Here is a 52,089-nt window from a genome sequence, read left to right as displayed (position 1 = left end):
GAGCGCGGCAGTGAGACTGCGGGGGATAAGCTTCGTAGTCGAGAGGGAAACAGCCCAGATCACCAGCTAAGGCCCCTAAGCGTGTGCTAAGTGGAAAAGGATGTGGGGTCGCATAGACAACCAGGAGGTTGGCTTAGAAGCAGCCACCCTTTAAAGAGTGCGTAATAGCTCACTGGTCAAGTGGTTCCGCGCCGACAATGTAGCGGGGCTCAAGCACACCGCCGAAGCTGTGGCATTCACATTTTAACCTCGCTTGGACTTGATTCCTTGTGCAGGTGTGTGGATGGGTAGGGGAGCGTCGTGCCGCGAGTGAAGCAGCGGGGTGACCCAGTTGTGGACGCGGCACGAGTGAGAATGCAGGCATGAGTAGCGAAAGAAGGGTGAGAAACCCTTCCGCCGGATGACCAAGGGTTCCAGGGCCAGGCTAATCCGCCCTGGGTGAGTCGGGACCTAAGGCGAGGCCGAGAGGCGTAGTCGATGGACAACGGGTTGATATTCCCGTACCCGCGAAAGAGCGTCCCTGATGAACCTCGTTGTGCTAACCACCCGAGCTGCCTGATGTCTTCGGACGGATGGTGGGGAGCGTGGGAACCTGGCGGGTAGTAGTCAAGCGATGGGGTGACGCAGGAAGGTAGCTGAGCCCGGCCGGTGGTTGTGCCGGGGTAAGCGTGTAGGCCGTGTCGTAGGCAAATCCGCGACACTTTAAGGCTGAGACGTGATGCCGAGCCGATTCAGGTGAAGTCAGTGATCCTATGCTGCCGAGAAAAGCCTCTAGCGAGTTCTTAGCGGCCCGTACCCCAAACCGACACAGGTGGTCAGGTAGAGAATACCGAGGCGATCGGGCGAACTGTGGTTAAGGAACTCGGCAAATTGCCCCCGTAACTTAGGGAGAAGGGGGGCCGGAGACGTGAAGCCCCGCGCGGGTGGAGCGTTGTATGGCCGCAGAGAGCAGGGGGAAGCGACTGTTTACTAAAAACACAGGTCCATGCGAAGAAGTAATTCGATGTATATGGACTGACGCCTGCCCGGTGCTGGAACGTTAAGGGGACCTGTTAGCTCTTCGGGGCGAAGCGGAGAACTTAAGCGCCAGTAAACGGCGGTGGTAACTATAACCATCCTAAGGTAGCGAAATTCCTTGTCGGGTAAGTTCCGACCTGCACGAATGGCGTAACGACTTCCCCACTGTCTCAACCACAGGCCCGGCGAAATTGCAGTACGAGTAAAGATGCTCGTTACGCGCGGCAGGACGGAAAGACCCCGGGACCTTTACTATAGCTTGACATTGGTACTCGAATTAGCTTGTGTAGGATAGGTGGGAGCCGGTGAAGTCCATACGCCAGTATGGGTGGAGGCAATCTTGAAATACCACTCTGGTTGATTTGGGTATCTAACTTCGGACCGTTATCCGGTTCAGGGACAGTGTCTGGTGGGTAGTTTAACTGGGGCGGTTGCCTCCTAAAAGGTAACGGAGGCGCCCAAAGGTTCCCTCAGCCTGGTTGGCAATCAGGTGTTGAGTGCAAGTACACAAGGGAGCTTGACTGTGAGACTGACAGGTCGAGCAGGGACGAAAGTCGGGACTAGTGATCCGGCACTTGCGAGTGGAAGCGGTGTCGCTCAACGGATAAAAGGTACCCCGGGGATAACAGGCTGATCTTCCCCAAGAGTCCATATCGACGGGATGGTTTGGCACCTCGATGTCGGCTCGTCGCATCCTGGGGCTGTAGCAGGTCCCAAGGGTTGGGCTGTTCGCCCATTAAAGCGGTACGCGAGCTGGGTTTAGAACGTCGTGAGACAGTTCGGTCCCTATCCGCCGTGCGCGTAGGATACTTGAGAAGGGCTGTCCCTAGTACGAGAGGACCGGGACGGACGAACCTCTGGTGTGCCAGTTGTCCCGCCAGGGGCACGGCTGGTTAGCTACGTTCGGAAGGGATAACCGCTGAAAGCATCTAAGCGGGAAGCCTGCTTCAAGATGAGGTATCCCACCCACCTTTGGTGGGGTAAGGCCCCCAGCTAGACGACTGGGTTGATAGGCCGGAAATGTAAGCCCGGTAACGGGTTCAGTTGACCGGTACTAATAGGCCGAGGACTTGACTACTAAGCTGCTACGCGTCCACTGTGCAACTCTAGACAAACGAACAAGCCCCGGTTGTGTGGTGTTGTTTGATATGTCTATAGAGTTACGGCGGTCATGGCGGAGGGGAAACGCCCGGTTACATTCCGAACCCGGAAGCTAAGCCCTCCAGCGCCGATGGTACTGCACTCGTGAGGGTGTGGGAGAGTAGGACACCGCCGGACAATCTTCCAGTCGAGGGCCGCCCCAATCCGGGTCGGCCCTCGACTGCGTGGCGCCATTGGTGGCGCAATCAGGAAGGATGTACCTGTGAGTTCAGGACCGCAGGGCGGAGACCGTCCCCGTCGTAACGAAGACGGCTCCGGCGAACGCGACCGCGGTGCGCGGCGCGACGACCGGCCCCCGTACCGGGGAGACCGAGACAGCGCAGGCGGCACCCGAGGCGGATACGCCGGCAGTCGCGACGGCGGTTCCCGTGGTGGTGACCGGGACGGCTCGCGATCCGGAGCCCCGCGTGAGGGTGGCTTCCGTGGTGGTGACCGCGAGGGTGGTTTCCGTGGCGGCGATCGTGACGGTTCGCGCTCGGGTGCGCCTCGTGAGGGTGGCTTCCGTGGTGGTGACCGTCGTGAGGGTGGCTACCAGGGTGGCGGGGACCGTGGTCGTTCCGGCCCGCCGCGCGAGGGTGGCTTCCGTGGTGGCGACCGTGACGGTGGTTTCCGCGGCGGTGACCGCCGTGAAGGTGGTTTCCGTGGCGGCGATCGTGACGGTTCGCGCTCGGGTGCGCCTCGTGAGGGTGGCTTCCGTGGTGGTGACCGTCGTGAGGGTGGCTACCAGGGTGGCGGGGACCGTGGTCGTTCCGGCCCGCCGCGCGAGGGTGGCTTCCGTGGTGGCGACCGTGACGGTGGTTTCCGCGGCGGTGACCGTCGCGAAGGTGGTTTCCGCGGCGGTGACCGCGAGGGCGGTTCCCGTGGAGGCGACCGCGACGGTGGTTTCCGCGGTGGTGATCGTCGCGAGGGCGGTTTCCGTGGCGGTGACCGTGATGGTTCGCGTTCGGGTGCTCCCCGTGAGGGTGGTTACCAGGGTGGCGGCGACCGTGGTCGTTCCGGCCCGCCCCGTGAGGGCGGTTTCCGTGGTGGCGACCGCGAGGGCGGTTTCCGCGGCGGTGACCGTGACAGTGGTTTCCGTGGCGGCGACCGTCGCGAAGGCGGCTTCCGTGGTGGCGACCGTGATGGGTCGCGTTCGGGTGCGCCGCGTGAGGGTGGTTTCCGTGGTGGCGACCGCGACGGTGGCTTCCGCGGCGGTGACCGTCGTGAAGGCGGCTACCAGGGTGGCGATCGCCGTGAGGGCGGCTACCAGGGTGGCTCCCGATCTGGTGCGCCGCGTGAGGGCGGCTACCAGGGTGGCTCCCGATCTGGTGCGCCGCGTGAGGGCGGCTACCAAGGTGGCTCCCGGCCTGGTGCGCCGCGTGAGGGTGGTTTCCGTGGTGGCGACCGCGACGGCGGCTTCCGCGGCGGAGACCGTCGCGAGGGTGGTTTCCGTGGTGGCGACCGTGATGGGTCGCGTTCGGGTGCGCCGCGCGAGGGTGGTTTCCGTGGTGGCGACCGCGACGGTGGCTTCCGTGGTGGCGACCGTCGCGAGGGTGGCTACCAGGGTGGCGGCGATCGTGGTCGTTCCGGTCCGCCCCGTGAGGGTGGCTTCCGGAGTGGCGACCGCGACGGCTCCCGTGCGCCGCGTGAGGGCGGCTTCCGTGGTGGTGACCGCGAGGGTGGCTTCCGTGGCGGTGACCGTCGCGAGGGTGGCTACCAGGGTGGCGGCGACCGTGGTCGCTCCGGTCCGCCCCGTGAGGGTGGCTTCCGGAGTGGCGACCGCGACGGTGGCTTCCGTGGCGGCGACCGTGATGGATCGCGCTCGGGTGCTCCCCGCGAGGGTGGCTTCCGTGGCGGTGACCGTCGCGAGGGTGGCTACCAGGGTGGCGGCGACCGTGGTCGCTCCGGTCCGCCGCGTGAGGGCGGCTTCCGAGGTGGTGACCGCGAGGGTGGTAACCGTGGCGGTGACCGTCGTGAAGGCGGCTACCGCGGTGGGGACCGCGACGGCGGCTTCCGCGCTGATGAGCGGCCGCGTCGTGAGGGCGACTTCCGGCGGGACGACCGTGGCACGGGCTCCGAGTCGGCCGAGGGCGGGCGCAGTTCGGCCCCGGCGTTGCCGGACGACATCGTCGCCACGGACCTCGACAAGGACGTCCGTGCTGAGCTGCTCTCGCTGAACAAGCCGGTCGCCGAGACGGTGGCCCGACACCTGGTCGCCACTGGACAGTTGATCGACGAGGATCCGGCCGAGGCGTTGGCGCACGCGCTGGCCGCCCGACGGCTCGCGTCCCGCATCTCCGCCGTCCGCGAGGCGGTCGGCCTGGCCGCGTACCACGCGGGGGAGTGGCAGACGGCAATCGCCGAGCTGCGTACGTACCACCGGATGAGTGGATTGCAGAGCCACGTGGCTGTGCTCGCGGACTGTGAGCGCGCTCTGGGCCGCCCGGAGCGGGCTATTGACCTGTTCCGTGGCGCCGACCAGGAGAAGCTCGACCAGGCCGTCGCGATCGAGCTGCTGATCGTCGCCGCGGGCGCCCGGGGTGACCTCGGGCAGAAGGACGCCGCGGTCGCGATGCTCCAGGTCCCGGACCTCACCAGTGAGGCGACGGTGCCGTGGACGGCGCGGCTGCGCTACGCGTACGCCGACGCGCTGCTCGCGGTGGGCCGGCGCGAGGAGGCCCGCGAGTGGTTCTCCCGGGCCGCCGACGTGGACACCGAGGGCGAGACCGATGCCGCGGAGCGGCTGTTGGAACTCGACGGCGTGGTCATCGAGGGCGACGACGAGGACGAGGCGGTCGAGGAGATCGCCGCCGGTCCGGGCGCCCCGGGCGCCGTGCCGGCCCAGCCCGACACCGAGCTGGCCGACGCCGATGACGACGACGACGCCGATGACGACGACGACGACGACGATGACGACGACGACGACGACGACGACGACGACGACGACGACGACGACGACGATGACGATGCCGACGACGATGACGATGACGATGACGATGACGATGACGATGACGACGACGATGACGACGACGATGACGACGACGACGGCCGTTCGGACGAGCGGGGCCAGGCTGAGCCTGCTGCCGTCGATCGGACTCCGGCAGCCAGCGACGCCGACGCGGTGAACGACGCGACCGTCCCGGCCCGGGGCGACGAGTCGGAGTCGACGCAGCGGTGAGTACGGACGCCGGGGAGCGGCTGGTCGACGGGTACACCCTTGTCGTCTTCGACCTGGACGGGGTGATCTACCTGATCGACCGGCCGATCCCCGGCGCGGTCGACGCGGTGGCCCGCCTGCACGCCGAGGGGCGATCGGTGGCGTACGCCACCAACAACGCCTCCCGCCGCTCCAGTGACGTCGCCGACCTGCTGACCGGGATGGGTGTGCCGGCTCTGCCGGAGGAGGTGCTCACCTCCGCCGCGGCCGCCGCCGAGCTGTTGCGTGACCGGCTGCCCGCCGGTGCGCCGGTGCTGGTGGTCGGCGCGGAGGCGCTGCGTGCCGAGCTGCGCGCGGTCGGCCTGACCCCGGTCACCCTCGCCGACGAGAAGCCCGCGGCGGTGGTGCAGGGCTATGGCCCGCAGGTCGGCTGGACCGAGCTGGCCGAGGCGTCGGTAGCGGTGCGGCAGGGCGCCATCTGGGTCGCCACGAACACCGACCGGACGCTGCCCAGCGCGCGGGGACCGCTGCCGGGCAACGGTTCCCTGGTGGCAGTGCTGCGGACCGCGTTGGAGCGGGACCCCGACCTGGTGGTCGGCAAGCCGGAGTCGGCGCTGTTCGAGACCGCCGCCCGGCGCAGTGACGGCGGGCGGACCCTGGTCGTGGGGGACCGGTTGGACACCGACATCGAGGGCGCCCGTCGGGCAGGGCTGGACAGCCTGCTCGTACTCACGGGTGTCAGCGGCGTACCCGAGTTGCTCGCCGCTGAGCCGCGGCGGCGTCCGACGTATGTCGCGAGGGACCTGGCGGGGCTCTTCGACCCGGCTGCCGCAGTGCGGGTCCCGGGCGCGGCGGACGCCGGCGGCTGGTCCGTGACGGACCGCGACGGGACGTTGGAGCTGGCCGGTTCGGGCCGGTCGTTGGACGCGCTGGCCGCCCTCTGCGCTGCGGCGTGGTCGGCGCCGGCGCTGCCGGAGATCCGCCCGGTGGGGCCGGACGCGGCCAACGTGCTGGAGAGTTTCGGGTTGCCCACCGGCGGCTGACGAGGACGCCCGTCAGAGCAGCTTGCGCAGCTTCATGAGATCGAACGGGTTGGCCTTGATCGACACCCGGCGGGAGGTCACCGCCTTGGTGACGTCCAGGTCGCCGCGGACCAGGGCGAGCAGGTCGTCGCTGGACGTGCTCAGCGCGATCTTGGCTTTGGGGTCGTCGCCGTCGGCCAGCTCGACAAGCCGGCCGCCGCTGATGCGCCCGTGGAACGCCGTGTCCAGGTCGGTGATGCGGCAGGCCAGCGTCCGCTCCAGGTCGACCTTGTCGCGCACCGTCTCGGCGTTGCGATCGAGGCGCGCGGCCAGGTCCTGCAATGCCTGCCGGCACTCGTCAACGCTGGCCACATCTCCCCCTCGTCGATCGCCATGCCGTCCTCGGCACCGTACCGCACGGGAGCGTCCGGGGCGCCCGGTAGCGTGACACCTGCACACCCCGCCCGATGGAAGGACTCAGGCATGCAGGACGCGTGGCGCGCCTACCTTGAACTGGCCATGGGCCTGGCGGAGGCGCCCCGGAAGAAAGCCCAGGACGCGGTGCGCCGCCTCGTCGGCTCCGGCGGCGCGACCGCCGCCCAACTGCAGGCACTCGGCGAGGAACTTGTCACCACCGGCGCGGCCAACCGGGAGGCGCTGACCAAGCTGGTCCGCTTCGAGGTCGACAGGGCCCTCGGCGCTGTCGGTCTGGCCACCGCCGACGAGGTTGCCGAGCTGACCCGCCGGGTGCGTGACCTGGAACGGCAACTGCGCGAGGCGCGAGCCACCGAGCAGACCACGACGCCCGCCGCGGGACCGGCCACCGAGTCGCCTGCGGGACCGGCCACCGAGTCGCCCGCCCGCCTCACGCCGCAGCCCGACCCGACACGCGTCGCGTCGCCCGACGAGGGTCTGGTGCCGTCGGATGGCCCAGCCGGCGCGCCGGTCTCCGCGCCGGTGGCCAAGAAGGCGGTCGCGAAGAAAGCCGTGGCGAAGAAGGCGGTCGCCAAGAAGGCCGTCATGAAGAAGCCACCGGCGACCATCAGCACCACCGACGACACTCCGACTCCGGCGGTCATGCCCGCCAAGAAGGCGACAGCCCGCAAGCGGCGCCCGGAGGCTGACTCGTGAGTGACGGCGCGCGCCCCGGCCCGCCGTCCGGCATCCGCCCGGGGCAGCCCGCCGCCCGGCCCGGCCCGTCCCCGGCGGCGTGGCCCGGCCCGCCCGCCGCCGCGCGGCCGGGACCGCCGTCCGTGGCCCGCCTCGGGCCGCCGGTGAACAACCGTCCCGCCCCGCCGCCGGACATGGGTGAGGTCGAGGGCGACGCGGCGCGGCACCCGGCGGTCGACGCCGCCGTGCGTGCCATGGCCAACGCGGCGACGCTCGCCCCGGCCGACCAGATCGCGCAGTACGAGGCGGCCTACGAGACGCTCCGGGAAACCCTCGCCACCATCGACCAGACCTGAGCGGACCACCAAGCCCCACGGACCGGAGAACCACCAATGGCACGTCGCAACCGGCTGGACGCCGAACTCGTCCGCCGCGGTCTGGCCCGCTCACGCGAGCAGGCCGCCGCGTTGGTAGAGGCCGGCCGTGTCCAGCTGCGCGGGGTGCGGGCGCGCAAGGCCGCCGCGATGGTCGACCCCGCCGATCCGCTGCTGGTCACCGGAGCGGACCCGGCCGAGGAGTACGTCTCCCGGGGCGGCCACAAGCTCGCCGGCGCGTTGGCGGCGTTCGGCCCCGGTGGGCTGCGCGTCGCCGGCCGGCGCTGCCTGGACGCCGGCGCGTCGACAGGTGGGTTCACCGACGTGCTGCTGCGCGCTGACGCCGCCGAGGTGGTGGCGGTGGACGTCGGCTACGGGCAGCTCGCCTGGTCGCTGCGGACCGACGAGCGGGTCCGGGTGTTCGAACGCACAAATGTTCGTACCCTCGAACCGGCCGCGATCGGCGGGCCCGTCGATCTCACGGTGGCCGACCTGTCGTTCATCTCGCTGCGGTTGGTCTTGCCGGCGTTGGCCGGCTGCACCCGCGACGACGGCGACCTGGCGTTGATGGTGAAGCCGCAGTTCGAGGTCGGCAAGGACCGGGTCGGCGCCGGCGGTGTGGTCCGCGACCCGGCGTTGCGCGCCGAGGCGGTGCTCGACGTGGCCGCGGCGGCGGCGCGGCTCGGTCTCGGCCTGGCGGACGTGGCGGCCAGCCCGCTGCCCGGGCCGAGCGGCAATGTGGAGTTCTTCGTATGGTTGCGCCGAGGCGCGCCATCGGCCGACCCGCAGCGGGTGCGGGCCGTGGTGGCGGCCGGGCCGGATGGCCCGGCGGCCGGCGACGAGCCGGGCTTGGCGGCGGAGGAGGTCCCAGGGTGAACGAGTGGAGCGAGCGTCCCGCCACGGTGCGCGGGACGCGGCGCCGTGGCGGGACGACGTTGGCGGCAGGCAGCCCGGTCGTGGACAGGTGGTCGGGCCGATGAGCCGGACCGCGCTGCTGGTGACCCACACCGGCCGTCGCCGCAGCACCGAGCACGCCCGGTCGGTGGCGGCTGACCTGATCGCCGCCGGTTTCGAGGTACGGGTGGTCGCCGAGGAAGCCGACGACCTCGATCTGCCCGGTGTCCTTCCGGTCGTCGGGCCGGAGGCCGCCGAGGGTGCCGAGATCGTCTTCGCGCTCGGCGGGGACGGCACCTTCCTGCGCGCCGCAGAACTGGCCCGTCCGGCGAAGGTGCCGCTGCTGGGCATCAACCTCGGCAAGGTCGGCTTCCTGGCCGAGGCGGAGATCAACGACCTGGACACCGCGGTCCGGGACGTCGTCGAGCGCAACTACACGGTGAACGAGCGGCTCACCCTTGACGTGACAGCAGAGTTCGACGGTGGCCCGACAATCGAGTCCTGGGCGCTCAACGAGATAAGTGTCGAAAAGGGCGAGCGCGCGCAGATGCTCGAACTGCTCGTCGACGTGGACGGGCGGCCGCTGTCGCGCTACGGCTGCGACGGTGTGGTCTGCGCGACCCCTACCGGCTCCACGGCGTACGCGTTCTCCGGCGGCGGGCCGGTGGTCTGGCCGGAGGTGGAGGCGCTGCTGCTGGTGCCGATCAGCGCGCACGCGTTGTTCAGCCGCCCGCTTGTCACCGCACCCACGTCCACCTTCGTGATCACCGTCGACCCGTTCACCACTCTCGCCGTGCTCTGCTGCGACGGCAGGCGGGTCTACGACCTGCCGCCCGGCGCGCGGGTGACGGTGCGGCGGGGCGCCCTGCCGGTGCGCATCGTGCGGTTGCAGCCGCGACCGTTCACCGACCGGCTGGTCGCCAAGTTCGGGCTGCCCGTGCACGGGTGGCGTGGCAGCCGCCAGTGACCGTGGGGCACACCCTCGGTGTACGGCGGGTGTCCACCTGGCGCCATGTCGCCGCTGCGGCGGTCTAAGGCTAGTGACCTGGTCCTGCGGCGCGCCGCAGACTCCGATCGGTCCTCATCTACGGATGGCGGGCCTACCGGAGTGAAGGAGCGCATCGTATGCACTGGTCCCCTCGCTGGCTCACCGTCGGCGTGGTCGGCGCGCTGGTGGTCGGCCTCGCCGCACCGGCTTCCGCCGAGCCGCCCGCCCCGCCCACCGGCCCGAGCCTGGGCGCGACCGGCCCGGGCGCCGAGCCCGTCCTCATCACCCTCATCACCGGTGACCAGGTGGAGCTGGCGCCCGCGGCCCCGGGTCGGGTCGCCGCCACCGTCCGCCCCGGCCCCGGGCGCGACCGGATCACCTTCCAGACCCTGGAGGTCGACGGCGGGCTGCGGGTCCTGCCCAGCGACGTCCTGCCCTACGTCTCCAGCGGGGTCCTCGACGCGAACCTCTTCGACGTGCAGGAGTTGGCCGCCGACGGGTACGGCGACGCCGCGCAGCGCTCCCTGCCGCTGATCGTGCGCTATCAGGAGCCGGCCGCCGGCCGGGTCCGGCCGCTCGCCGGTGCCACCGACGCCCGACCGTTGGAGAGCATCAACGGCGCGGCGCTGCGGGTGGGCAAGGGTGACCTCGGCGGCCTGTGGACCTCCCTCGTCGGCACCCCGGCGGCCCGGACCACTACCGCCGCCGTACCGCGACTGGGCGGTGGTGTCGCCCGCGTCTGGCTGGACGGGCGGGTCCGTCCCGCGCTGGAGCACAGCGTGCCGCAGATCGGCGCACCGGTGGCCTGGGCGGCCGGTCGGGACGGCGCCGGCGTGAAGGTCGCGGTGCTCGACACCGGCGTCGACAACACCCACCCCGACCTGGCCGATCGGATCGTCGAGGCGCGGGACTTCTCCGGCAGCGGCAGCGCCCGCGACGGCCACGGTCACGGCACCCACGTGGCGGCCACCATCGCCGGCAGCGGAGCGGCGTCCGACGGGCTGCGCAAGGGCGTGGCGCCCGGCGCGCGACTGCTTGTCGGCAAGGTGCTCGACGACGGCGGCTCCGGCAGTTCCTCGGCCATCATCGAGGGCATGGAGTGGGCAGCCCGCTCCGGCGCGAAGGTCGTCAGCATGAGCCTCGGCGGCGACCCCACCGACGGCACCGACCCGATGAGCCTCGCGGTCGACGACCTGACCGCCGAGACGGGTGCGCTCTTCGTGGTCGCCGCCGGCAACGCGGGCGAGGCGCGTACCGTCGGCTCGCCCGGCGCGGCCACCGCGGCGCTCACCGTCGGCGCGGTCGACCGCAACGACAACCTGGCGACGTTCTCCAGCCGTGGCCCACGCCTCGGCGACAACGGCCTCAAGCCCGAGATCACCGCGCCGGGCGTCGGCATCGTCGCCGCGCGGGCCGCCGGCACCACGATGGGTACGCCGGTGGGCGACGCGTACACGACAGCGTCCGGCACATCGATGGCCACGCCGCACGTGTCCGGCGCGGCGGCGATCCTCGCCCAGGAACACCCCGACTGGCCCGCCGCGAAGCTCAAGGACGCGCTGGTCAGCACCACGAAGGCAAACCCGGCGCTCACCGTCTTCGAGCAGGGCGGCGGTCGCGTCGACGTGCCCCGGGCGCTCCAGCAGCAGGTGTACGCCTCGGCCACGGCCGACTTCGGCCGGGTCAGCACCGGCGGTGCGGCGGTCGAGCGGACCGTGACGTACACGAACGGCACGAAGGCCGCGCAGACCCTGCGGCTAGCGTTGGACCTGCGCAACGTCGACACCGGCGTGGCCGAGACCGACGGTGTCTCAGTCGCCGGTGAGGTGACGGTGCCGGCGGGTGCCAGTGTGGCGGTGCCGCTGCGCGCCGACCCGGCGAAGCTGGCCCGTGGGCCGCACGGTGGCTGGCTGGTGGCGACCGGCGCGAACGGTGTCGCCGTGCGTACCCCGGTCGGGCTCACCGTCAGCGGCCCGTTGCACGAGGTCACAGTGAAGGTGCTGGACCGGGACGGTCAGTTGACGCTGTCGCCGGGGTTGACGCTCTTCGGTGAGCAGCCTGAGTCGGACTACTGGGGTTGGTGGCCGGGCGAGGGCACCCTGCGGGTCGAGGAGGGCACGTACCTGCTGACCGCGATGGTCGAGCACGGCGCCCCACTGGACGAGCAGCTGACGGAGGTCATCGAGCCGGAGTTGACAGTCGACCGGGACCTGACGGTGGTGCTCGACGCGCGCAAGGGCACGCCGGTACGCATCGAGACGCCGAAGCCCAGCGAGCAGCGGGCGACGCTCAGCTACTACGTGCACCGGGTGCTGGGCAACGGCCGGCAGATCGACCACGGTGTGATGGCTTTCAGCGCGGTGCAGCAGGTGAACGTCAACCCGACCCGGCGGGTACGTCAGGGCGAGTTCGAGTTCGCCTCGCGCTGGCAGCTCGTCGCGCCCATGGTGGACGCGAAGATCAGCGGGGTGTCCGGTCCGTTGGACATCAACCTCATGGGCGCCTCGCCGGCGCCGACGGGACGGCGCAAGCTGCCGCTGGTCTGGGCCGGCACCGGCAGCCCGGCTGAGCTGACCCGGGTGCGGGGAGCCGCCGCGCTGCTGACGAGCGACCCGGACCGCTCCGAGGAGGAGCAGGTCGCCGCTGCCGCGGGGGCCGGCGCCGCAGCGGTGCTGATCGTCCGGCCTGCGGACTTCAGCGCGTGGACGGTGTGGCGACCCGGCGGGGACCGCCTCGCGATCCCGTCGATGGTGGTGGCGTACGACGACGGGCAGCGGCTGATCGCGGCGGCCCGCAAGGGCCGGACGACGCTGGACCTGACGTTGACAGTGGACAGCCCCTACCTCTACGACGTGTGGCAGGTGTCAAAGGACCGGGTGCCGGAGCGGATCCTGCACACGGTGACGGCGAAGAACACCGCCGAGGTGACAGCGAGCTACGGCGACATGGGCGCGGGCTGGGCCACCGAGCAGCGGTTCGGCTGGCGTCCCTGGCAGGAGTACTCGTGGAACGACGACCAGCGCCTGGTCCGCAACGGCACCACCCGCCAGGAGTTCGTCAGCGCGGGGGACACCTGGTGGCAGCACCGGGTGCTGCACAAGTCGATGTTCATGCAGTGGGGGCAGCTGACCGGCGGTCTGACCCAGGAGCCCCGGCGGTACGCCGCCGACGACCGGAAGGTCGAGACCTGGCATACGCCGGTGGTCCGCCCGGCCGTACCGGCCAGCGGGGTGCAGGTGCCCACCCGCACCGGCGACAACCTCGACCTGCGGGTGCCCGAGTTCGTCGACGCCGGCGGCCACTTCGGCGTGGGCGGCGACAGCGAGGAGTCGGACACGGTCCAGGTCCGGGTCAGCCGGAACGGGCGGCAGATCGCCGACCTCTCCGACGGCTGGGCGTCGGTGCCCACCACCGCCGGGTCGGCCCGCTACCGCCTGGAGATGACCACCCAGCGGTCCTCGGCCGCGTGGCGTTACGCGACCCGGACCGAGACGGCCTGGCAGTTCAGCTCCGCCCGGCCGGCCGGTGACGCGGCCAAGCCGCTGTCGCTGTTGCAGGTGGACTACGGGGTGCCGGCCGACCTGCTCGGCACGGTACGCGGCAACAAGCCGCACCAACTGGGGCTGACGCTGCGCCAGCCGGCCGGTGTTGCCGCGCCGAGCGGCACCAGCGTGACGGTGCAGGTGTCCTTCGACGGTGGCACCAGTTGGCGCACCGTACCGACCAAGGGGTCGGGCACCCGGTACACGGCAACGGTGCCGGCCGGGCGCGGAACGGTGTCGCTGCGGGTGCACGCCGCCGACCGGGCCGGGAACACCGTCGACCAGACGGTGCTCCAGGCGTACGGGCTGCGCTGATCCGGGACGGGGCGGGGCGGCCAGGTGCCGTCCCGCCCCCGTGCGTGTTCAGAGCCAGCCGCGCCGGGCGACCTGGAACGCCAACCCGGGTCGCGTGTCCACGCCCGCGACGGCCATCAGGTCGGCGATCCTGCGCTGCACCGTCCGCCGGCTCACCCCGAGCTGGGAGGCGATGGACTTGTCCGGTACGCCGGCCACGAACAGCGACAGCAGCCGTGCCTCGTCGGCGTCCGGCTGGTAGCTGTCCGCGTGCCGGTCGTCGGCGTGCCTGTTGTCGGTGTGCCTGGTGTCGGCGTCGGCCCGCCGGCCGTCGGCGGCCGCAACGCCGAGCGGGTCTTCCAGCCGCAGCCGGGTGGCCACCCGCCAGTGGCTCTCGAAGAGGGCGAGCAACGCGTCGAGCAGTTGACTGCGGCCGATCACCGCGGCGCTCGGCTCGCCGCCGTCACGGTCGGGCACCAGCGGGCAGATCGCGGTACGGCCGTCCACGATGGCCAGCCGGACCGGCAGACGGTCCAGGACCCGGGCCTGCTCGCCAGCGGCGACCCCCTTTGCCAGGTCGGCAAGCGCACCCGGCTCCAACAGCAGATCCCGCTCGTAGATGGCCCGGTAGCCGACCCCACGGGCCAGCGCGTCGAACTCCTCGACGTTCTCCGGGCCGGCCATCGCCAGAGGGTTCGCCCGGCAGAACCAGAGCACCTCGGTACGCGCCGAGTTCTGCAGATCACGCAGCCGGTCCCGCAGCACACGGGTGCCGCTGATCACCTCGACCAGGTGGTCGACGTGGTGGCGGCGCAGCCCCGCGCGGTACTCCTCGGCCAGTTGGGTGACCCGCAGCCGGGCGGCCTCCAGGTCCTCCTGCCGGCGCAGCAGCGTCGCGCCGAGGGCGACGTCCGGGGCGGTGGGGCGCAACGGGGCGTCCGGATCGCTGTCGGTGGGCTGCACGAGACCCTTGGCCCGCAGCGCCTCGACCTGCTCGATCACTTCCGCCCGGGGCCGTCGCAGCCGACCGGCCAGCTCGTCGACGCGGGCCGTGGTGAGCTGGAGCAGGCAGCGGTACAGCTCCTCCTCGGCCGAGGTCAGGCCAATCACGTCCAACACGGGGCAAGACTGTACGTCGCCTGCGTACGGGCCGTGCCACGGCCCGTCGGCGGGGTTGCGGCTGGCTCGGCGGCTGGTCACTGTCGGCCCACGCGTCTACTGTCGGGTGCTGTGCTGGAAGAGCTGCGGATCACCGGACTCGGCGTCATCGAGGACACCACGCTGCCGTTGACCGGCGGGATGAACGTCATCACCGGCGAGACCGGTGCGGGCAAGACCATGGTGGTGACCGGCCTCGGCCTGCTCTTCGGCGGCCGGGCCGACGCCGGGCGGGTCCGTGCCCAGCCGGGTCGGGCCGTGGTGGAGGGGCGGCTGCGCCTGCGGGGCCGGGCCGCCGACGCCGTGCACGCGCGGATCACCGACGCCGGTGGCGAGCCCGACGAGGACGGGTCGCTGCTGTTGAGCCGCACGGTGACGGTGGAGGGCCGCTCGCGCGCCCACGTCGGTGGCCGGAGCATGCCGGTGTCGATGCTGGGCGAGGTCGGCGAGCAGGCGGTGGCCGTGCACGGCCAGTCCGACCAGCTGCGGCTGCTGCGCCCGGCCGAGCAGCGGGCCGCACTGGACCGGTTCGCCGGCCCGGCGCACGAGAAGCTGCTCGACGCGCTGCGCGAGGCGTACACCGGGTGGCGGCGTGTGGTCGACGACCTTGCCGACCGGCGGCGCAACGCCCGCGAGCGCAACCAGGAGGCCGACCTGTTGCGGCTCGGCCTCGACGAGATCACCAGGGTCGATCCGCAGCCCGGTGAGGACGACGAGCTGAAGACCGAGGCGCAGCGGCTGGAGCACGCCGAGGGCCTGCGGACGGCCGCGCAGGTGGCCCAGATGTGCGTGGCCGGTGGCGTGGACGCGGCCGACGAGACACCGGACGCGGCGGCGCTGCTGGGCACCGCCCGGCGCACCCTTGAGGCGCAGGCCGGCACCGATCCGGCGCTCGGTGAGCTGGCGGCCCGGCTGGAGGAGGCGGCCACGCTCGTCACCGACGTCTCGGCGGAGCTGTCGACGTACCTGGCGACGCTCGACGCGGACCCGGCCCGGTTGCAGCACCTCTACGAGCGGCGGGCCGCGTTGCGGGCGTTGACCCGCAAGTACGCCGACGACGTCGACGGGGTGATCGCCTGGGCCGAGCGGGCGCGTACCCGGCTGTCCGATCTGGACACGTCCGACGACCTGCTCGACGAGTTGGACGCGGAGGGGCAGCGGTTGGCCGTCGAGGTCGCCGACCTGGCGTCGCGGGTGTCGGTGTCCCGGCAGGAGGCGGCGGTCCGCTTCGCCGATCAGGTCACCGTCGAGCTGGCGGGGCTTGCCATGCCGCATGCCCGGATCGAGGTGGCGGTGCTGCCCCGGCCGGCGGGCCGCGCCGAGCCGACGCTCACCGTCAACGGTGTCGAGGTGGGTGTCGCCCCGGACGGCGGCGACGAGGTGGAGCTGCGGTTGCTGGCCCACCCGGGCGCGCCGTCGTTGCCGTTGCAGCGGGGCGCGTCGGGCGGTGAGCTGTCCCGGGTGATGCTCGCCATCGAGGTGGTGTTCGCCGGTTCGGGTGGCCCGCCCACGTTGGTCTTCGACGAGGTCGACGCCGGGGTGGGTGGTCAGGCCGCGGTGGAGATCGGCCGCAGGCTGGCCCGGCTGGCCCGCACCCACCAGGTGCTTGTCGTCACCCACCTGCCGCAGGTGGCGGCATTCGCCGATCGGCATCTGGTGGTGGCGAAGGACACCGGCGGCGCGGTGACGACAAGCGGCGTCCGGGTCGTGGAGGACACCGAACGCGCCCGGGAGCTGGCCCGGATGCTCGCCGGTTTGCCCGACTCGGATCTGGGTATCGCCCACGCGGAAGAGCTTCTCGCAGTGGCGGCGAAGGAAAGGCGGTTGTGACGCCGCGTATTGTGAGCGCAAGCACACCGGCTTGCGCCGGTGTGTGCTTCCCTGGGTAGGCGGCCCTGCTCAGGCATGTCGCGACAGAAAAGCCTGCCTCACATGCCAGGATGGTCACGATGCGTCTACCCACGTTGCGCCGGAACCGAAACACGGAGCCGGGCCGAGTCCTCGGCACCGCGCGCCTCGACCGCCGGACAAAGCGCCTGGTCGGCCGGCTGCGTCCGGGTGACATCGCGATCATCGACCACGTCGACCTGGACCGGGTCGCGGCCGATTCGTTGGTAGCTGTCGGTGTCGGCGCGGTGCTCAACGCCAAGCCGTCGGTCTCCGGCCGCTATCCCAACCTCGGGCCGGAGGTGTTGGTCGCCGCCGGCATCCCACTCCTGGACGACCTGGGGGAGGGCGTCTTCGAGCAGATCCGCGAGGGCGACCAGGTCCGCATCGAGGGCAACACGGTGTACGCCGGTGACGAGCCGGTCGCGCACGGCACCCTGCAGGACGCCGAGTCGGTCGCCAAGGCGATGTCCGACGCCCGGGAGGGCCTGTCGGTGCAGTTGGAGGCGTTCGCCGCCAACACGATGGACTACCTGCGCCAGGAACGCGACCTGCTGCTCGACGGCGTGGGCGTACCGGACATCGAGACCCAGATGCAGGGTCGGCACTGCCTGATCGTGGTGCGCGGCTACGACTACAAGGCCGACCTGGACGTGCTGCGCCCGTACATCAGGGAGTTCAAGCCGGTGTTGATCGGCGTGGACGGCGGGGCCGACGCGCTCGTCGAGGCCGGGTACACGCCCGACATGATCATCGGGGACATGGATTCGGTCACCGACGACGTGCTGCGCTGCGGCGCCGAGGTGATCGTGCACGCCTACCCGGACGGGCGGGCGCCCGGCCTGCCCCGGGTCAACGGCCTCGGTGTGCCGGCGATCACCTTCCCGGCCGCGGCGACCAGCGAGGACCTGGCCATGCTGCTGGCCGACGAGAAGGGCGCCTCGCTGCTTGTCGCCGTCGGCACCCACGCCACCCTCGTCGAATTCCTCGACAAGGGTCGCGGCGGAATGGCCTCGACGTTCCTGACCCGGTTGAAGGTCGGCGGCAAGCTTGTCGACGCCAAGGGTGTGAGCCGGCTCTACCGGCAGAGCATCTCCGGCTCCTCGCTGTTGCTGCTGGTGCTCTCGGCGATCGCGGCGATGGCCTCGGCGGTGGCCGTCTCTACAGTCGGTAAGGCGTACCTGGGCGTGGTCGCCGAGTGGTGGGACAATTTCGTGTTCCAGCTGTACCGGCTCTTCTAGTTCCCGACCGATCAAGAGGCTGCAAGCGTGATCAACTTCCGCTACCACGTGGTGTCCCTCACCGCGGTGTTCCTGGCTCTGGCGATCGGCCTGGTGGTCGGCACAGCCGCCCTCAACGGCCCGGTCGCCGACTCACTTGAGGCGCAGGTCACCGGGCTGCGCAAGGACAACCAGCAGTGGCGTCAGCAGGTCAACAGCATGGAGAAGCAGCTCGCGCTGGAAGAGGAGTTCGCCGAGCAGGTGTCCCAGGTCGTCCTGCCGGGCACCCTCACCGGTCGCCGGGTCGTGGTGCTCAGCCTGCCCAACGGCCGCGACCACACCGAGGCCGTGCTCAAGAAGCTCCAGCAGGCCGGCGCCACCATCACCGGCCGCGTCGACCTCCAGGACAAGTTCATCAACCCGGACAACAACTCCAACCTGCTGGAGTTGGCAGTCACCGCCGCCCGTCCGACCGCGCAGACCACCGGGCTGCCCGGCAACGGGCACGGCGTGGAGACCTCCAGCGCGCTGCTGGCCAGCGTCCTGCTGGACCGGCCGCAGGGCACCACGCCGGTCAGCGACGCCGACCGGCGGGCGGTGCTCGCCGCGTACAACAACGCCGGCTACCTGACCACCGACAACAACAAGGTCACCGGTCCGGCGGAGGGCGTCGTCGTGGTCAGCGGCCAGCCGTACGTCGACAAGGACTCCGACCGGCGGGACGAGTCGGTGGTCAAGATCGCCGAGCAGTTCGACCGGACCGGATCGATAGTGGTCAGCGGAAACGGCTCCGCCGGTGGCAACGTCGTGGCAGTGGTGCGCGGCGACCCGGTGCTGTCGCAGACCATCTCCACGGTCGACAACGCCAACACGGTGCAGGGCCAGTTCGTGAGCAGCCTCGCCCTGGCGGAGCAGCTCACCGAGAAGAAGGCCGGCCAGTACGGCGTCGGCGACAACGCCACCTCCGGCCTGTTGCCTAGACTGCCCCAGTGAGCGAACGACGTACCCGCATGCCCGTAACCGTCGAGGTGGTGCGTGACCGAGCGCAGCGCGTGAACCTGAGGCGGAGTACTGCGGTGGCCGACGCCGCTGCCGAGCGCAGCGGGGTGGTGGCGTGAAGGCGTTGGGCCGGCTGCTGATCGCCGGTGCCGGTGCCGCCGCCGCCCGGTACGCGCTGCGGGAGGTGCGCACCGCACCGGTCGGGCCCGCGCTGGAGCGCACCAACTTCCGTGGCCGGACGGTGACCCTGGCCGCCGGGCCCGCGCTGGCCGTCGGTGCGTCCGCAGTGTGCGCGTTCGGTGCCACAAGCGCCGCCTCCGGCGGTGCCGCCCTGGTCGCCGGTCTCGGCGCGGGTGGCGTCGGGCTCTACGACGACGTGGTGGGCTCACGGCCGGAGCAGAAGGCGGCAAAGGGCTTCGCCGGCCACCTCGCCGCGCTGCGCGAGGGGCGGGTCACCGCCGGCATGGTCAAGGTCGTCGGGGTGGGCGCCGCCGGCCTCGGTGCCGCCGCGTTGCTCGCCGCCGACCCCCGGGTCGCCGCGCATCCGCGCCGGCAGCGCCACGGCGTGTTCGGCAGGAGCGTCGACGTGCTGCTCGGCGCCGGGGTGATCGCCGGCACGGCCAACCTGCTCAACCTGCTCGACCTGCGGCCAGGACGCGCTCTCAAGTCCGGGCTGCTGCTCGCCGCGCCACTGACCGGTGGCCCGCACGGCGGCATCGCCTCGGGCGCGGCAGGTGCCGCCGCCGGCCTGCTCCGCGACGACCTCGCCGAGGACGTGATGCTCGGCGACAGCGGTGCCAACGCGCTCGGGGCGCTGCTCGGTGTCGCGCTCGCCGCGCGTACCGGCCCGCTCGGCCGTGCCGGACTGCTGGCCGTGCTCGCCGGTCTCACCGCCGCCAGCGAGAAGGTCAGCTTCACGTCGGTGATCCAGCGGACGCCGGGGCTGCGGGAGCTCGACGCACTGGGCCGGCGCGCCGACTGACGTGACCAGACCGGCACCCCTCGCCGGCGCCGGCCGGCTGGCCGGAGCAGCCGCGCTCATCGCCGTCCTCACCGTGCTCAGCCGGCTCGCCGGCTTCGGCCGTACCGCCGTGTTCACCTGGAGCCTGGCCCCCACCGACCTCGGCGGCGCCTACGTGGTGGCAAACGCGGTGCCGAACTTCATCTTCGAGATCGTCGCCGGTGGGGCACTGGCCAGCCTGGTCGTGCCGCTGCTCGCGGGGGCGGTCGAGGCCGGCGACCGGACGGCTGTGGCACGGACCACCGGCGCGTTGCTGAGCTGGACGCTTGCCCTGCTGGTGCCGCTCGCGCTGCTCGTGGTGCTGTTCGCCGGGCCGCTGATCGGGACGCTCGGCGACGGCCTCACCGCGGCCCAGCAGCAGAGCGGCGCCCGGATGCTGCGGGTCTTCGCACCACAGCTGCCGCTGTACGGCATCGGCATCGTGCTCACCGGTGTGCTCCAGGCGCACCGCCGCTTCGCCTGGCCGGTCCTCGCCCCGCTGCTGTCCAGCCTCACCGTGATCGTCGTCTACCTGGCCTTCACCGCCACCCAGGGCCGGCTGGCCACCGTCGGCGGCGTCAGCGCCGACGGCGAGTTGCTGCTGTCGGCGGGCACCACCCTCGGCGTGGTGGTGCTGTCGCTGTCCCTGCTGATCCCGGTCCGCCGGCTCCGACTGGGGCTGCGCCCCGGCTTCGGGTTCCCCACCGACGCGCGGAGCAGGATCGGCGGGTTGGCGGTGGCCGGCGCGGTCGCCGTCGCCTCCCAGCAGGTCGCCCTGATCGTCAGCCTGAACCAGGTCACCTACGGCGCGGCCACCAACCCGGGCGTCTACAACCTGGCCCAGACCGTCTACCTGCTGCCGTGGGCGGTGCTGGCCGTGCCCCTCGCGGTGGCGGCGTACCCGACCCTGGTCGCCTCCCAGGCCACCGGCGACGAGGACGCCTACCGGGCGACCCTGGCCCCGGCGGTCCGTGGCGTGCTGCTCTTCGGCTGCCTCGGCGCGGCCGCGCTGATCGGCACCGCCGGGCCGGTCGGGCACTTCTTCTTCCCGGCCGCCACCGCGCCGACCGCCGCCGCAGCGATCATCGGCTTCGCGCCCGGCCTGCTCGGCTACGGCCTGTTCGCGGTGCTCACCCGGGCGCTCTACGCCCGGCGCGAGACCCGCGCGGCGACCATCGCCACAGCGATCGGCTGGCTGGCCGTCCCCGCCGCCGTCCTGCTGCTCGGCGCGCTGCTGCCGCTGGAGGACCGGGTGCTCGCGGTGACGGCCGCCAACTCGGTCGGCATGCTGCTGCTCGGGGCACTGCTGGTCGCGGCGGTAGTGCGCAGCGCGGGCCGTCCGGCGCTCGCGGGCGCGGCCCGCGCCGGAGCTGCCGGCGTGCTGGCCGGGGTGCTCGCCGCCCTCGCCGGGCTGGGCCTGAGCCGGCTGCTGCAGTCGGCCGGCGACGGCACCCCGACGATGGCCGCGGCAGTCGGTCAGGGCATGCTGTCCGGAGTCCTGGTCGGTGTCGTGTTCCTTGTCGTGGTCTGGTTCGTCGACCGCCGGGACGTACGGCCGCTGCTGCACGGGGTGGCGCGTCGGCTCCGCCGACGGGGAGCACGGGACCGGGCCGGCACGTCGACGCCGGACACGATCCCCCCGGAGCGGGGCGACGGGAAGGAGACGGCGGTTCGGTGAGCGTTGGAAACGGGGACCGACGGGGGTCGCGATGACGGAGCCCAGCCTGCCCGCCGGCTGGTCGGGAACGGTCGCGCTGCTGCTGGCCTCCAGCACCGGCGGGGTCGGCCAGCACGTCCGCTCGCTGGCACGCGGGCTCGTCGCGGGCGGCGCCACAGTAGTGGTCTGCGGGCCGGCGGCGACCCAGGAGCAGTTCGACTTCACCGGCGTGGGCGCCGGCTTCGCGCCGGTGGAGATCCCGGCCAGCCCCACTCCGGCCGACGCCCGCGCGGTGCTCGCCCTGCGGCGCGCGCTCACCGCCGCCCGGGTGGACGTGGTGCACGCGCACGGCCTGCGCGCCGGACTCGTCGCCGTACTGGCCCGCCCGAGCGCGCCGCTCGTCGTCACCTGGCACAACGCGGTGCTCGCCGGTGGCCTGCGCGGCGGGGTGTCCCGCCTCGTCGAGCGGGTGGTGGCCCGGGGCGCCCGGGTGGCCCTCGGTGCCTCCACGGACCTGGTTCAGCGGGCCGTCGCGCTGGGCGCCACCGACGCCCGCCTCGCCCCGGTCGCCGCCCCCACACTGCCCGCCCCGGGCCGCCGCCGCGCCGCCGTGCGCGCCGAGTTCGGCGTACGCCCGGACCAGCCGCTGATCGTCTCCGTCGGCCGGCTGCACCCGCAGAAGCGCTACGACGTGCTCATCGACGCGGCGGCCCGCTGGCGAACGCGTACCCCGCCGCCGGTCGTGGTGATCGCCGGTAGCGGCCCGGCGTACCTGCCGCTGGCCGCCCGGACCTCCGCGGCCCGCGCACCGGTGACCCTGCTGGGGCACCGCACCGACGTGGCAGACCTGCTCGCCGGAGCCGACCTGGCGGTGGTGACAAGCGACTGGGAGGCCCGCCAGCTCTTCGCCCAGGAGGCGATGCGGGCCGGCGTACCCCTTGTGGCCACCGATGTGGGTGGCCTGCCGGAACTGGTCGGCGACGCCGCCGCGCTGGTCCCCGCCGGTGACGTCGACGCTGTCGACGCGGCGGTACGCGCGCTGCTTGACGACCCGCAGGCGCGGGCCGAGCTGGCCCGGCGCGGCACCGAGCGGGCCGCGACGTGGCCCACCGAGGCCGACACTGTTGCCGTGCTGGCGGCCCTGTACGCCGAACTGGCCGCGGAACCCACGGGTCGGGCGGCTCCGGGCTCCGACGCGCCGATGACGGGACACCGGTGATGCTGCGCCGACTCGCGCCCGCGCTGTTGACGGTGCTCGTGGTGGCGCTGGGCGTCACCGCGCTGGCGGCCCGACCGCCGCAGGGCGCTCCGCAGCGCACGGCGGACTTCGTTGTGGTCGTCGGCGTCGCCGGGCTGCGCTGGGAGGACGTCAGCCCGGAGAGCACCCCGACGCTGTGGCGGATGGCCCAGGACGGCTCGATCGGCTCGCTGTCGGTGCGCTCGGCGCACCGGCCCACCTGCCCGGTGGACGGCTGGCTGACGCTGGGAGCGGGCAGCTTCGCCGGGTGGAACGGCAGCCGGCCCGCCGGTGGCTGCCCGCCCGTCGGGGTGACAGTGGAGCAACCGGACGGGATCGGCGCGAACCTGCCCGACCAGGAGAGCGTGGTCCAGTACAACCAGCAGCGGCTGCCCTGGGGCGCCGTGCCCGGCTCGCTGTCGGAGTCGGTGCGCTGCTCGGTCGCTGTGGGTCCGGGCGCGGCCGTCGCCGCCGCCCGACCGTTCGGCCGGGTCGACAGGTACGCCGCGGGACTGCCCGCCGATCCGAGCGCGCTGCTCGGCTCGTGCGTGCTGAGTATCGTCGACCTCGGCACCGTGGACGGCGCCGAGGCGGCGGAGCGTGCCGAGCAGGCACGGGCGGCGGACGCCCAGTTGGCCCGGGTGCTGGCCGCCCGGCCACCGCAGTCGCTGGTGCTTGTCGCCGGGATCTCCGACACCGAGCAGCCGTCGCGGCTGCACGTGGCGGTCGCCGACGGGCCGGGCTGGGAACGCGGCTGGCTCACCTCGGCCAGCACCGGCCGCGACGGCTACCTGCAACTCGTCGACCTCGCGCCGACGGCCCTCGCCGCTCTGGGCCGGCCGATGCCGGAGCGGATGTTCCTCGGCCGGCCCGCCGTCAGCACTGGCGAACGCACCGGCGACCTCACCGCCGCGATCAACGCTCCGGCCGACGCCGATCGGGAGGCAGCCGCCCAGCGGACCGTGTCCGGCAGGTTCTTCACGCTGCTCGCCGGGGTGCAGGTGCTGCTGGCCCTGGCGGTGCTGCCGTTGCTGCGCAGGGCCCGCCCGCACGCCGGACCGGCAGGCCCGACCCCGGCGTCACCGCGGGTCGTGGCGGTGGTGGAGGTGCTGCTTGTCGCGGCGGCGCTGACAGTGCCGGCCGCGCTGCTCGCCGACGCCGTCCCCTGGTGGCGTGGCGAGCACCCCGGGTGGATCTTCGCGGGGGTCACGGCGCTGCTGGTGGCCGGCGGCACGGCGGCGGTCCGGTTCGCCCCCGGGTACGCGAACACTCTCGGCCCGTTCGGCGCGGTGGCCGGCCTCACCACCCTTGTCGTCGGGCTGGACGTGCTCACCGGAGCCCGCCTGCAACTCAACGGCGTGGTGGGCTACTCGGCGTTGCAGGGCGGCCGGTACTCCGGACTGAGCACCGTCGGGCTGGGAGTGTTCCTCGCCGGTGCCCTGCTGACCGGCGGTTGGCTCGCCCAGCGGGTGCACCGGGGCTGGCGGCCGGCGGTGATGGTCGCCGTGGGTGGCCTCGCCGTCGTGGTGGTCGGCAGCCCGTACCTGGGCGCCGATCCGGTCGGGGCCATCGCGTTGACGGCCGGCCTGAGCGTTGCCGCGGTGATCAGCACCGGTGGCTGGCTGACCATCAGCCGCCTGGCGTGGGCCGCCATGGCCGCCCTGGCCGTCGGGATCGGCTTCGCCGTGGTGGATCTGCGCCGTCCGGCGGCCGAGCGCGGCAGCCTGGGCCGGTTCCTGTCCGCCGTGGGCGACGGCACCGGCGGGTTCACCGTGCACCGCTCCAGCACCGCGAACTTCGAGACGCTCGTGAACAGCCCGTTGACAGTGCTGGCCCTGGTCGGCGCGCTCGTGGTGTGGTTCGCCCTGATGCAGCCCTGGGGTGGGCTGATGCGGCTGTTCGGCATCTACCCGGCGGTACGGGCCGCGCTTGCCGGCACCGCTGTCGCGGCGGTGCTCGGTGGCCTGCTCGACGGCGCGGCGCTGGACGTGGCCGGTGCGGCCGCCGCCCTTGTGGTGCCGATGGCCGCGCTGGCGTCGCTGCGGGTCCTCGGGCACGCCGCGGACCGGACCCGCCCCGGCACGGGCCGTACCCGTGATGACGGCGCCGACGACGATCGCGGCTCCGGCGGCGCCGGCCCGGCCGGCGGGAGCGACGGCCCGACCGGCGGTGGAGGACCGCTCGGGGCCGTTCACCCCCGGCCGATAAGCGCCCCGCCCGCCGGCCCACCACGGTCCGTCACACCGCCGCCCAGCGCCGTCCCGGACGACGGGCCGGCGCATCCCGCGCCGGAGGAGGGACCGCCGCAACCCGCGCCGGATGACGGTCCGGCGCATCCCGGCCCGGACGGGGCCGGCGGCGACGCACGGCCGCCCGGCGACCACCTGGCAGAGGACGCGCCGCCCGGCGACCGCCCGGCAGAGGACGCGCCGCTTGGTGACCGCCCGGCAGAGGGCTCGCTGGCGCCGCCGGCGGCCCCCACACAGCGGGTGCCGAGCGACACTACGCCGCAGGCGCGAACCGACAGAGGATCGACGGGAGTTGCCGCGCCCTGACCGCTTGGCGTCGTCGTGGTGACCCGGTGGCGTCGGGCTCGGGGTGCGGCCTGCGACTACCCGCGGCAGAGGTGTTACCGTGGAATCCCGTGGATCGCGTGATCACTTTGGTGATCGAGCACGGCGGTCTGCATGACCGCGACAGACGACACGGGAGCAGGCCTTGGCCCCATCAGCACGGACGACCAGGCACATTTTCGTCACCGGGGGCGTCGCCTCCTCGCTGGGCAAGGGCCTCACCGCCTCCAGCCTCGGCAATCTGCTGACCGCGCGCGGTCTGCGCGTGGTGATGCAGAAGCTCGACCCCTACCTCAACGTCGACCCGGGAACGATGAACCCGTTCCAGCACGGCGAGGTCTTCATCACCGAGGACGGCGCCGAGACCGACCTCGACGTCGGGCACTACGAGCGATTCCTGGACCGGGCCCTGTCCGGCAAGGCGAACGTCACCACCGGCCAGATCTACTCCGACGTGATCGCCAAGGAGCGGCGCGGCGAATACCTGGGTGACACCGTCCAGGTCATCCCGCACATCACCAACGAGATCAAGTCGCGGATCCTCGCGATGGCCGACCCGGACGACGACGGCGTCGTGCCGGACGTGGTGATCACCGAGGTCGGCGGCACCGTCGGCGACATCGAGTCGCTGCCGTTCCTGGAGGCGATCCGCCAGGTCCGCCACGACCTGGGCCGGGACAACTGCTTCTACCTGCACGTCTCGCTGGTGCCCTACCTGGCGCCCTCGGGTGAGCTGAAGACCAAGCCGACCCAGCACTCCGTGGCGCAGCTGCGCAACATCGGCATCCAGCCGGACGCCATCGTGCTGCGCTGCGACCGGGAGATCCCGGTCAAGCTCAAGGAGAAGCTGTCGCTCTACTGCGACGTGGACGCCGAAGCGGTCGTCGCCGCTCCGGACGCGCCGAGCATCTACGACATCCCGAAGGTGCTGCACCGCGAGGGCCTCGACGCGTACGTGGTGCGCCGGCTCGGCCTCTCGTTCCGGGACGTGGACTGGACCAGCTGGGACGACCTGCTGGAGCGCGTGCACCGGCCCCGGCACACGGTGACCGTCGCGGTGGTCGGCAAGTACGTCGACCTGCCCGACGCGTACCTGTCGGTGAGCGAGGCGATCCGGGCGGCCGGCTTCGGTCACCGGGCCCGGGTGCAGCTGCGCTGGGTGCCCAGCGACGAGTGCGTCACCCCGGCCGGCGCCGCGGCGGCCCTGGCCGGAGTGGACGGCGTCCTCATCCCGGGCGGGTTCGGCGTACGCGGCATCGAGGGCAAGATCGGCACCGCCCGGTACGCCCGCGAGAACGGCATCCCGCTGCTCGGCCTCTGCCTCGGCCTGCAGTGCATGACCATCGAGGTGGCCCGGCACCTGGCCGGCCTGGACGGGGCCAACTCGTTGGAGTTCGACGAGCAGGCCGCGCACCCGGTGATCGCCACGATGGCCGACCAGGAGGACATCGTCGCGGGCAAGGGCGACCTGGGCGGCACCATGCGGCTCGGGGCGTACCCGGCCACGCTTACCGAGGGCTCGCTCGTCGCCGAGGCGTACGGCAGCACGGACGTCAGCGAGCGGCACCGGCACCGCTACGAGGTCAACAACGCCTACCGGGACGCGCTGACAAAGGCGGGTCTGCGCATCTCCGGGACGTCGCCGGACGGCCGGCTCGTCGAGTTCATCGAGCTGGACCGGAGCCTGCACCCGTTCTTCGTGGCCACCCAGGCGCACCCGGAGCTGAAGAGCCGCCCCACCCGACCGCACCCGCTGTTCGCCTCGTTCGTGAAGGCCGCTGTGGCGTACTCGCAGGCCGACCAGCTGCCTGTCGACCTGGACCCGGCGGGGGAGGCCCCCACGACGCGCAAGGCCGCCCGCAACGGCGCCGCGACCAAGGCCGCGTCGGCGTCGTGAGCGCCGTCGAACACCGCTACGAGGTGCGCTCCCGCGACGAGCACTACCGGGGTCGCATCTTCGACGTGGTCACCGAGGAGGTGACGATGCCCGGCGGCGGGACCGCGCTGCGGGACATCGTGCGGCACGTCGGCGCGGTGGCGGTGGTGGCGCTCGACGACGCCGGCCAGGTGGTGCTGATCCGGCAGTACCGGCACCCGGTCGGGCGGCACCTGTGGGAGCTGCCGGCCGGGCTGATGGACGTCTCCGGTGAGGAACTGCCGGCCGCCGCGTTGCGGGAGCTGGCCGAGGAGGCCGACCTCACGGCCGCGCGGATCGACGTGCTTGTCGACCTGCACAGCTCTCCGGGGTTCACCAACGAGCTGGTCCGGGTCTACCTCGCCCGGGAGTTGGCCGACGTGCCGGCGAACGAGCGCCACGAGCGCCGCGACGAGGAGGCCGACCTCCAGATCGTCCGGATGGACCTGGACGAGGCGGTCGGCATGGTCCTGGCCGGCGAGATCACCAACGCGTCCGCGGTGGCCGGTCTGCTGGCCGCGGCCCGCGCCCGGGACACCGGCTTCTCGGCGCTGCGCCGGGCGGACACGCCACTGCCACGCTGACCCCGCAAACCCTTCCGGGGGTACGCGGAAGAGGGGCCCCGCGGTCTACCGCGGGGCCCCTCTCACGTCGGTGCGGTGGGTCAGTCGCGCAGCGGGCGGCCCTGTGCGTCGGTGCCGCCGTTCACCAGGATCATGATGCCGTCGATGACGCCCCAGAGCGCGCCGACGCCGCAGGTCACGATGCTGACCACGAGCTGGAGCACAGCGATCTTGGTGTGCCCGGTGTAGAACCGACCGGCACCGAAGGTGCCGAGCAGGATGCCGAGGATGCCCGCGACGACCTTGCTCTTGTCGGACAGGCCCGGACCGTAGCCGGGCTGGTATGGAGGAGTTGTCATGGGCGGACACATTAGTGATCCACTCGGCCGCTGTCCGCATGCGCGCCCGACAGATGGGACGATAATGACGAACACTGTCCTGACGGCTGAGGTGGGGTGGCACCGCCGGCCTCTGGTGGGTGCCCTGACACACCGTCAGGACACCCGACCACCGGATGCCACACTGCTGGCTTTCGGTGGGGCCGGGCGCGCCTAGACTGCCGCCGACGGGACCGGTGGACCGTGGCGGCAATGGGGCCGTTGCGGCACCGAGCAGTCGGGGGACGCAGCCCCGAAGAGAGGTGTCTGCATCGTGAAGGTCGGAATCCCACGCGAGGTCAAGAACCACGAGTACCGCGTGGCGATCACGCCCGCGGGCGTCAACGAGTTCACCCGCAGCGGCCACCAGGTCTTCGTCGAATCCGGCGCCGGAGTCGGCTCCAGCATCACCGACGACGAGTTCGCGGCGGCGGGCGCGAAGATCCTGGCGACCGCCGACGAGGTGTGGGACGCCGCCGAGTTGGTGCTCAAGGTCAAGGAGCCGATCGCCGAGGAGTACCACCGGATGCGCGAAGGTCAGGTGCTCTTCACCTACCTGCACCTGGCCGCCTCCAAGGAGTGCACCGACGCGCTCATCGACCGCAGGGTCACCGGCATCGCGTACGAGACCGTCGAGCTGCCCGACCGGTCGCTGCCGCTGCTGGCGCCGATGTCCGAGGTCGCCGGCCGGCTCGCCCCGCAGGTGGGCGCCTTCTACATGATGCGTACCGGCGGCGGGCGGGGTGTGCTGCCCGGTGGCGTCTCCGGCGTGTACGCGGCCAAGACGGTGGTGATCGGCGCCGGTGTCTCCGGCATGAACGCCGCCGCCATCGCGCTGGGTCTGCAGTCCGAGGTGCTGCTGCTGGACAAGAACGTGGCCCGGCTGCGTCAGGCCGACGCCATCTACCGGGGGCACCTGCAGACCGTCGCCTCCAACGCGTACGAGGTGGAGCGGGCCGTGCTCGACGCCGACCTCGTCATCGGTGCGGTGCTGGTGCCCGGCGCGAAGGCCCCGACCCTGATCTCCAACGAGCTGGTCTCCCGGATGAAGCCGGGCAGCGTGCTCGTCGACATCGCCATCGACCAGGGCGGCTGCTTCGAGGACTCACGTCCGACCACGCACGCCGACCCGGTCTACAAGGTGCACGAGTCGATCTTCTACTGTGTCGCGAACATGCCCGGCGCGGTCCCGAACACCAGCACGTACGCGTTGACGAACGTCACCCTCCCGTACGCCCTGGAGTTGGCGAACAACGGCTGGCGCGAGGCGCTGCGCAACGACCCGGCGCTGGCGCTGGGCCTCAACACCCACGACGGCAAGGTCACCTACGGGCCGGTCGCCGAGGCGCACGGCATGGACGTGCTCCCGCTGGCCGACGCGCTGGCCTAGAACGGTGGCGTACTGACCGGCATCGCGGCCAGGGCCGGCGCGGGCGACGAGCCCGCGCCGGCCCTGCGCCGTGCCGTGCGCGGCTACCTCGACCACCTCACAGTGGAACGTGGCCTGTCCGCGAACACCCTCGCCTCGTACCGCAGGGATCTGGACCGTTATCTCACGACGCTTGCCGCCGCCGGCGTCGCCGACCTCGCGTCGGTCGGCCCCGGGATGGTCGAGGCGCATCTGGCCCGCCTGCGCGCCGGCGACGACGCGCACCCGCCGCTGGCGGTGTCGTCCGCCGCCCGCGCAGCCAGCGCCGTTCGCGGCCTGCACCGCTTCGCGCTGCGCGAAGGGCTGGCCGGTGCCGACCCCAGCCGCGACGTCCGCCCACCCACCCCGCCCCGCCGGCTGCCCCGCGCGCTGCCCGTCGACGACGTGGTCCGGCTGCTGGAGACCGCCGGCCCGGTCACCGCGACCGGCGACGACGCGCCCCTCGCGCTGCGCGACCGGGCGCTGCTGGAGTTCCTGTACGGCACCGGCGCGCGGATCTCCGAGGCGATCGGCGCCGCGATCGACGACCTCGACAGCGACGAGGGCACTGTGCTGCTGCGCGGCAAGGGAGGCCGGATGCGGCTGGTGCCGATCGGTGGGTACGCCGTCGAAGCGGTCCGCGCCTACCTGGTCCGCGCCCGCCCCGGCCTGGCCGCCGCAGGCCGGGGCACCCCCGCGGTCTTCCTCAACGCACGTGGGGGAGCGCTGTCGCGGCAGGGCGCCTGGGCGATCCTGCGTCGCGCCGCCGGACGCGCCGGCCTGCCTGTCGACGGGCCGGCGGCGGTGTCCCCGCACACCCTGCGCCACTCGTATGCCACCCATCTGCTCGACGGCGGCGCCGACGTGCGGGTGGTCCAGGAACTGCTCGGGCACGCCTCGGTGACCACCACCCAGGTCTATACGCTCGTCACCGTCGAGCGACTGCGCGAGGTGTACGCCACCGCCCACCCGCGCGCCCTCGGCTGAAACCCTGGCAGCGGTGGCCCGACACGCCGGGCCGGTGCCGAACGCCCTGCTGGTCGGTGGCGTACAGTCGGCATCGGCGCGGACCTCCTGGAGCGATACGACCGGGGTGCGCAGCGGCGCCGCGAAGGACGTCGGACGGCTCCGACGCCGGGTGGGTCGTCGGGAGGGGGCAACGAGGACATGGCTGGCAACGGTGACCGTGCCGAGACCTGGACGTCGGAGCTCCGCGAGCAGCAGGCCACGCTCGGCGCGGACCTGGGTCCTGCGGACCCGGCTGCCTACACGATGCGCAAGCCCATCCCCGAGCCGATGCCTACCGATCGGCACGGCCCGGCGCGCATCATCGCGATGGCCAACCAGAAGGGCGGCGTCGGCAAGACCACCACCACCATCAACCTGGGCGCGGCGCTCGCCGAGTACGGCCGCAAGGTCCTGCTCGTCGACTTCGACCCGCAGGGCGCGCTCTCGGTGGGGTTGGGAGTCAACCCGCACAACCTCGACCTGTCGATCTACAACCTGCTCATGCAGGACGACATCATCGCCGAGGACGTCGTCATCAAGACCGACGTGGCGGGTCTGCACCTGCTGCCGGCAAACATCGACCTCTCCGCCGCCGAGATCCAGCTCGTCAACGAGGTCGCGCGCGAGATGGCACTCGCCCGGGTGCTCCGCACGGTGCGCAAGGAGTACGACTACATCCTGATCGACTGCCAGCCGTCACTCGGCCTGCTGGCGATCAACGCGCTGACCGTCGCGCACGGCGTGCTCATCCCGCTCGAATGCGAGTTCTTCAGCCTGCGCGGTGTGGCGCTGCTGCTCGACACCATCGACAAGGTGCGTGAGCGGCTCAACTTCGACCTGGAACTCGAAGGCATCCTCGCCACCATGTACGACAGCCGCACCACCCACTGCCGTCAGGTGTTGCAGCGGGTCGTTGAGGCGTTCGGCGACAAGGTCTACCAGACGGTCATCACCAAGACGGTCAAGTTCCCCGAGTCCACCGTGGCCGGTGCCCCCATCACCACGATGGACCCAGCCTCGTCCGGGGCGCGCAACTACCGTCAGCTGGCCCGCGAGGTGATCGCCGCCCAGTCGGAGCGGTAGCCGGAACACCCCGTGCCCGCTTCGTGCACTACGGTCGTCCGGTGACCGCGCCACCCATCGACCCGCCTGCCGGGCCGCACGAGGCCACCGCGCCGGCGGTCGCCGCCGAGATGGCCGCCGAGGTCGACGGTGTGCTCCCCACCGCGGAGGCTTCCGAGTCCTCCGGCTTCACCGTCCGGCTGGCCAACTTCACCGGCCCGTTCGACCTGCTGCTGCAACTCATCGGCAAACACAAGCTCGACGTCACCGAGGTGGCCCTGCACACGGTCACCGACGAGTTCATCGCCTACATCCGGGCCATGGGCGACAAGTGGGACCTCGACGAGGCAAGCGAATTCCTGCTCATCGCCGCGACCCTGCTCGACCTGAAAGCGGCCCGGCTGCTGCCCTCCGCCGAGGTCGAGGACGAGGCCGACCTCGCCCTGCTGGAGGCCCGGGACCTGCTCTTCGCCCGGCTTCTGCAGTACAAGGCGTACAAGGAGGCGGCGGCGCACATCGCCGAGTTGGAGGCGGTGGGCGGCCGGCGGTATCCGCGGGCGGTCAGCCTGGAGCCCCGGTACGCCGAGGCGTTGCCCGACCTGGTGCTCGGCATCGGCCCGCAGCGGCTTTTGAAGCTGGCCGTCAAGGCGATGACCCCGAAGCCCGTGCCGGAGGTGTCCATCGCCCACGTGCACATGGTCCGCGTCAGCGTCCGTGAACACGCGGCGATCCTCGCCTCCCGGCTGCGCCGGGCCGGCATTGCGACGTTCTCGCTGCTCTGCGCCGACTGCGAGGCGACCCTGGAGGTGGTGGCGCGGTTCCTGGCGTTGCTGGAGCTCTACCGGGAGGGACTGGTGTCCTTCGTCCAGGAGCAGGCCCTTGAGGAGCTGACGGTGCGCTGGACCGGCCCTGTCGACGGCGAGACCGAGCTGCACGTCGACGAGTACGCCGGCACCCCCGCCGACCCCGATTCGGCTGCCGTGCCGGTGCCGTTGCCCGCTGCCGAGGGGGAGCCCGCTCCCCTGCCGGAGTTCGCTGCCGACGGGGAGCCCGCTTCCGTGCCGGTGCCCGGTGCCGAGCGGGTGCCCGGTCCCGTGCAGGAGCTGGGGCGGGCGGGTGAGGCCGGGGGAGTGGACCGGACGGGAACGACGGAGGGCGAGCGCAATGAGTGACGAGCAGCGTCGGGACTCCCTGGCCGACCAGGCCGCCGCCTGGATCCCCCCATGGGACCGCCCTCGCCGACCCACCGCCGAAGTGACCGAGTCCCGGGACGAGTCCGCCTCCGCCGAGCCCTCCGTCGAGTCCGATCTCACCGAGTCCCGCGACACATCCGATCTGGTCGAGTCTTCCGGCGACGCCCTCGACCCCGCCGAAGTCGGCGAAACACCCGACAGCGACCGACCCGAACCCGTCACCGCCGCCGCGCCCATGACCCCGCGAGATCTTGGAAGCGAACTGCCCCTGGAGGGGCCGGAATCCTCCAAGATCTCGGATGAACCTGACGCTGGCGTGGGGGAGTTGGGCGGTGGTCGGGGCGTACCCCGGCGGGACGGCCTGGCGGGGCGGCGGCGGGTGACGACTGTCACGCAGCCTGCGCCGGAGTTGTCCGACGCCGAGCTGCGCGGCGCGCTGGAGGCGATCCTGCTGGTGGTGGACGAGCCTGTCAGTGAGCTGGTCCTGGCGCAGGTGCTGGAGCAGCCGGCCGAGCGGATCGGGCCGATGCTCGACGAGATCGCCGCCGGCTACACGGCTGCGGGGCACGGGTTCGAGCTGCGTCGGGCGGCCGGCGGTTGGCGGTTGTACACGCGGCCGGAATACGCTACGTACGTCGAGCGGTTCGTCCTGGACGGGCAGTCCGTGCGACTGACCCAGGCGGCCTTGGAGACTCTGGCCGTTGTCGCCTACAAGCAGCCGGTGACCCGGTCGCGGATCTCGGCCATCCGGGGTGTCAACTGCGACGGCGTGATCCGTACGCTTGTCACCCGCGGCCTGGTCGAGGAGTGCGGCACCGAACCGGACAGCGGGGCGTTCCTCTACCGGACGACCACGCTGTTCCTGGAGAAGCTCGGGCTGAACACCGTCGACGAGCTGCCGCCCCTTGCCCCCTTCCTGCCCGACGACGTAGAAGAGCTTGCTGATGCGACCCGATAACCGTTCCCCCAAACCCGACGCCCCCGTGTACGACGGGGCGGAGCGCCTGCAGAAGGTGCTCGCCGCCGCCGGCGTGGGCTCCCGGCGTGCCTGCGAGGACCTGATCTTCCGCCGCCGCGTCACTGTCGACGGGCGGGTCGCCAAGCTCGGCGACAAGGTCGACCCGGCCACCGCCGTGATCCACGTGGACGGCGAGCGCCTCCAGGTCGACATCCGCCTGGTCTACGTGGCGATGAACAAGCCGCGCGGGGTGGTCACCACCATGGCGGACGACAAGGGCCGCAACGAGCTGGCCGAGTTCATCGGCAACCGGGTGGAGCAGCGGGTCTACCACGTGGGGCGGCTCGACGCGGACAGCGAGGGGTTGCTGCTGCTCACCAACGACGGCAACCTCGCACACAAGCTCATGCACCCGTCGTACGAGGTGCTGAAGACCTACCTGGCCGAGGTGGTCGGGCCGATCCCGCGCAACCTGAGCAAGCGGCTCCTCGCGGGCGTCGAGCTGGAGGACGGGCCGGTCACTGTCGACTCGTTCAAGGTGGTGGGCACCCTGGGCAAGAGCGCCCAGGTGGAGCTGAGCCTGCACGAGGGCCGCAAACACATCGTCCGGCGGTTGATGGACGAGGTCGGGCACCCGGTCACCCGGCTGGTGCGTACCTCGATCGGGCCGATCCGGTTGGGCGACCTGCGCACCGGGCGTCTCCGGCGCCTGACCAACGCGGAGGTCGCCGCCCTGTTCAAGGCGGTGGGTGACTGACCCCCGGGTTCGGGGTACGGCAGCCGGTAGGCTGCGTGACGGCCGGGACGCGGCCGCGCGGGTGGCGTGGGTCGCCTCCGGCGGCTTCGCGCGCGGGCCCTTCAGAGGGCCCGGGATGATTGATGACGATTGACAACCGCTTGCGGCGCCGAATCACCGGGCGTCCGTGAGGTACGGGCTGAGGAGGACACGGTGGAGGAAAACGTACGGACCGGGCGATGTGTGGTCGCTGTGGACGGGCCGTCCGGTTCGGGTAAGTCGACCGTGTCGAGGCGGCTCGCCGCCGGCATCGGTGCGCGTTACCTGGACACGGGTGCCATGTACCGGGCGGTCACCTGGGCCGTGCTGCGCTCCGGCGTGGATCTCACCGACGCCGCGTCGGTGGCCAAGGTCGCCGGCGAGGTGGACCTGCGCATCGGCACCGACCCCCAGGGGTACGGCGTGACGGTCGACGGCGTGAGCGTCGACACGGACATCCGTGGCGCCGAGGTGACCGGGGCGGTTTCCGCCGTGGCCGCGGTGCCGGCGGTCCGTGAGCTGCTTGTCGCCCGGCAGCGCGAAATGATCGTCAACGCCGGCCGGATGGTGGTCGAGGGCCGCGACATCGGCTCGGTCGTGGCGCCGGACGCCGACTTGAAGGTCTTCCTGACCGCCTCCGAGGCGGCCCGTGCTGCCCGGCGGAGCGCCGAGGACGCCGCAGACGTGGCGGCCACCGCCGCCGACCTGGCGCGCCGGGACCGGCTCGACTCGACCCGCAAGGTCAACCCGTTGGCGCAGGCGCCGGACGCCGTCGTGCTGGACACGACCGAGTTGGGTATCGACGAGGTTGTCGTGCGGCTGCGTGACCTGCTCGCCGAGCGGGGTGTGGCATGAGTAGCGACGGCGCGGGCTGGGTCGAACTGCGTGAGCCCGAGGTCGCCGTCGAGGAACCCACCGGCCCGCAGCCGGTGGTGGCAGTCGTCGGCCGCCCCAACGTGGGCAAGTCCACGCTTGTCAACCGGATCATCGGTCGCCGACAGGCGGTCGTCGAGGACGTCCCCGGGGTGACCCGGGACCGGGTGCCGTACGACGCGCAGTGGAACGGACGGGCGTTCACAGTGGTGGACACCGGCGGTTGGGAGCCCGACGCGAAGGACCGCGCTGCGGCCATCGCGGCGCAGGCCGAGATCGCTGTGGTCACCGCCGACGTGGTGCTGTTCGTGGTCGACGCGATGGTGGGCTCCACCGACGTGGACGAGGCAGCGGTGAAGATGCTGCGCCGCAGCGCCAAGCCGGTGATCCTGGTGGCCAACAAGGCGGACAACACCTCCATCGAGATGGAGGCCACGTCGCTGTGGTCACTCGGCCTCGGCGAGCCGTTCCCCGTCTCCGCGCTGCACGGGCGCGGCTCCGGCGACCTGCTGGATGCCATCCTCGCCGCGCTGCCCGAGGCGCCGGCGATCGTGGAGAACCGGCCGCGCGGGCCGCGTCGAGTGGCGCTGGTCGGCCGCCCGAACGTGGGCAAGTCCAGCCTGCTCAACCGGTTCTCCGGTGAAGACCGGGCGGTCGTCGACTCGGTCGCCGGCACCACAGTCGACCCGGTGGACAGCCTGGTCGAGATCGGCGGCCAGACCTGGCAGCTCGTGGACACCGCCGGGCTGCGCAAGCGGGTCGGCAAGGCCAGTGGCACCGAGTACTACGCGAGCCTGCGTACCGCGGGGGCCATCGACGCCGCCGAGGTGGCAGTCGTCCTGCTGGACGCCAGCGAGCCCATCAGCGAACAGGACCAGCGGATCCTGTCGATGGTGACCGAGGCCGGCCGGGCGCTCGTCATCGCGTTCAACAAGTGGGACCTGGTCGACGCCGACCGCCGGTACTACCTGGACAAGGAGATCGACCGGGAGTTGCGCCGCATCCCCTGGGCGATCCGACTGAACCTGTCGGCGATGACCGGCCGGGCGGTCGACAAGCTGGCCCCGGCGCTGAACAAGGCGCTCGCCAGCTGGGAGACCCGGGTGCCGACCGCGCACCTCAACCAGTGGTTGACCGCGCTGGTGCAGGCCACCCCGCACCCGGTACGCGGTGGACGCGCGCCGCGCATCCTGTTCGCCACCCAGGCCGGGGTGGCGCCGCCACGGTTCGTTCTCTTCACCACCGGGCCGCTGGACGCCGGCTACCAGCGCTTCGTCGAGCGCAAGCTCCGCGAGGAATTCGGGTACGAGGGCAGCCCCATCGAAATCTCCGTCCGCCCCCGCAAGAAGCTCGGCCCCGGCGGTCGGGGCAAGGCGCACGGCTGACGCTGCTCGCACGGAAAATGCCGGATGGACGCGCCTTGTCCATCCGGCATTTCTTCACCCCACCCTCCTAGGACGCTGTAGGGGGTGTGTGGTGGTTCAGTGTGCCGAGTTGAGCCCGGTGGGGCCTGTGCGGACGGGCGGCGGGTGCTGCGCTAAGCTGTACCGGCTGTCGCAGGGGAAACCTTGTGGGGGCGGGACGTGGCGCAGCTTGGTAGCGCACTTGACTGGGGGTCAAGGGGTCGTCGGTTCGAATCCGGCCGTCCCGACAGCGAGAGGGTTCCCACAGGTCAGAGCCTGTGGGAACCCTCTTTTTTGTGTTCACGGTGGTTCGTCGAGGTCGAGCACGCCGCTTATCGACCCCTTGACTCGACGGGTGACCGACATGGCTCTACTGGACCTGACCAAGCTCACGACCGACCTGTCCTCGACCTGGGCGGGATACCTGCGGGACTGGGACCGGACGCTGCGCGCGGGCAACTACCCGGAGACGACGCGGTACAACTACCTCCTCGCCGCCGCGCAACTGGCCCGATACCTGGCCGAGCACTCGCCCGACCCTGATGCCGCCGACGCCGCGGAGGACCCCACCGAGGTGACCCGGGGGCATGCTGAGGCGTTTGAGGCGTGGATGATCGAGACCCGGTCGGCATCGACTGCGCTGAACAAGCACAAAGGTCTGCAGCAGTTCTTCAAGTGGTTGCTGGTCGAGGAGGACATCGACCGGTCTCCAATGGATCGGGTTCGACAGCCCAAGACGCCCCAGAAGCTGATCCCGATCATCCGGGACGAGGACACGAAGAAGCTCCTCGACGCCTGCAAGGGCAAGACCTTTGCGCACCTGCGCGACGAGGCGATCATTCGCCTGTACTACAACACCGGGGCGCGGCTGTCGGAGGTCGGCAACCTGCTGCTCGATGACGTCGACCTGAACACGGAGTCGGTGCACTACCACGGCAAGGGTGCCAAGGACCGCCGGGTGCGATTCGGGCCGAAGACGGCCCGGGCCATCAGCCGCTACCTACGGGCGCGTGGCAAGCACAAGGGTTCGGAACTGCCGGATCTGTGGCTCGCCGACCGCGGTGGGCGGAGGTTGGCGGCCAACGGCATCAAGATTCGCCTGAAGCGGTTGGGTCTCGCCGCTGGCGTCGCGAACGTGCACGCCCACCGCTGGCGGCACAATTTCGCCCACGAGTGGAAACGCGCCGGCGGGAACACGGGCGACCTGATGCTGCTGTTGGGTTGGACCTCCGAGGACATGCCCCGGCACTACGGCGCCAGCGCGGCGGCCGAACGCGCCCAGGAGATTCAGGTGCAACTGGGCATCGGGGAAGGGGTGTAGACGCGGGCAACTCGGTCGGTCGATCCGAGTACCGGCTTGGCCGACCGCGTTGCTCTCGTCGTCGATCGGCGGGCTGGGTCGAGGCAGGATTGGGTTCGGCGTCCCTGGCTCCGGTGCAGATTCCGGTAGGGAGCTGCATCGGAGTGGCTGGCCTTCCGCTGATCGGCTGATCGACATTCCCGACCCCCTGTCGGACCGGTCGACGTTCAGATTGGTGACGTTGCGTAACGGGTGGTCTACCAGTGGCGCGCGGCTCGGCGTTCGGATCCGCCGAGAACAGCGCACTCGAAGATGCGACGCCAAGAGCGGCGTGCTGGCCGGCTCGGCCATCGCCTTGGCCGCGAACGTCCTGGCCATCCGCGGCGCGCAACCGCCGCCGGACCCACGCGCCGACCAGAGGTGGTTAAGGCTCGCGCTCGACGAGCGGCAGCCCGATGAGCCGCCGAAAGTCGTCGATGGCTGGCCACGCGAGGTCCGGGTGGGCCGTGATCCGGGACCTGGCCTGCACGAGCCGTTCGACCGGCGGACCGCCTGAGACGGGGCCGAGCGTGGTCACGGTGGACTGCGGATCCTCGGCGAAAGCCCGCAGCAGGGTCGCGGCGAGGTACAGGTATGCCTGGGTCTGCACCAGGATGGCCGAGATCGGGTCGGTCCGCTCCACGGACGGCATGTCAGTGCACGCCTTCTCAAGCAACTCCGCCGTCATCGGCGCCTCGTGCACCTGCACGATCCACCGCACTGCCTCATGCTGCTGGGTGGCGGCTATCTCGGCCGCTCGGACCTGCGAGCGGAGGATGCTCGCAAAGTCGGCCGCCACGAGCTCGATGGCCAACTTGTCAATGGCCCATATCTTGCGCTCCGAGCTGATCGTCGCCAACGCCATCACGGTTCGCAACAGCTCACGCGGTCGGCCTGCGGACAATATATGACACAGCCACAGGTATGGCTCCGGCACGCTGAGGCCGCGCACCTGCAGAAGTTTCCCGGCCTCGGTGACGCTAAGCGACCCGACCGCGATGATGAGGTCGAAGGCGCTGTCGAAGGCGGTGCGGACCCCGAGCGCCCTGCGATCGAACGCCGCCAGCGCATCCTCCGAAACCGCGACCAGGAAGTAGCAGCCGCGGACCCCGAACACAGACTTGAGGTCGTTGATGAACCGCTCGGCGTCGTCCGCCGACCCGATCTTGTCGAGTTCGTCGACCCCGATGATGATGCGCTGACCGCGACGGCGGCGTTCCAGGGCCGCCTCGTACAGCAACTCCCGGAACTGCGCGACCAGCTCCGGGTACGTCCGCAGCTGCTCGGTCCGCTGCACCTGGCCCTCGGCGCTCAGGTCGAGCCCACCGGGAATGGCGAACTTGCCGCCCGTCTTACGCGAGAAGACGGACTGGTAGCGCAGCGTCTGCAGATGGCGCTCCGCCAGGGCCGCTGACGGACTCGGGGCCACCTTGGATCGGTGCCGGACCAGGTCGCGCCAGAGTCGCCACAGCAGTGGCGTCAGGATCAGCAGACCACCGAGGACATACGCCGAGGTCCGCGGCGCCTGCCAAATGGCCACGAAGGCCGCAAGGACCTCAGCTCCGAAGACGACACCGCTGATCAAAACGACACCCGCTAGGACCACGACGGCCGGGAGCAGCGCCCGGACCCGCGACCACCATCGGTGTGCCTCCAAGCGAGCCGCCGGTGGCGCGCCGAGCTGAACGCAGGTCTCGGCGAACAGATGCACCAGAAATTCGCGGCGATCGTAGGTGGTTGGTGCCTGCACGAGCACGAGCACGTCGCCCTCGTCGGCCCGAAAATGCTCGGTGCAATACCGCTGCAGCACCGTGCTCTTACCCGTGCCGCGCGGGCCGCTGATCCCGATGCTGGCTCCCTCAAGCTCCCGCAACACCCAGGCGACGCGACCGCTGGCGGCGTTCTCGACCAGTTGCTCGGTGCGGGTGACATCGCCCAGCCGGCCAGGGTTGAGCACGGGGAGCCGCAACGAATACCCGTCGCGGTTCTGTCGGAGGGTGGTCCAGATCTTCGGGACGATCCAGTTTCTTGCCATGGCCGCTAACCAGTCCTCGCGGGCCTGGCGCGTCGCCTCGTCGTACCGGCGGGTCGAGCGTCCGGGCTCCGGCCATCGCGACGGATCGTCACTACGGAGGCGGTGCCAGGCATCGGCGTGCTGTCGCGTCCCCACCCACAACAGGCCCAACAGTGACGCCGCCACGGCGGCCACGACGACGAGTGACTCCGCCCCCGGGGCGCGCCGGAAGGCCGCACCCGCCAGGATCAGCAACGCCGCGAACGCCAGCACCATGAGGGTCAGACAGGTGGCGACCAGGCCTCGTCGGTCGCGCCGGCCCGCCACGTGCGCGACAACGCCGCCCAGCAAGACCGCGCCGACGGTGACGGCGACGGGCCCGGTCAGCGGCGAGATCCGCAACGACCACAGCGCGTTGCCGAAGCCGAACACGGCCGTTACTGCTGCGACGCCGGCCAGCATCCCGTACGCGCTGCTCCATCGCGCCCAGGTCGGCACCGCCGCCGCCACAAGCTGCCGGCGGGCCTGCCGGAACCGCTCATATTGGGCCGAGCCGCTCTCGAGCACGGCCACCGGGTCCGCGGCGATCTCGCGCCTCACCTGCTGCTCGAGCGCTTCGCGGCGCTCGGCCGGCGCCGGGGCCAGATATTCGATCACCGCGGGCAGCGCGAGGACCTGCACCAGCATCTCGTCGACCACCGCCGCGGCGGGCCCTCGCCGTGCGCTGGCCCGGCGGATCAGCACCTCACTCATCCCAGCGTGGCGGAACCGGTACTCGTGCCCGGCCCGCCGCAGGACTCCGACCCGCTCGGCGTCGGCTAGGAACCGGCCGAGCCGGAACGGCAGCCGCCCTCGACCGGCCAGCCATAACCGAGCGACCGTGTACTGCCCCCACGCGCTGTCGTCGACTACCACCAGGAGCAGCAACAACACAGATAGGGCGATCACCGTCGCCGGTGCGGGAGAAGCAGGCGCGGCCCAGAGCAGCACTCCCCCGAGGCCGGCGGCCGACAGGGCGCGAAGGATCGCGGCGAGCTGGTCCTGTTGCAGCGATCTGGGCGCTGCCGGCGACCGGCGCCGGCCGGTGACCATGACGACGACCATAGTCACGGCGCCGACACCACCCGCGAGGTTCGTCTCGATGCGATGCGTGCTTATGAACAGCAACAGCGACTCGGGTCTGGCCGAGAACACCAGCACCGCAGGGATAATGACAAAGCCGGCGAGCGCTTCGATCGCCGCCCGTCCGAAGTCGCTCCAGCCCAGCCATGCCACTCGACGCGGACCAGGCCGGCGCTCGATCAGGCCGGCCCTCAGGGTCAGCACGATCGCCGCAGCCAGCGCGAGGGCGGGGGCGCCGCTCCCGGCGATACCGGCCGTGGCCGCGATGAGCAACAGGAGACCGACCCAACGGATCCAACCGGCCGCGGCGGCTGGGCCACCAGCGACAGTCGTGAGCCGCCACCAGACGATCTCGCTCGGCGACCGGGCGCTGAGCTCGGCCAGCTCCGCCAGCCAGGTGCGGGCCCGCCCCGGTAGGCGCTCAAGCATCCGCTCGACCAGCAGGCCCTCGGGATCCTGGCTGTCGAGCAGCACGCGCGGATCCGCAGTTCGGCTCGCGAACGCGTCGCGCGCGAGCACCGCCAGCCACGGCGTCGCCAGAGCCCTCGCCAACGATCCGGCCGGAACGGCGGCGATCTGATCGATGACGGGCCGCCAGCGCTCCGCCGTCACCGGATCCTGCCCGGCGAGGAAATCGCCGATGGCGCCACCCGTGACCGGCATCAGCTGGATGACCACAGCCCGGGTCAACGCCGTCGAAGGCAGGTTCGCGAACTCCGTCGTCCGGCAGGTAGCGACGTATCCGGTGCTCAGCTGATCCAGTGCCGCGGCAGCCCTGAGCCGCTCCGTCTCGGGGAGCTCATCCAGCCCGTCGATGAGCGGCAGGACGAGCCCTCGCCGGACGAGTTGCCCCGCGAGTGCGGCCTCGTCAGACACCCCCGGGCCAGCCAGGAATCCAGTGGCGACCAGGGTCCGCACGACGATTGCCTCCGGAAGCTCCAGGTCGGGCTGCCACGAGGCCGCCGCGCACAGGATCGGGATCGGTTGGCGGTCCTTGCGGTCTGCCAGCAACGCGCGACCGAGCAGCGTCAGGAGCGTCGTTTTACCGGCCCCGGCGTCGCCAATAATGATGAGTGGTTTCGGCCGCACTGATGCGACGAGACCGGCCAGGCTTTCGGCATCACCGGCGAGATCAGGATCTGCGACCCAGCGCAGCGGCAGTTCGCGGCCATGACCACCGGTCGCGATGCGCACCTGCACGCTGAAAAATTCCTCGGCGGCAGCGGCCAGCCGCCCGTAGATCGCGTCGTCGTTAACGACAGCGTCGGGCAGGGACCGGGACTTCAGCACGGATAGCGCCAACGCGATCAGCGCGGCCACCGCGCCAGCCACGCTCGCCAGCTGATCCGCCTTCATTAGGTCAATGCTGGCCAGAACCAGTGTTACCGCAACGCCGACGACGGTAAAACCGAGCAGAGCGACGAGCAGTGCCCGGGCGGGTTTCACGCATTCGCTCCTTCGACCGCCGTCGACCTCACGCCGGACAGTATGCGAGACATGAGACCGCTCCGCGGTCATCCGAACGTGTGTCGCCGCTCGTGACCGTTGATCAACAAGCGGTGAAAGGCAAACTCGGTGTCCGCTCATGCCGCCGTCCGTGCGCGCAGGTAGACGACGAGCCGTCACGCTCGGTGTTCGGCGTCTCGTGGAGCCCGGCATCCTGAACTGCCGAATGGTGTGCGGCGATCTGGGCCGAGATAGGGTCCGCGCGTGCGTCCGTTGATCGAGCTAGTCGAGAGCGATGATCCGGCGTGGCCGGAGGTGGAGGCGGCTGCAGCCGCTGCGCCATATCCGGTGGAGGTGCTGGCCGCCGATGCGCGCCAGGCCGACGCGGAGCTGCTGCGGTTGCAGGTGACCAGCCGTTCTTGGCTGGGCGCCGTGGTCCACCGTAGCGGTGGCCTAGTGATCGATCACGGTTGGCTTCGTGTCTTGGGATCGGGCAACAAGCAGCGCCGTCTGGCGAGTCTCGGTGAGATCAACGAAGGCATCGGCGGCGGAATCGTTGTGGCACAAGACGTCTTGGGCGGGCAGTTCGCCTGGGTGGCCCCGGCCGAAGCGACACCGACAATCCGGTACTTCGCCCCGGACACCCTGCGCTGGGAGGACTGTGAGATCGGCTACGGCCAGTGGTTGGCGGCGATGCTGGGCGGAGGCGTCACCGGCTTCTACGAGGAGGTGCGCTGGTCTGGATGGACCGACGAGGTTGCGGCCTGCGGGCTCGACCAAGCTATCCACACTTGGCCACCACCATGGACCCGTGAAGGCAAGGATCTCAGCACGGTGTCCCGCCGGCCGGTACCGATGTCCGAGATGTTGGCACAGATCAGCGACGGGTGATCGAGCCGGATAAAGCTTCGCCCCTCCAGCCTGCTCCGCAACCAATCCTCAGATGAACGCACTCATCTGCCGCGATCCGCGCGCACCGGATCTTGGCGCGCCGTCACAGCGCCCCTGACATTGGCCAGTTGCTCCAGTGCGTGTTTCCCGGGAGGGTCGGCCGGTAGCGGGAGGGGTCGGCGGTGGCCAACACCTCGCCGATCTGCTGGTAGGTCTCGATGTCGCTCGGGCGGACCTCGAATGGCACCCATTCCTGCGGCGATGCGTGGCGCGTGAGCATCTCGTGTATCTGTCGTCGCCGTTCGCGCTCAGGGCTCGGTGGCCGGACCCGCAGAGCGGTGTGGTGCCAGTCGTCCAGGCACAGCACCTGCGGTAGGTCCGCCGGCACGAGCTGACGCACCTCGGCATTCTCGGCCAGCAGAAGATCGCGATACTGGGGAGTGAGGAGTCTGAAGAGGTCTTCCGGAGAGATCGTCGCAGCGGCGGCTACCGGCACGGCCTGCCCCCGAATGACCAATGGCACCTGCCGGTACAAGGCCGCCGCCGGACCGTCCTCGAACAGGTCGGCGAAATTATCGATACGGTTGACGAACCGCCTGTTCCAAGTCTCGTTCGTGCCACTGAGGCAGTTGCCGAGAGCATGCAGCACGTCGACGACGTTGGCAGCGCGTGGGTTGTAACCGACGGTGTCGACGACCAGCGCCCAGCGCTCGGCGTCGCTGAAGGCATGTAGCCGAGCCGCAATCAGATAGCTGTGGGGGTGTTCCGGCTCGGGAAACCGCAGCTGCTCGGCAGCTCGGTCGAACACGTCGACGACAGCCTCAACCCGCACCATGCTTCGGATGATAAGGGCCCGGCAAGCCACGTCGATGACAGTTGATCAATTGCATGGCTCATGTCGATCTTCGCTCGTGTTCGTCCTCCATGCCTCGACTCAGCGTGACCGGACGGCACCGCCGCCCGCGCGGCGATGGGACCCGTGGACAGCCGTCGGGGGAGCCCTCTGCCCTGCCGATCCTTGTACGTCACGGCGTACCTGCCTATGGACTCGTATCTGTACGCCGACGGCGGGACTTGCGGGACCGTTCCGCCAGCTGCAACATGTACGCCGTCCTGGCGTGTCGCGCCATTTCCGCGCGTACATCCGGGTCGAGCAGGCCCTCGGGGTCGACCTGTCGTTCGAAGCGATCGAGGAAGCCCTGCGTCCCCGCTGCCGTGCGGGCGCGGCGGTCGGTCGTTCTGGCCCAGGATGCGTGGGCGGCTATGCGTGCCCGGCGTCGACGCTGCTCCGGTGTCAGCCCCGTCGACCCGGCTGTCCGTTCTTCGGGCTCAGACACGCTCACCGATCCCGACGCGAGACTGGCTTTCCTGGGCGCGTTCGGCGGCTGCGCTGGCGCCGTAGTGCCGGGGCATGTCGTCTGAGGTCCAACCGAGCAGCAGCATCAGGTCGCCCGTGTCGCCGCCGGCGCGCTTCCACTCGTGGGCGAAGTTGTGCCGCCAGCGGTGGGCGTGGACGTTGGCGACGCCGGCGCGGCGGCCGCGACGTTTCAGCATGAGCTTGATGCCATTGGCGGCAAGTGCCCGTATGCCGCGATCCGCAAGCCAGAGCTCGGCAAGGAGTGATCCTTTGTGCTGGGACCGCGCTCGGAGGTAGCGGCTCATGGCACGAGCCGTCTTGGGTCCCAGCCGTACCCGGCGATCCTTGGCGCCCTTGCCGTGGTAGCGGACGGTGTCCGTGTCGGCGAGGCTGACATCGTCAACATGAAGGTTGGCGACCTCAGACAGCCGGGCACCCGTGTTGTACAGCAGGCGGATGATCGCCTCGTCTCGCCGGTCGACGAACGCCCGGCCACGACACGTATCCAGGATGCGTCGCGTGTCGTCGTCACGCATGATCGGGATCAACTTCTGCGGCGTCTTGGGCTGCCGAACCCGCTCCATCGGCGACCGATCGATCTCCTCCTCGTCGAGCGCGAGCCACTTGAAGAACTGCTGCAGAGCTTTGTGCTTGTTCAGGGCGGTTGCGGGTGAGCGTGTCTCCACCATCCACGCCTGGAACTCCTCCACGTGTGCCCGGGCCACGGCAGTGGGATCGTGTGCTGCCTCCGACGTGTCAGGTGCCGATTCCGCGCGATCCTGCAGGTAGCGGGCCAGTTGTGCCGCGGCGAGCAGATAGTTGTAGCGGGTCGTCTCCGGATAGTTCCCGGACCGCAATGACCGATGCCAGTCCTCCAGGAAACCGTGCCACGGAGCGGGCAGGCCAGCGAGCATCTTTCCTGCGTCTATCGGCATGGGGTGACGCTCCAGGTCGGCCTCTTGTCGAGGACCGGCCGCAGGGTGCCGGTGGGCTTGTCGAGGTGGTAGACGAACTGATCCGCCGGTGCGTGCGTGGCTGCGGTGTGGCCGGTCACCGTGGGCCCTGTTCCTCTCTGGCCTGCCGGGGACGCGGTCGGCGGTTTCGGTTCGGGTACGCCAGTCCTCGGTGGTGACCTGCCAATGTGTGCGGGTTGCGTCGCCGGTGCGGCGCGGCGCTCGGTGCCGGCTGAGCCGATTTCGCCCGTGCACGGGAGGCGTTTCGGTGACGACCTTCCAACCCGTGGCCCGTAGGCCGGCGGCGGGCCTGTCGGTACGGATGTAGGTGATCATGCGTTGGTAGCCCATGCGTCGGGCGACTCGCCACGCGGCGGCGAGCAGGACCGAGCACGCGTTGCGTGGCCCGTCGGTCGCCAAGCGGGTGACCTCGGCGGTCAGGCCGTCGTGGTGGCGGGCGTCGGGACGGCCGACCATGGCGACCCCGATGAGGTTGCCGGCGTGGTTGGTCAGTCCGAGGGAAAACGTGTGTCCCTGCGGTCGTTCGAGCTGCTGGTGGTGGGCGCTGATGTAGGCGCACGCCTGTCGGTAGCTGATCGGCCGTACCCGCGGACGGGCTGGGCGGCGACGTGACGGGCGATGGTGGGCGGCAGTCTCCGGCTGGTCAGTCACGGTGGCCTGCTCGTACGACGAAGACCAGCAGGTGCAGGTGAGTCGGTGAGCCGTGCCGACTGGCCGCCGACCGTCCGGCGTCTGCGCTGTCCGCAGTGAGGCCTACCGGTGCGGTGATCGCGAGGACATGCTGGAGGTAGCTCATCCCACCGGCGTGAGCCTCGGGGACAAGCCCGGCCAGGTGCACGACCTCGGTGGGCACCGGTTGGGTCGGACGCTGCTCGATGATGAGGACCGCGAAGCCGTCGGGGGTGATGACCAGCCGGAGGGCACGGAAGAGGTCGGCCACCGCACCGTCGATCGGCGCGGGTCGCGCGAGCGGCTGTGGTCGCGGCCAGCGCAGCACGACCAGGTCGACCTGCTCCGCGGTGTCGAGGCTGGCCAGGTCCGCAGCATGGGTGACAGGGCGGTAGGTGCGGCCCGCGGCAATGCTCTCGTCGCGAACGGTGGGGTCGCCGTCGAAGTCGACCACGGTTGCGCCGCGCCGGCTGTAGAGGGCGATGATCCGACGCGCCAGCAGGCGGCGGAACGTGGACTCGCGGATCTCGCCAAGGGCGCCGCTGCGCCACACCGAGATCCAGATCGGCGAGCCATCGACGATGACGTCGACGTGAAGGAAGTCGCGGTGGTGGCCGAAGGTGGAGTTGTCGGCGGATGGGTCGTGTCTGCTGTCTCGGGACGATGGGTTCGGCCCGCTGGGATTCTCGGGTGTCGCGGAGGATCTGGTCATCGGTGGGTGGCTTCCACACCGGCTGGCCCGTGCTCACGACCACCAAGAGCGGTCGTGACGGCGACTCTGCGGGGGGGAGCAGTGCGTTGGCCACCCAACGGCCACCCAACGGTTGGCAACCTGCTGTCAGGAGGCCCGCCGGGTCGGCCCAACAGCGGGGCGCTGTCACCCAACGACGACGAGATTCGACCCAACGGCGGACGGGTGCCCGGGGGGACTGCTGTTCGGACCACGTCGAACCGTCCGGTCCTCAACCTTGCAGCAGACCGTGCGCGCGGTTGATGCACCAGTCTCCTAGCGGGTCGGCCGCGCCTTGTTGGCAAGGTTTCTGTCAACGCCGGCCGAATTTTGGATCTGGCCCACTTTCCGTGATCGGGATTGACCCGGTCAGCTCAGCAGGACTCGCTTGCGGAGCAGGTCGAGGTTCGCGCGGCCATACATCTGTCGCTTGATCATTTTGATTCGGTTGACGTGTCCTTCGACGACGCCGGAGCTGTAGGGAAGGGTCAGGCCGTTGAGGACGGCGTCGTGGTCACGGCGCAGACCAGCGATGAACGAGTGCAGGTCGGGCTGGTCGTCTGCGGTCACTGCGGTGATCCAGGCATTGAGGCGGTGCCCGTGGCGGCCGGTAAGGATCTCCGCGAACGCGTTGACGTGGTCCGCAACAGCGTTCAGGTGCGGGCAGGCAGCACGGATCGTGGCAAGGCCGACTTGGTCGTCGGGGTGCAGTGCGTCGGGGTGGCGCAGCAACCAGGTGGTGATCCGGCGAACTTTCGGCGGCCGGGGTCGGGCTGGTGGTGGCGTGGCGACAGCTCGTAGGGGTTGCAGGTAGGTGCGTAGGGTGGTGGCACTGCCGCGGTAGCCACGGGCGCGGATCTCGGCGAACAGTTCGGTGGCGTTGGTGATGCCATCGTTGAGGCGTTGGTGCAGGTAGTCGAGGTGGTCGTCGAGGATGCTGGGCCGCCCGGCGCGAGGTTTGGCCAGGAGCTCATCGACACTGCCGGCGCGGGCGAAGCGGCGCACGGTGCCGCGGGCGAGGTCGAGTCGCCTGGTGATCTCCCGGATGCTGTGGCCCTCAGCCCAGAGCGCCTGAACCTGCTCATAACGGCGCCGGGTTCGAGGCACCAACAGTCCCTGCTCTGCCCGTTGGGCAGTGGCATCGACGGCAACCTGGATCAGGTCCTCCGTGGCCGTCAGTGCGGGCTGCGGCGGCGCGGTGGTGAGGCAGCCGTGGTGACGGGCGACGGTCTTCTCGACGTGTTCGGCGAGGTTGTGCCACAGATGCCACCGGTCGGCGACCTGGATAGCCTGCGGCGCTCCGGTGCGGGCGCCCTCGGCGTAGGCGCTGGCGCGATCTCGGCAGATAACCTGCACGCTCGGATGCTGCCCCAGCCAGGTGGCGAGGGTTGCCGCTTCCCGATCGGGTAGCAGATCAATCGGCCGGCGGGTGTCGACGTCGACCAGCACCGTCGCGTAGCAGCGGCCTCGGCGCAGGGCGAAGTCATCCACGCCCACCGCGGTGAGCCTCCCGACCGGCGGGTCGGGCAGGGCGCGGACCAGCCTCAGGACACTGCTGCGGCTGGTCACCAGACCGAGGCGGCCGGCCAGCCGGGCACCCGCTCGACCGGCAAGCGCCAGCCCGATCTTCTCCAGCGTCTGACGAAGCAGCGGACTACGCCGCCCATACCTGCAGGTCAACCCGCTGACTTGCTCGGCGAACGTGCGGACCGGGCAGCGCACCGTGTCGCAGAAGAACCGGCGGACCCGCAACCGGATCTCCACCGGCTGGCCAGCCACCGCGGCATCGCTGAGTCGACGTTCGTAGCGGCTGTGAACCCGCCGGGCCCGACGCCCACAACCGGTACACGCCGCACGACGGGCTCGCGCTCGCGCCCATATCCGCAGACCAGCTGACTGCCGATCCACTCGCTCAACCACGACAGGTGCCAGATGAGGCAGGACCGCAACAAGATCAGCCGATCGCACGACGAACCCTACACAGTGGACTCGGCACCCCGAGCCGGGTCAGTCCTGATCACGGAAAGTGGGCCAGATCCAGATCCAGTTTTCACGCGGCGTCGACAGTTTCTACCCAACACCAGCCAACAGTCCCTTGAACTGCTGGAACAAGCCCTGTCAACAAGCTTCGGCCGCGGTCCAGCGAAGAACGGCGTCCTGTTGGCCAACAGGACGGCTCAGCGCTGTGGCCTGCGGACAACAGTCGTATGTGTACCCGGTTCTTGATCGGTTCTCTGCGGAGTAGACCATCGATGAACGGCAGGCTGTGTTGGGTGCGCGTGTGTGGATGAGCCTCGAGAGCTACCGCCGCCGGCGGCAGCCCGCCGCACACCGGGAGTACCGCGATGCCTTCCTTCTCCGAATGGCCCGAATCTCCGCTGGACTCCGCCCAGCGCGCGTTCGACCTGCTCGTCGACCCGCCCACGACTCTCCAGTTCGACGGCCGCCGGTTCAACGGCTGCCCGGACCGCCTGATGTCTCTGTACGAGCTGAAGCGGTTCCTCCTTGACCGGGACACCTCGCGAGAGGTACGCGACCTGGTGTGGCGGGAACTTGTTGTCCGCTCGCGCCAGGACGGCCCTGGCTGGGGGTTGGGGGCGGTCGGCCTCGCGATGCCCGGCCTGCGGGCCTTGGCCGGTGGGCTGGCGCGGAGTTACCGGGGCGACAGCGACGATATCGACGCGGAGATCCTGGGGACCTTCTGGGACCGCCTCATGCGTCGGGTGGACGTCGATCAGCCGCGGATCCTCCCGCGCATGCTCGACGCTGCCGGGCGGGCGGGCCTGAAGGTGCGGTATGCCGACGTCACCACCGAACCCTTCGACAGTGAGCCGCCTGGGCCACGTACCCCGCTGCAGCCGTGGGATCACCCGGAGTTCGTTCTGGCCCGCGCGGTGGCGATCGGGGTGATCGACGCCGACGATGCCAACATCATCGCCGAGACGCGGCTGGAAGGCGCATCGGTGCAAGCGGCTGCCGCTCGGTGGGGCATCGCGGGACAGTTGGCCTCGCACTGGCGTGATCGGGCCGAGTCGAGGCTGGTCGATGTGATCCGCGCCGGGGAACTCGCCCACGTCCGGCTGCGTTCCCGCCCGGCCAAGCCGGTCCGCCGCACGTCCCTGCGGGCGTGGCCCGGTCAGTGACCGGGCGCCGTTGGGTGACGGTTGGCCACGCGTTGGTCGGTCAGCCCCGGGAAACCGGGCCCAACACGGGCTCTTGGCGGTCACGAGACCGATCACCCCTCCGACACGCCAGCCGGGGTACGCGAGCGGTCTCGGGCGCCGCCCGGTACGGGTGGTGACTCGGTCCGGCTCCAGGTCCGTGCTCACCACGAAACCGAACCCGGTGTGGAAGGAGCAGTGCTTCCACGGTCCCCGCTCGTACGGGCGGCGCCTCCCAACCGCTTTCGAGTACGCCCCACTGAGAGGTGGGGCGGGAGGTGACCACCGATGCGCCGCATCCTGAACCGACTGTCCCTGTCCACTACGACCAACGCCAGCGTCCTGCTCGGCCCGGCTGCGCAGGCCATCGCCGGAGCGCCTGACCTGCTCGCCGTCAACAACCTCCCGACCGTCATCAACAACCTGGTCGTCTGGATCGTCGGCATCCTCGTCGGCGTCCCGTCTTCCTCAGTCCGACGGCGAACCTGCCCGCCCTCGGCCTGCCCGACGACCCAACCGGCACGTTCAACCTGTTCATCATCTGTTGCCTGCTGTTGGCCGTGGTGAAGATCCCCGCCCTGCTGCGCCGCTATGTCACCGGGGGTCAGTCCAACAACGTCGTTGGCGCGTTCATCCGCGTCGCGATCGTGCAGCAGGTCAGTCGGGCCTTGACCGGGGGCCTGTGGCGCGGTGGGCGACAGGCCGGCCTGTCGGCGGCGCGAGCGGCCGCCGGCCAGACCGGCCCCGGGGGACCGGGGACCGGCCCATCGTTGCCGAGACCGACTGGCGGCGGACCACGGCCCGGACCGGTTCCGCGCAGGACCGTGCCGACGGTGGCACCGGCCCCTGCGGAGCGTGCTCTACCGAGGGTTCCGTCCGGGCGGACCCCGGCCACCGCAATGCCCCAACGCATGCCCCGCTGGCGTCGATGGTGGGCCTATACCGACTCCGGCACCGGCTGGCCGGCGGACTCCCCGGCCCAGGGCCTGCGCGGGACGAATCGGCCACCGCATGGGTTCGGAGCGGCGCCGTCGTCGATCGGGCCGGGGCCGGCGGCGGCGCAAACCCCGAGCGGTACGGGCTGGCCGTCGACGGCGGCGTACGGCCCGCGCACCACCCGCGCGTCAGCGGCAGCGCGATCGCAAGCCACCAGCCCTCTGCCGCCGACTCCATCCTCCCGACCGTCGGCCCGACGCAACAACACCGGTAATGGCTTGCCCGGCTGACACCTCACGCCCCAGACCCGACCCACTGCCTGAGGAGACCCCATGTCTGATGTCGATCTTCGTGCCAGGATTCCCGCTGACGTCGAAACACCCGATCGCCTGCTGTTCAACCTGACCACGCGGCAGGTCGCCATCCTGGCCGCCGCCGTGGCCATCGCCTACCTGCTGTTTCGGGGGCTGCTCGATGTTCTGCCGATGCCGGTCCTGCTCGGCGGTCTGGTCCCGCTGCTCGGCGCCGCAACCGTCCTCGCGTTGGGCCGCCGCGACGGATTGAGTCTGGACGCCTGGCTGCTCGCCGCGGTTCGCGGCTCCCGCACCCCACGCCGGCAGGTTCCCGCACCCGGCGGGGTGCTCAA

Annotated in this window: 39 protein-coding genes, 1 tRNA gene and 2 rRNA genes (2 of these 42 running past the window's edge); 34 read left to right on the top strand and 8 right to left on the bottom strand. The window is 71.0% G+C overall.

The annotated features are described in order from the left end of the window. The 5 genes from F4558_RS15280 to F4558_RS15255 all read left to right on the top strand — a co-directional run. Positions 1–2,095 (top strand): 23S ribosomal RNA (locus F4558_RS15280) (it extends 1,016 nt beyond the left edge of the window). A gap of 83 nt (positions 2,096–2,178) precedes the next feature. Next, positions 2,179–2,295, top strand: a 5S ribosomal RNA gene (rrf, locus tag F4558_RS15275). Positions 2,296–2,600: 305 nt separating this feature from the next. Next, positions 2,601–4,334, top strand: a complete 1,734-nt coding sequence (locus tag F4558_RS15270) for a hypothetical protein (RefSeq protein ID WP_167944848.1) — start codon at positions 2,601–2,603, stop codon at positions 4,332–4,334. A gap of 20 nt (positions 4,335–4,354) precedes the next feature. Then, positions 4,355–5,335, top strand: coding sequence for a tetratricopeptide repeat protein (locus F4558_RS15265; RefSeq protein WP_312877437.1), 981 nt, complete (start codon positions 4,355–4,357; stop codon positions 5,333–5,335). After that, positions 5,332–6,357, top strand: coding sequence for an HAD-IIA family hydrolase (locus tag F4558_RS15255; RefSeq protein ID WP_167944846.1), 1,026 nt, complete (start codon positions 5,332–5,334; stop codon positions 6,355–6,357). Before F4558_RS15265 ends, F4558_RS15255 begins: the two co-directional genes overlap by 4 nt. A gap of 12 nt (positions 6,358–6,369) precedes the next feature. Here F4558_RS15255 and F4558_RS15250 read toward each other — a convergent pair whose 3' ends face one another. Next, the gene (locus tag F4558_RS15250; protein ID WP_053657232.1) at positions 6,370–6,708 is read right to left on the bottom strand and encodes an SCP2 sterol-binding domain-containing protein; all 339 of its coding nucleotides are present in this window, start codon (positions 6,706–6,708) and stop codon (positions 6,370–6,372) included. Positions 6,709–6,819: 111 nt separating this feature from the next. On the opposite strand from F4558_RS15250, the gene F4558_RS15245 reads away from it, so the two are divergent. From F4558_RS15245 to F4558_RS15225, 5 genes are all read left to right on the top strand, one after another. Beyond that, entirely contained in the window at positions 6,820–7,467 is a 648-nt protein-coding gene (locus F4558_RS15245) for a phasin family protein (protein ID WP_167944837.1), read from the top strand. 143 nt (positions 7,468–7,610) lie between these two features. Further along, positions 7,611–7,802: a hypothetical protein gene (locus tag F4558_RS32365; protein ID WP_334551269.1), complete on the top strand. Its 192-nt coding sequence runs from the start codon at positions 7,611–7,613 to the stop codon at positions 7,800–7,802. 36 nt (positions 7,803–7,838) lie between these two features. Next, positions 7,839–8,696: a TlyA family RNA methyltransferase gene (locus tag F4558_RS15235; protein WP_053657229.1), complete on the top strand. Its 858-nt coding sequence runs from the start codon at positions 7,839–7,841 to the stop codon at positions 8,694–8,696. Positions 8,697–8,796: 100 nt separating this feature from the next. Next, positions 8,797–9,681: an NAD kinase gene (locus F4558_RS15230; RefSeq protein WP_053657240.1), complete on the top strand. Its 885-nt coding sequence runs from the start codon at positions 8,797–8,799 to the stop codon at positions 9,679–9,681. A gap of 158 nt (positions 9,682–9,839) precedes the next feature. After that, entirely contained in the window at positions 9,840–13,559 is a 3,720-nt protein-coding gene (locus tag F4558_RS15225; RefSeq protein ID WP_167944835.1) for a S8 family serine peptidase, read from the top strand. Positions 13,560–13,607: 48 nt separating this feature from the next. Here the strand turns inward: F4558_RS15225 and F4558_RS15220 are convergent, their stop codons facing one another. Further along, positions 13,608–14,657, bottom strand: a complete 1,050-nt coding sequence (locus tag F4558_RS15220; RefSeq protein WP_053657226.1) for a helix-turn-helix domain-containing protein — start codon at positions 14,655–14,657, stop codon at positions 13,608–13,610. Positions 14,658–14,768: 111 nt separating this feature from the next. Here F4558_RS15220 and recN point away from each other — a divergent pair, with 111 nt between their 5' ends. The 10 genes from recN to F4558_RS15175 all read left to right on the top strand — a co-directional run bounded on the left by recN (position 14,769) and on the right by F4558_RS15175 (position 27,768). Continuing rightward, a complete protein-coding gene (gene recN, locus F4558_RS15215; protein ID WP_053657224.1) occupies positions 14,769–16,526 on the top strand; it encodes a DNA repair protein RecN in 1,758 nt (585 codons plus the stop codon). A gap of 119 nt (positions 16,527–16,645) precedes the next feature. After that, positions 16,646–17,824 carry a putative cytokinetic ring protein SteA gene (gene steA / locus F4558_RS15210; protein ID WP_053657239.1) on the top strand — a complete coding sequence of 393 codons (1,179 nt, stop codon included), beginning with the start codon at positions 16,646–16,648 and terminating at the stop codon, positions 17,822–17,824. A gap of 27 nt (positions 17,825–17,851) precedes the next feature. Beyond that, on the top strand, positions 17,852–18,796 hold the full coding sequence (locus F4558_RS15205) for a copper transporter (protein ID WP_053657223.1): 945 nt from the start codon (positions 17,852–17,854) through the stop codon (positions 18,794–18,796). Beyond that, on the top strand, positions 18,793–18,921 hold the full coding sequence (locus F4558_RS31955; protein ID WP_280844910.1) for a hypothetical protein: 129 nt from the start codon (positions 18,793–18,795) through the stop codon (positions 18,919–18,921). Before F4558_RS15205 ends, F4558_RS31955 begins: the two co-directional genes overlap by 4 nt. Next, positions 18,918–19,784: a hypothetical protein gene (locus F4558_RS15200; protein ID WP_167944833.1), complete on the top strand. Its 867-nt coding sequence runs from the start codon at positions 18,918–18,920 to the stop codon at positions 19,782–19,784. The genes F4558_RS31955 and F4558_RS15200 overlap by 4 nt, the downstream gene beginning before the upstream one ends. A 1-nt stretch (position 19,785) precedes the next feature. Next, entirely contained in the window at positions 19,786–21,480 is a 1,695-nt protein-coding gene (murJ, locus tag F4558_RS15195; RefSeq protein WP_167944831.1) for a murein biosynthesis integral membrane protein MurJ, read from the top strand. Positions 21,481–21,511: 31 nt separating this feature from the next. Then, positions 21,512–22,678, top strand: a complete 1,167-nt coding sequence (locus F4558_RS15190) for a glycosyltransferase family 4 protein (protein WP_053657218.1) — start codon at positions 21,512–21,514, stop codon at positions 22,676–22,678. After that, a complete protein-coding gene (locus F4558_RS15185) occupies positions 22,678–25,251 on the top strand; it encodes a hypothetical protein (protein WP_245241333.1) in 2,574 nt (857 codons plus the stop codon). Before F4558_RS15190 ends, F4558_RS15185 begins: the two co-directional genes overlap by 1 nt. 163 nt (positions 25,252–25,414) lie before the next feature. Beyond that, complete coding sequence (gene pyrG, locus F4558_RS15180) at positions 25,415–27,166, top strand: CTP synthase (protein WP_053657217.1); 1,752 nt, start codon at positions 25,415–25,417, stop codon at positions 27,164–27,166. After that, positions 27,163–27,768: an NUDIX domain-containing protein gene (locus F4558_RS15175; protein WP_053657215.1), complete on the top strand. Its 606-nt coding sequence runs from the start codon at positions 27,163–27,165 to the stop codon at positions 27,766–27,768. The genes pyrG and F4558_RS15175 overlap by 4 nt, the downstream gene beginning before the upstream one ends. 80 nt (positions 27,769–27,848) lie before the next feature. Here the strand turns inward: F4558_RS15175 and F4558_RS15170 are convergent, their stop codons facing one another. Beyond that, positions 27,849–28,181 (bottom strand): TM2 domain-containing protein, encoded by a 333-nt coding sequence (locus tag F4558_RS15170; RefSeq protein ID WP_053657214.1) that lies wholly within the window; start codon positions 28,179–28,181, stop codon positions 27,849–27,851. 217 nt (positions 28,182–28,398) lie between these two features. Here F4558_RS15170 and ald point away from each other — a divergent pair, with 217 nt between their 5' ends. The 10 genes from ald (at position 28,399) to F4558_RS15120 (ending at position 38,125) form a co-directional block, all read left to right on the top strand. Beyond that, positions 28,399–29,514 carry an alanine dehydrogenase gene (ald, locus tag F4558_RS15165; RefSeq protein WP_053657213.1) on the top strand — a complete coding sequence of 372 codons (1,116 nt, stop codon included), beginning with the start codon at positions 28,399–28,401 and terminating at the stop codon, positions 29,512–29,514. Positions 29,515–29,535: 21 nt separating this feature from the next. Next, entirely contained in the window at positions 29,536–30,519 is a 984-nt protein-coding gene (locus F4558_RS15160) for a site-specific tyrosine recombinase XerD (RefSeq protein ID WP_053657211.1), read from the top strand. A gap of 180 nt (positions 30,520–30,699) precedes the next feature. Next, complete coding sequence (locus F4558_RS15155) at positions 30,700–31,623, top strand: ParA family protein (protein ID WP_030487987.1); 924 nt, start codon at positions 30,700–30,702, stop codon at positions 31,621–31,623. Between the two features lie 41 nt (positions 31,624–31,664). Then, complete coding sequence (locus F4558_RS15150; RefSeq protein ID WP_231640096.1) at positions 31,665–32,774, top strand: segregation and condensation protein A; 1,110 nt, start codon at positions 31,665–31,667, stop codon at positions 32,772–32,774. Next, the gene (gene scpB, locus F4558_RS15145) at positions 32,767–33,753 is read left to right on the top strand and encodes an SMC-Scp complex subunit ScpB (RefSeq protein WP_167944829.1); all 987 of its coding nucleotides are present in this window, start codon (positions 32,767–32,769) and stop codon (positions 33,751–33,753) included. Before F4558_RS15150 ends, scpB begins: the two co-directional genes overlap by 8 nt. Beyond that, complete coding sequence (locus tag F4558_RS15140) at positions 33,740–34,510, top strand: pseudouridine synthase (protein WP_053657208.1); 771 nt, start codon at positions 33,740–33,742, stop codon at positions 34,508–34,510. Before scpB ends, F4558_RS15140 begins: the two co-directional genes overlap by 14 nt. Positions 34,511–34,702: 192 nt before the next feature. After that, on the top strand, positions 34,703–35,383 hold the full coding sequence (gene cmk / locus F4558_RS15135; RefSeq protein WP_167944827.1) for a (d)CMP kinase: 681 nt from the start codon (positions 34,703–34,705) through the stop codon (positions 35,381–35,383). Continuing rightward, positions 35,380–36,786, top strand: a complete 1,407-nt coding sequence (gene der / locus F4558_RS15130) for a ribosome biogenesis GTPase Der (protein WP_053657204.1) — start codon at positions 35,380–35,382, stop codon at positions 36,784–36,786. The genes cmk and der overlap by 4 nt, the downstream gene beginning before the upstream one ends. A 192-nt stretch (positions 36,787–36,978) precedes the next feature. Continuing rightward, positions 36,979–37,052, top strand: a tRNA-Pro gene (locus F4558_RS15125). Between the two features lie 116 nt (positions 37,053–37,168). Continuing rightward, entirely contained in the window at positions 37,169–38,125 is a 957-nt protein-coding gene (locus tag F4558_RS15120) for a tyrosine-type recombinase/integrase (RefSeq protein WP_245241921.1), read from the top strand. Positions 38,126–38,528: 403 nt separating this feature from the next. Here the strand turns inward: F4558_RS15120 and F4558_RS15115 are convergent, their stop codons facing one another. After that, complete coding sequence (locus tag F4558_RS15115; protein WP_167944823.1) at positions 38,529–42,797, bottom strand: hypothetical protein; 4,269 nt, start codon at positions 42,795–42,797, stop codon at positions 38,529–38,531. Between the two features lie 192 nt (positions 42,798–42,989). On the opposite strand from F4558_RS15115, the gene F4558_RS15110 reads away from it, so the two are divergent. Further along, on the top strand, positions 42,990–43,616 hold the full coding sequence (locus F4558_RS15110; protein WP_312877343.1) for a DUF2625 family protein: 627 nt from the start codon (positions 42,990–42,992) through the stop codon (positions 43,614–43,616). A gap of 103 nt (positions 43,617–43,719) precedes the next feature. Here F4558_RS15110 and F4558_RS15105 read toward each other — a convergent pair whose 3' ends face one another. From F4558_RS15105 to F4558_RS15090, 4 genes are all read right to left on the bottom strand, one after another. Then, entirely contained in the window at positions 43,720–44,451 is a 732-nt protein-coding gene (locus F4558_RS15105) for a DUF7003 family protein (RefSeq protein WP_167944821.1), read from the bottom strand. Between the two features lie 494 nt (positions 44,452–44,945). Further along, the gene (locus tag F4558_RS32440; RefSeq protein WP_512699260.1) at positions 44,946–46,598 is read right to left on the bottom strand and encodes an XF1762 family protein; all 1,653 of its coding nucleotides are present in this window, start codon (positions 46,596–46,598) and stop codon (positions 44,946–44,948) included. Beyond that, complete coding sequence (locus tag F4558_RS15095; protein ID WP_167944819.1) at positions 46,591–47,328, bottom strand: hypothetical protein; 738 nt, start codon at positions 47,326–47,328, stop codon at positions 46,591–46,593. The genes F4558_RS32440 and F4558_RS15095 overlap by 8 nt, the downstream gene beginning before the upstream one ends. Before the next feature lie 387 nt (positions 47,329–47,715). After that, positions 47,716–49,254, bottom strand: coding sequence for an ISL3 family transposase (locus tag F4558_RS15090; protein WP_209273307.1), 1,539 nt, complete (start codon positions 49,252–49,254; stop codon positions 47,716–47,718). Positions 49,255–49,691: 437 nt separating this feature from the next. Here F4558_RS15090 and F4558_RS15085 point away from each other — a divergent pair, with 437 nt between their 5' ends. The 3 genes from F4558_RS15085 to F4558_RS15075 form a co-directional block, all read left to right on the top strand. Continuing rightward, the gene (locus F4558_RS15085; protein WP_167944817.1) at positions 49,692–50,489 is read left to right on the top strand and encodes a hypothetical protein; all 798 of its coding nucleotides are present in this window, start codon (positions 49,692–49,694) and stop codon (positions 50,487–50,489) included. A gap of 306 nt (positions 50,490–50,795) precedes the next feature. Next, a complete protein-coding gene (locus F4558_RS15080) occupies positions 50,796–51,074 on the top strand; it encodes a hypothetical protein (RefSeq protein ID WP_167942854.1) in 279 nt (92 codons plus the stop codon). A gap of 701 nt (positions 51,075–51,775) precedes the next feature. After that, on the top strand, positions 51,776–52,089 hold the 5' portion of the coding sequence (locus tag F4558_RS15075) for a PrgI family protein (RefSeq protein ID WP_167944815.1). The gene runs 619 nt beyond the window's last position; 314 of the gene's 933 nt are visible here — the first part of the coding sequence; its start codon is at positions 51,776–51,778; its stop codon lies off the right edge, out of view.

It is taken from the genome of Micromonospora profundi, from assembly GCF_011927785.1.
GTDB lineage: Bacteria > Actinomycetota > Actinomycetes > Mycobacteriales > Micromonosporaceae > Micromonospora > Micromonospora profundi.
Note: the sequence above shows the minus strand (reverse complement) of the source record. Positions and strands in the feature narration are given on the sequence as shown.

Bases quoted from the DNA above. Each gene is read 5' to 3' on its own strand.
- F4558_RS15245 (WP_167944837.1), top strand. From the start codon at position 6,820: ATGCAGGACGCGTGGCGCGCCTACCTTGAACTGGCCATGGGCCTGGCG.
- F4558_RS15235 (WP_053657229.1), top strand. From the start codon at position 7,839: ATGGCACGTCGCAACCGGCTGGACGCCGAACTCGTCCGCCGCGGTCTG.
- F4558_RS15230 (WP_053657240.1), top strand. From the start codon at position 8,797: ATGAGCCGGACCGCGCTGCTGGTGACCCACACCGGCCGTCGCCGCAGC.
- F4558_RS15225 (WP_167944835.1), top strand. From the start codon at position 9,840: ATGCACTGGTCCCCTCGCTGGCTCACCGTCGGCGTGGTCGGCGCGCTG.
- steA (WP_053657239.1), top strand. From the start codon at position 16,646: ATGCGTCTACCCACGTTGCGCCGGAACCGAAACACGGAGCCGGGCCGA.
- F4558_RS15190 (WP_053657218.1), top strand. From the start codon at position 21,512: ATGACGGAGCCCAGCCTGCCCGCCGGCTGGTCGGGAACGGTCGCGCTG.
- F4558_RS15185 (WP_245241333.1), top strand. From the start codon at position 22,678: ATGCTGCGCCGACTCGCGCCCGCGCTGTTGACGGTGCTCGTGGTGGCG.
- F4558_RS15155 (WP_030487987.1), top strand. From the start codon at position 30,700: ATGGCTGGCAACGGTGACCGTGCCGAGACCTGGACGTCGGAGCTCCGC.
- scpB (WP_167944829.1), top strand. From the start codon at position 32,767: ATGAGTGACGAGCAGCGTCGGGACTCCCTGGCCGACCAGGCCGCCGCC.
- F4558_RS15140 (WP_053657208.1), top strand. From the start codon at position 33,740: ATGCGACCCGATAACCGTTCCCCCAAACCCGACGCCCCCGTGTACGAC.
- der (WP_053657204.1), top strand. From the start codon at position 35,380: ATGAGTAGCGACGGCGCGGGCTGGGTCGAACTGCGTGAGCCCGAGGTC.
- F4558_RS15120 (WP_245241921.1), top strand. From the start codon at position 37,169: ATGGCTCTACTGGACCTGACCAAGCTCACGACCGACCTGTCCTCGACC.
- F4558_RS15115 (WP_167944823.1), bottom strand. From the start codon at position 42,797: ATGACCGCGGAGCGGTCTCATGTCTCGCATACTGTCCGGCGTGAGGTC.
- F4558_RS15105 (WP_167944821.1), bottom strand. From the start codon at position 44,451: ATGGTGCGGGTTGAGGCTGTCGTCGACGTGTTCGACCGAGCTGCCGAG.
- F4558_RS15095 (WP_167944819.1), bottom strand. From the start codon at position 47,328: ATGACCAGATCCTCCGCGACACCCGAGAATCCCAGCGGGCCGAACCCA.
- F4558_RS15085 (WP_167944817.1), top strand. From the start codon at position 49,692: ATGCCTTCCTTCTCCGAATGGCCCGAATCTCCGCTGGACTCCGCCCAG.
- F4558_RS15080 (WP_167942854.1), top strand. From the start codon at position 50,796: ATGCGCCGCATCCTGAACCGACTGTCCCTGTCCACTACGACCAACGCC.